Source organism: Streptomyces sp. SCPE 10, assembly GCF_051980735.1.
Classification (GTDB): domain Bacteria; phylum Actinomycetota; class Actinomycetes; order Streptomycetales; family Streptomycetaceae; genus Streptomyces; species Streptomyces misionensis.
Genome location: NZ_CP197069.1, coordinates 5339986 through 5397119, shown reverse-complemented (window position 1 = coordinate 5397119; position 57134 = coordinate 5339986). Strand labels below are relative to the sequence as shown.

At 72.3% G+C, this 57134-nt stretch carries 49 protein-coding genes (1 of these 49 running past the window's edge); 12 read left to right on the top strand and 37 right to left on the bottom strand.

Annotated elements, in window-relative coordinates:
• On the bottom strand, positions 1-55 hold the 5' portion of the coding sequence (locus ACSP97_RS25075; RefSeq protein ID WP_355151623.1) for an acyl-CoA carboxylase subunit beta. 1541 nt of this gene lie to the left of the window's left edge; 55 of the gene's 1596 nt are visible here — the first part of the coding sequence; it begins with the start codon at positions 53-55; its stop codon lies off the left edge, out of view.
• A 400-nt stretch (positions 56-455) separates the two neighbouring features.
• Here ACSP97_RS25075 and ACSP97_RS25070 point away from each other — a divergent pair, with 400 nt between their 5' ends.
• Positions 456-1058 (top strand): YceI family protein, encoded by a 603-nt coding sequence (locus tag ACSP97_RS25070; RefSeq protein WP_355151625.1) that lies wholly within the window; start codon positions 456-458, stop codon positions 1056-1058.
• On the opposite strand, the gene ACSP97_RS25065 is transcribed toward ACSP97_RS25070, so the two are convergent.
• Positions 1045-1767 (bottom strand): hypothetical protein, encoded by a 723-nt coding sequence (locus tag ACSP97_RS25065; protein WP_440554349.1) that lies wholly within the window; start codon positions 1765-1767, stop codon positions 1045-1047. The two genes, ACSP97_RS25070 and ACSP97_RS25065, sit on opposite strands and share 14 nt — an antisense overlap.
• A gap of 96 nt (positions 1768-1863) precedes the next feature.
• On the opposite strand from ACSP97_RS25065, the gene ACSP97_RS25060 reads away from it, so the two are divergent.
• The gene (locus ACSP97_RS25060; RefSeq protein ID WP_355528831.1) at positions 1864-2304 is read left to right on the top strand and encodes a MarR family winged helix-turn-helix transcriptional regulator; all 441 of its coding nucleotides are present in this window, start codon (positions 1864-1866) and stop codon (positions 2302-2304) included.
• Between the two features lie 30 nt (positions 2305-2334).
• Here ACSP97_RS25060 and ACSP97_RS25055 read toward each other — a convergent pair whose 3' ends face one another.
• Both ACSP97_RS25055 and ACSP97_RS25050 read right to left on the bottom strand, forming a co-directional pair.
• Positions 2335-3687, bottom strand: a complete 1353-nt coding sequence (locus tag ACSP97_RS25055; protein WP_358677875.1) for a hypothetical protein — start codon at positions 3685-3687, stop codon at positions 2335-2337.
• 54 nt (positions 3688-3741) lie between these two features.
• Positions 3742-6759 carry a glycoside hydrolase family 3 protein gene (locus ACSP97_RS25050; protein ID WP_440554346.1) on the bottom strand — a complete coding sequence of 1006 codons (3018 nt, stop codon included), beginning with the start codon at positions 6757-6759 and terminating at the stop codon, positions 3742-3744.
• A 136-nt stretch (positions 6760-6895) separates the two neighbouring features.
• Between ACSP97_RS25050 and ACSP97_RS25045 the strand changes: the two genes are divergently transcribed.
• Positions 6896-8761 (top strand): ricin-type beta-trefoil lectin domain protein, encoded by a 1866-nt coding sequence (locus tag ACSP97_RS25045; protein WP_355151633.1) that lies wholly within the window; start codon positions 6896-6898, stop codon positions 8759-8761.
• 167 nt (positions 8762-8928) lie between these two features.
• A complete protein-coding gene (locus tag ACSP97_RS25040; protein WP_355151635.1) occupies positions 8929-9525 on the top strand; it encodes a GOLPH3/VPS74 family protein in 597 nt (198 codons plus the stop codon).
• Positions 9526-9552: 27 nt separating this feature from the next.
• Here ACSP97_RS25040 and cimA read toward each other — a convergent pair whose 3' ends face one another.
• The 13 genes from cimA to ACSP97_RS24975 all read right to left on the bottom strand — a co-directional run bounded on the left by cimA (position 9553) and on the right by ACSP97_RS24975 (position 23560).
• Positions 9553-11163: a citramalate synthase gene (gene cimA, locus ACSP97_RS25035; RefSeq protein WP_355151637.1), complete on the bottom strand. Its 1611-nt coding sequence runs from the start codon at positions 11161-11163 to the stop codon at positions 9553-9555.
• A 285-nt stretch (positions 11164-11448) separates the two neighbouring features.
• The gene (locus ACSP97_RS25030) at positions 11449-12777 is read right to left on the bottom strand and encodes an MFS transporter (protein WP_355151639.1); all 1329 of its coding nucleotides are present in this window, start codon (positions 12775-12777) and stop codon (positions 11449-11451) included.
• Between the two features lie 38 nt (positions 12778-12815).
• A complete protein-coding gene (locus ACSP97_RS25025; protein WP_355151641.1) occupies positions 12816-13424 on the bottom strand; it encodes a TetR/AcrR family transcriptional regulator in 609 nt (202 codons plus the stop codon).
• Positions 13421-13588 (bottom strand): hypothetical protein, encoded by a 168-nt coding sequence (locus tag ACSP97_RS25020; RefSeq protein WP_358273560.1) that lies wholly within the window; start codon positions 13586-13588, stop codon positions 13421-13423. The genes ACSP97_RS25025 and ACSP97_RS25020 overlap by 4 nt, the downstream gene beginning before the upstream one ends.
• 110 nt (positions 13589-13698) lie before the next feature.
• A complete protein-coding gene (locus tag ACSP97_RS25015) occupies positions 13699-14748 on the bottom strand; it encodes an agmatine deiminase family protein (protein WP_358296501.1) in 1050 nt (349 codons plus the stop codon).
• A gap of 22 nt (positions 14749-14770) precedes the next feature.
• Entirely contained in the window at positions 14771-16495 is a 1725-nt protein-coding gene (locus ACSP97_RS25010) for an urease subunit alpha (RefSeq protein WP_391869630.1), read from the bottom strand.
• A complete protein-coding gene (gene ureA, locus ACSP97_RS25005; protein ID WP_355528810.1) occupies positions 16492-17196 on the bottom strand; it encodes an urease subunit gamma in 705 nt (234 codons plus the stop codon). Before ureA ends, ACSP97_RS25010 begins: the two co-directional genes overlap by 4 nt.
• Positions 17197-17377: 181 nt before the next feature.
• The gene (locus tag ACSP97_RS25000; protein ID WP_355151651.1) at positions 17378-18466 is read right to left on the bottom strand and encodes a branched-chain amino acid aminotransferase; all 1089 of its coding nucleotides are present in this window, start codon (positions 18464-18466) and stop codon (positions 17378-17380) included.
• Between the two features lie 246 nt (positions 18467-18712).
• Positions 18713-19756 carry a 3-isopropylmalate dehydrogenase gene (locus ACSP97_RS24995; RefSeq protein ID WP_355151653.1) on the bottom strand — a complete coding sequence of 348 codons (1044 nt, stop codon included), beginning with the start codon at positions 19754-19756 and terminating at the stop codon, positions 18713-18715.
• A gap of 102 nt (positions 19757-19858) precedes the next feature.
• Positions 19859-19990: a hypothetical protein gene (locus ACSP97_RS24990; protein ID WP_086025501.1), complete on the bottom strand. Its 132-nt coding sequence runs from the start codon at positions 19988-19990 to the stop codon at positions 19859-19861.
• A 258-nt stretch (positions 19991-20248) separates the two neighbouring features.
• Positions 20249-20794: a GNAT family N-acetyltransferase gene (locus ACSP97_RS24985; RefSeq protein WP_440554340.1), complete on the bottom strand. Its 546-nt coding sequence runs from the start codon at positions 20792-20794 to the stop codon at positions 20249-20251.
• A gap of 169 nt (positions 20795-20963) precedes the next feature.
• On the bottom strand, positions 20964-22595 hold the full coding sequence (gene pruA / locus ACSP97_RS24980) for an L-glutamate gamma-semialdehyde dehydrogenase (protein ID WP_355151657.1): 1632 nt from the start codon (positions 22593-22595) through the stop codon (positions 20964-20966).
• A 38-nt stretch (positions 22596-22633) separates the two neighbouring features.
• A complete protein-coding gene (locus ACSP97_RS24975) occupies positions 22634-23560 on the bottom strand; it encodes a proline dehydrogenase family protein (protein WP_358273555.1) in 927 nt (308 codons plus the stop codon).
• A 165-nt stretch (positions 23561-23725) separates the two neighbouring features.
• On the opposite strand from ACSP97_RS24975, the gene ACSP97_RS24970 reads away from it, so the two are divergent.
• Together ACSP97_RS24970 and ACSP97_RS24965 are read left to right on the top strand one after the other, a co-directional pair.
• Positions 23726-25069 carry a PucR family transcriptional regulator gene (locus tag ACSP97_RS24970; RefSeq protein WP_440554338.1) on the top strand — a complete coding sequence of 448 codons (1344 nt, stop codon included), beginning with the start codon at positions 23726-23728 and terminating at the stop codon, positions 25067-25069.
• A gap of 51 nt (positions 25070-25120) precedes the next feature.
• Entirely contained in the window at positions 25121-25945 is an 825-nt protein-coding gene (locus tag ACSP97_RS24965) for an alpha/beta fold hydrolase (protein ID WP_440554336.1), read from the top strand.
• A 46-nt stretch (positions 25946-25991) separates the two neighbouring features.
• On the opposite strand, the gene ACSP97_RS24960 is transcribed toward ACSP97_RS24965, so the two are convergent.
• Positions 25992-26711 (bottom strand): helix-turn-helix domain-containing protein, encoded by a 720-nt coding sequence (locus ACSP97_RS24960; RefSeq protein ID WP_382014076.1) that lies wholly within the window; start codon positions 26709-26711, stop codon positions 25992-25994.
• A 227-nt stretch (positions 26712-26938) separates the two neighbouring features.
• Between ACSP97_RS24960 and ACSP97_RS24955 the strand changes: the two genes are divergently transcribed.
• Together ACSP97_RS24955 and ACSP97_RS24950 are read left to right on the top strand one after the other, a co-directional pair.
• Positions 26939-27610 carry a DUF4097 family beta strand repeat-containing protein gene (locus tag ACSP97_RS24955; protein ID WP_440554334.1) on the top strand — a complete coding sequence of 224 codons (672 nt, stop codon included), beginning with the start codon at positions 26939-26941 and terminating at the stop codon, positions 27608-27610.
• Positions 27611-27692: 82 nt separating this feature from the next.
• Positions 27693-27833: a hypothetical protein gene (locus tag ACSP97_RS24950; protein ID WP_364731680.1), complete on the top strand. Its 141-nt coding sequence runs from the start codon at positions 27693-27695 to the stop codon at positions 27831-27833.
• A gap of 24 nt (positions 27834-27857) precedes the next feature.
• Here the strand turns inward: ACSP97_RS24950 and ACSP97_RS24945 are convergent, their stop codons facing one another.
• Positions 27858-28457 carry a TetR/AcrR family transcriptional regulator gene (locus tag ACSP97_RS24945; RefSeq protein WP_440554332.1) on the bottom strand — a complete coding sequence of 200 codons (600 nt, stop codon included), beginning with the start codon at positions 28455-28457 and terminating at the stop codon, positions 27858-27860.
• Between the two features lie 98 nt (positions 28458-28555).
• On the opposite strand from ACSP97_RS24945, the gene ACSP97_RS24940 reads away from it, so the two are divergent.
• A complete protein-coding gene (locus ACSP97_RS24940) occupies positions 28556-30019 on the top strand; it encodes an MFS transporter (RefSeq protein ID WP_440554330.1) in 1464 nt (487 codons plus the stop codon).
• Positions 30020-30080: 61 nt separating this feature from the next.
• Here ACSP97_RS24940 and serA read toward each other — a convergent pair whose 3' ends face one another.
• The 6 genes from serA to ACSP97_RS24910 form a co-directional block, all read right to left on the bottom strand.
• On the bottom strand, positions 30081-31670 hold the full coding sequence (serA, locus tag ACSP97_RS24935) for a phosphoglycerate dehydrogenase (RefSeq protein ID WP_070023053.1): 1590 nt from the start codon (positions 31668-31670) through the stop codon (positions 30081-30083).
• A 250-nt stretch (positions 31671-31920) separates the two neighbouring features.
• The gene (ilvC, locus tag ACSP97_RS24930) at positions 31921-32919 is read right to left on the bottom strand and encodes a ketol-acid reductoisomerase (protein ID WP_180329287.1); all 999 of its coding nucleotides are present in this window, start codon (positions 32917-32919) and stop codon (positions 31921-31923) included.
• Positions 32920-33048: 129 nt separating this feature from the next.
• Positions 33049-33573, bottom strand: coding sequence for an acetolactate synthase small subunit (gene ilvN / locus ACSP97_RS24925; protein ID WP_070023055.1), 525 nt, complete (start codon positions 33571-33573; stop codon positions 33049-33051).
• 22 nt (positions 33574-33595) lie between these two features.
• Positions 33596-35446: an acetolactate synthase large subunit gene (locus ACSP97_RS24920; protein WP_146469413.1), complete on the bottom strand. Its 1851-nt coding sequence runs from the start codon at positions 35444-35446 to the stop codon at positions 33596-33598.
• A 242-nt stretch (positions 35447-35688) separates the two neighbouring features.
• Positions 35689-38955 (bottom strand): putative bifunctional diguanylate cyclase/phosphodiesterase, encoded by a 3267-nt coding sequence (locus ACSP97_RS24915; RefSeq protein ID WP_382013313.1) that lies wholly within the window; start codon positions 38953-38955, stop codon positions 35689-35691.
• Positions 38956-39151: 196 nt separating this feature from the next.
• The gene (locus ACSP97_RS24910; RefSeq protein WP_355325392.1) at positions 39152-40183 is read right to left on the bottom strand and encodes a 2-hydroxyacid dehydrogenase; all 1032 of its coding nucleotides are present in this window, start codon (positions 40181-40183) and stop codon (positions 39152-39154) included.
• A 76-nt stretch (positions 40184-40259) separates the two neighbouring features.
• Here ACSP97_RS24910 and ACSP97_RS24905 point away from each other — a divergent pair, with 76 nt between their 5' ends.
• Both ACSP97_RS24905 and ACSP97_RS24900 read left to right on the top strand, forming a co-directional pair.
• Positions 40260-41258, top strand: a complete 999-nt coding sequence (locus ACSP97_RS24905; protein WP_382013315.1) for an aldo/keto reductase — start codon at positions 40260-40262, stop codon at positions 41256-41258.
• Positions 41259-41310: 52 nt separating this feature from the next.
• Positions 41311-42474 (top strand): PQQ-dependent sugar dehydrogenase, encoded by a 1164-nt coding sequence (locus ACSP97_RS24900; RefSeq protein WP_358273547.1) that lies wholly within the window; start codon positions 41311-41313, stop codon positions 42472-42474.
• Here ACSP97_RS24900 and ACSP97_RS24895 read toward each other — a convergent pair.
• The 11 genes from ACSP97_RS24895 to ACSP97_RS24845 all read right to left on the bottom strand — a co-directional run bounded on the left by ACSP97_RS24895 (position 42471) and on the right by ACSP97_RS24845 (position 54051).
• Positions 42471-42809 (bottom strand): DUF6191 domain-containing protein, encoded by a 339-nt coding sequence (locus ACSP97_RS24895; protein ID WP_440554326.1) that lies wholly within the window; start codon positions 42807-42809, stop codon positions 42471-42473. The two genes, ACSP97_RS24900 and ACSP97_RS24895, sit on opposite strands and share 4 nt — an antisense overlap.
• A 30-nt stretch (positions 42810-42839) precedes the next feature.
• The gene (locus tag ACSP97_RS24890) at positions 42840-45878 is read right to left on the bottom strand and encodes a helix-turn-helix transcriptional regulator (RefSeq protein WP_440554324.1); all 3039 of its coding nucleotides are present in this window, start codon (positions 45876-45878) and stop codon (positions 42840-42842) included.
• Between the two features lie 125 nt (positions 45879-46003).
• Positions 46004-46165 carry a hypothetical protein gene (locus ACSP97_RS24885; protein ID WP_358273546.1) on the bottom strand — a complete coding sequence of 54 codons (162 nt, stop codon included), beginning with the start codon at positions 46163-46165 and terminating at the stop codon, positions 46004-46006.
• 183 nt (positions 46166-46348) lie between these two features.
• Complete coding sequence (locus ACSP97_RS24880) at positions 46349-46945, bottom strand: hypothetical protein (protein ID WP_355151687.1); 597 nt, start codon at positions 46943-46945, stop codon at positions 46349-46351.
• Positions 46946-46990: 45 nt separating this feature from the next.
• Positions 46991-47563: a GNAT family N-acetyltransferase gene (locus ACSP97_RS24875; RefSeq protein ID WP_355151688.1), complete on the bottom strand. Its 573-nt coding sequence runs from the start codon at positions 47561-47563 to the stop codon at positions 46991-46993.
• Positions 47541-49772: an MMPL family transporter gene (locus tag ACSP97_RS24870; RefSeq protein WP_355325407.1), complete on the bottom strand. Its 2232-nt coding sequence runs from the start codon at positions 49770-49772 to the stop codon at positions 47541-47543. The genes ACSP97_RS24875 and ACSP97_RS24870 overlap by 23 nt, the downstream gene beginning before the upstream one ends.
• Before the next feature lie 214 nt (positions 49773-49986).
• Positions 49987-51501 carry an Asp-tRNA(Asn)/Glu-tRNA(Gln) amidotransferase subunit GatB gene (gene gatB, locus ACSP97_RS24865; protein WP_382077480.1) on the bottom strand — a complete coding sequence of 505 codons (1515 nt, stop codon included), beginning with the start codon at positions 51499-51501 and terminating at the stop codon, positions 49987-49989.
• Between the two features lie 16 nt (positions 51502-51517).
• Entirely contained in the window at positions 51518-51757 is a 240-nt protein-coding gene (locus tag ACSP97_RS24860) for a hypothetical protein (protein ID WP_053662973.1), read from the bottom strand.
• Entirely contained in the window at positions 51754-53250 is a 1497-nt protein-coding gene (gene gatA, locus ACSP97_RS24855) for an Asp-tRNA(Asn)/Glu-tRNA(Gln) amidotransferase subunit GatA (protein ID WP_355151691.1), read from the bottom strand. The genes ACSP97_RS24860 and gatA overlap by 4 nt, the downstream gene beginning before the upstream one ends.
• Before the next feature lie 5 nt (positions 53251-53255).
• Positions 53256-53552, bottom strand: a complete 297-nt coding sequence (gene gatC, locus ACSP97_RS24850; protein ID WP_070023066.1) for an Asp-tRNA(Asn)/Glu-tRNA(Gln) amidotransferase subunit GatC — start codon at positions 53550-53552, stop codon at positions 53256-53258.
• 127 nt (positions 53553-53679) lie between these two features.
• A complete protein-coding gene (locus ACSP97_RS24845; RefSeq protein ID WP_440554319.1) occupies positions 53680-54051 on the bottom strand; it encodes a DUF4267 domain-containing protein in 372 nt (123 codons plus the stop codon).
• Positions 54052-54136: 85 nt separating this feature from the next.
• On the opposite strand from ACSP97_RS24845, the gene ACSP97_RS24840 reads away from it, so the two are divergent.
• Positions 54137-54724, top strand: a complete 588-nt coding sequence (locus ACSP97_RS24840) for a TetR/AcrR family transcriptional regulator (protein ID WP_355151693.1) — start codon at positions 54137-54139, stop codon at positions 54722-54724.
• A gap of 63 nt (positions 54725-54787) precedes the next feature.
• Here the strand turns inward: ACSP97_RS24840 and ACSP97_RS24835 are convergent, their stop codons facing one another.
• Positions 54788-57019 carry a putative bifunctional diguanylate cyclase/phosphodiesterase gene (locus ACSP97_RS24835; RefSeq protein WP_440554317.1) on the bottom strand — a complete coding sequence of 744 codons (2232 nt, stop codon included), beginning with the start codon at positions 57017-57019 and terminating at the stop codon, positions 54788-54790.
• Positions 57020-57134: the final 115 nt, after the last annotated feature.

Here is a 57134-nt window from a genome sequence, read left to right as displayed (position 1 = left end):
GCGCGTCCGTCGGCTCGCCGGTCGGCTCACCCGTCGTCTCTTCCAAAACGGTCATGTAGCGACCTTACGAAGGACACCAAGGAAAGCGAGCCGTCGACTCCGTACAGTCTCGGGCCCGTTTTCCTGGTGCGAGTGAACAGAACCACGGCAGCGTGCAGCCGTTCCGACTGCTCAGAGGCGCCTTGCGTTGTAGGGATGCCACAAAGGCGAGACCGCGGACCCGTCCCACATTAGTGGGTCGGGCATGCCATCCCTGGAGTGACGCCACCCCTCGGACGGCCCCCTGCGGCTCCCCGCTCCCCCACCGTATGCGCTCGGGGCCGGGTGCGCGCACAGTGACTTCAAGCGACCGTCTCGACACGCTGCGGATGATGTTGAATTCTAAACGGAATAGGTCTACCGTCGGATCCGTTGGGTTTATTGAACGTTAAACAACTGGCTTCCGGGAGGACGTCATGGGCATCTTCGGCCGCAAGGACAACCGCACCACCGCACCCGCGCAGGCCGCCGGCGGCGACCTGGCCGCGCTGACCGGCGACTACACGATCGACCCCGCGCACACCACGATCGAGTTCGTGGCCCGCCACGCCATGGTCACCAACGTGCGCGGCAGCTTCCAGGACTTCACCGGAAGCCTCCACCTGGACGGCCAGGACCCCGGCAAGTCCACCGCCACCCTCGACATCAAGATGGCGAGCATCGACACCGGCAACGCCGACCGCGACGGGCACCTGAAGTCGGCCGACTTCTTCAAGATCGACGAATACCCGGACATGACCTTCCGCTCCACCAAGGCGGAGTCCCTCGGCGGCGACGACTACCGCATCACCGGTGAACTCTCGCTGCTGGGCGTGACCAAGCCGATCAGCATCGACCTGGAGTTCAACGGCGTGGCCAAGGACCCGTTCGGCAACGAGCGCGTCGGGTTCGAGGGCAAGGCCGAGCTGCTGCGCTCCGAGTGGGGCCTGACCTGGAACGCGGCGCTGGAGACGGGCGGCGTCCTGGTCTCCGACAAGATCAAGCTGAACTTCGACGTCTCCGCGATCAAGAACGCGTGAACCGGCGGCGGCCGGACGGGCCGCGTGACCCGGGCACCCCGAGCGTGCCCGCCACCCCGTGGCCAGGGGACGGCGGGCACGCTCGACCGCTGTTCGGGCCCGGTGCCCCGGGGCCGCGGACCGGCAGCAGCCACCAGGCCGCCGCGACCGCCGGCTGCACGGCCATCCGCGTGCTGGGCCGCGGACGTGACCGGGTGGGGCGGCGGGGTGCCGGAACACCGGGTCCGGCGGGGCGGGGGGCGAACCGGTCGGCCAGTGGACGCACCAGCTGGACGCTCGTCCACGCCAGGACGCCGATCAGCGCCGACCAGGCCCAGCCGATCTGCTCGTGCCGGGCGGCGGTCGGCAGGGTGGGGCCCGGGACCACGAGGAGGGCGACGAGCGGCAGCGTGATCAGGGTGCCCGCCGTGGTGGCCGCCCGGCCGTACCGGCGGATCCAGACGGCGAGGGCGAGGACCGCGGTGAACAGGGCGGCGCCCGGCCCGTAGTGGGCGGCGAGCAGCCGGCCCAGGCCCGCGCAGCCGGCCGCGGCCGCGGGCAGCAGGGCGAGCGCGAGGAGCCGGTCGCGCCGGCCGGCCGTCCGCGGGCTCCGCGCGAGGGTCAGGGTCAGGACGACCGCGAGGACCACCGCGTCCGTGTGCAGCCCGGCCGCGCCCTCCAGCCACAGGGCGACCGCCCAGGACAGCAGCACGGCCGCCATCGTCCCCACGGCTTCATAAGCGTTGCGTATCAGTCTCCCGCCCATTGTCCGAGAATTGAGCCTGAGAGACGGCAAATTCGTAAGGCCGTGCGTACGATGCCGCCCATGGATCATCTCGTGGAAGCCGCCGCGCTCCGCCGTGCCGTCGTCCGGATCAACCGGCGGCTGCGACAGGAGCGCGGCGAGGGGGGCCTGAGCCCCAACCAGCTCGCGGTGCTCGGGTACCTGCAAGCGCACGGGTCGGCCACCCCGGGCCGGATCGCGGCGCGGGAGCGGCAGCGGCCGCAGTCCCTCACCCGGGTCTTCGCGGACCTGGAGGCGGAGGGGCTGATCGTACGGGAGCCGGACCCGGACGACCGGCGGCAGTCCGTGCTGACCCTCACCGAGGCGGGGCGGCGGGCGCTGGAACGGGACATGGCCGAGCGGGACATCTGGCTCGCCGCGGCGCTGAGCACGCTCGGCGAGACGGAGCGGGGGGTGCTGGCGCTGGCGGGCGCCCTGCTGGAGCGGCTCGGCGCCATGGACATACCCGGCACCGAGATCTGAGACGGTCGGACCCGGGGGCGGGCGCGCGCCTCAGTCGCCGAAGCCGCCCCCGAAGTCGCCGCCCCCGCCGAAGTCCCCGCCGTCGCCGAAGCCGCCGCCGAAGTCGCCGGGGTCGAAGTCCGTGCCGGAGACGTCGCCGCCCTGGTGGTCGCCGTCGAACCCGCTGAAGTCCCCGTATCCGGCGCCGTAGTCGGCGGCGTAGGACGGGGTGGCCATCATGGAGCCGAGCAGGGTGCCGACCAGCAGGCCCGGGAGGATGCCGCCGCCGAAGTAGCCACCCGCCCAGGGGCCGTAGGCGGGTCCCGCGTCCCAGTAGGGGCGGCGGCCCTGCTCGGTGTCCACCTGGCGGATCACCGGGTCGAGGCCGTCGGCGAGCCGGGCGGAGTCGGCCGCGCAGACCGGCACCTCGCGCGGGGCGCCGCCGGGCGGGGTCCACACGGCGTCCGCCACCGAGGGGCCGTGGCGGGGGTCGAAGAAGCAGGGCGGGCGGCGCTCGGGCAGCGGGCGGCCCGAGCGGCGGGCGGCCAGCCGGGCGAGCGAGAACCGGCCGTCCTCCAGCGCCTCGGTGACCGGGCGGACCTCCTCGGGCCTGGCGGCCTCGGCCATCCGCTGCTTCGCGGTCTCGTAGGCGTCCAGGGCGTGTGCGTAGTCCGCGCGCATGGCGTCGTCGGCACCGGGTTCGGCGGGATGGAAGTCCAGGCGGTCCAGTTCCTCGCCGAAGGCGGTGATGTCCTCGTCCACGACCACCCGCAGCCGCTCCAGGGCGGCCCGCTGCTCCTCCTCGCGGCGCCGCCGGTTGCGGCGGACCAGGGCGTACGCGCCCGCGCCGCCCACCACCAGCACCGCGCCGACCACGATCAGCCCGGCGCCGGACCCACCGGATTCGTCCGCGGCGTGCCAGCCGCGCGGGGCGTGGCCGCCCAGGTTGGCGAGGGCGCGGTCGGTGAAGTCGGTGAGCTGGGCCCTGGCGTCCTCGCCCTGGACGCTGTTGACCAGGTTCTGCCGGGCGGTCGGCGTCATCACCGAGGCGTCGGCGCGGGCGTCGAAGCGGTCGCCGAGGCGGATGCCGTACAGGCCGGTGATGCCGGTGGCGGCGCGGAGGTCGGCGAAGAGGTGCGCGGTGGGGTAGCCGGCCGGCAGGACGGCGATGAACAGCGGCTTGTTCGCCTTCTTGATCCGGTCGGCCAGTGCGGCGGCGTCCGCCCGGGACAGCTGGGCGGACGCCGCCGGGTCGACGTAGACCGGGCCGGTGCGCAGGGCGCGCGCGATCGTGGAGACGCTGGTCTGCGCGCTCGCGCCGGGGGCGAACGCGGTCGTCAGGACCAGGACGAGCACGGCCAGCAGGAGTGCGGCAAGGCTTCGGGTCCGCGGGACGGCGTTCATGTCTCGACGCTACCCGAAGCCTTGCGCGCGGGCCGGTTCAGGGCGGTGCGGCGGTCATGCCGCCCGGTACGCCTCCGTCAGCTTCCGCACCGCCGTCCCGTAGTGGCCGGTGAGCAGCAGGTGGTCCGCGTCGGCGAAGGGCTTCGCCAGGGCCGCCGTCATCCGCTCCCCCGCCTTCTGCTGGACCAGCAGCCGGGCCTGGGTCACCAGTTGCCGCCCCTGCCGGTCGTCACCGCGCCGCTCGGCCGCCGCCGCCCGCACGGCCAGCGACTTCAGGGCGGCCGCGCCCCCGTGCGGGACGGGGGTGCCGGTGGTCAGGCCCCACCCGTAGGGGAACTGGGGGTCGTACGACGCGTCGCCCACGTTGATCGGCAGCTGGGACTCGGACCTCGGCCAGGTGACCGGCAGCTGTCCGGTGAAGGGGCGGTCGCCGTAGAGGACGTCGGCGACGCCCTCGCCCTCGGTGCCCGGCAGCCAGGAGGCCACCAGGGAGTCGATCTCGCCGAGCCGGTCGCCGATCAGCTGGGGCCGGCCGGAGACGATCAGCACCACGCACTTCATGGCGCCGCACACCTTGTCCACGGCCGCCCGGTCGGCCGCCGACAGGGACAGGGAGTGGCCGTTGCCGACGTCGCCGACGCCCTCGGCGTACGGGGTCTCGCCGACGACGACCACGCCGACGTCGTAACCGCCCGTCGGGGCCGAGGCGTCCTTGGAGTAGGTGACGTTCCCGCCCGCCTCGCGCATGCCCTGGAGGATGGTGGTGCCGGGCACGGTGTTCCCGGAGGCGCCCTGCCAGGTGAGGGTCCAGCCGCCGGTCTGGTTGCCGATGTCGTCCGCGTCGGACCCGGCGACGTACACCTTCTCGGTCTTCTTCAGCGGCAGCAGCCCGCCGTTGTTCTTCAGCAGCACCTGCGACTCGGCGGCGGCCTGGCGGGCGACGGCGCGGTGGGCCGGGGAGCCGATGGCGGCGGCGCCGCTGGTGTCGGCGTACGGGTGCTCGAACAGGCCCAGCTCGAACTTCTCGGTGAGGATGCGGGAGACGGCGTCGTCGATCCGCGCCGCGCCGACCCGGCCCGCCTTCGCCTCGTCGACGAGCGTGGTGCTGAACTTCTGGTAGGTGGAGGGCACCATCATCATGTCGACGCCCGCGTTCACGGCGGTGCGCACCTGGGCGGCGTAGTCGCCGGGGAGCTGGTCGATGGCGTTCCAGTCGCTGATGACGAAGCCGTCGAAGCCCATCCGGTCCTTCAGCTCCCCGTTGATCATGTCGCCGCGGGCGGTCATCTTGACCGCGCCCTTGCCGTCGCCGGTGATGTCGAGGGAGGAGAACGAGGGCATGACCGTGCCGATGCCGCGCCGGACGGCGGTCTTGAACGGCGCCAGGTGGATGTCCTCCAGCTGCTGCCGGGTGACGGTGGTGACGCCCTGGTCGATGGTGTACGTGCCGGTGGTGGAGGACCCGTAGGCGGTGCCGCCGTCGCCGACGTAGTGCTTGGCGGTGGCCAGGACCTTGTCGTCGCGGCTCAGGTCGCTGCCGTCGGCCCGGCCCTGGAGGCCCTGGATCACCGTCTCCATGGACTGGACCAGGGCGGGGTCCTCGCCGAAGGACTCGTAGGAGCGGCCCCAGCGTTCGTCGCGGCTCACGCAGACGCAGGGCGCGAAGTCCCAGGGGACGCCGGTCGCGCGTACCTCGGCGGCCGTGACCGCGCCCGTCCGCTCGGCGAGCCGGGGGTCCCTGGTGGCGCCGAGGCCGATGTTGTGCGGCATGACCGTGGCGCCGTAGAGGTTGTTGTGGCCGTGCACCGCGTCCACGCCGTAGATCAGCGGGATCTGGAACCGCGTCGCCTGCGCGCGCAGCTGGAAGCCGTCGATCATCCGGGCCCAGGCCTCGGGGGTGTTGGGCGTGGGTGTGGAGCCGCCGCCGGACAGGAGGGAGCCGAGGTCGTAGGCGGCGATGTCGCCGGGGACCAGGCCGTCGCGCTCGGCCTGGGTCATCTGCCCGGCCTTCTCCTCCAGGGACATCCGCGACAGCAGGTCGGCGACCCGCTTCCGCACCGGCAGCTTCGGGTTCAGATACGGCAGTCCGTGCGCGTCGACGACGATCTGCGGGGTCTCGGCGGGGGCCGTGGCGCCGGTCACGGTGAGTTTGAGCGGGATCGTCTCGGCGGGTTCGCCCGCCTTGTCCTTGCGGGTGGGCACCTGGACCGTCGCCGTGGCGCCCGAGGCGGTGCCCGCCGGGAAGGTGACGGTGCCGGAGACCGGGGTGTAGTCCCGGCCGGCGGTGGCGGTGCCGCCCTCGGTGCGGTAGGAGACGGTCACCGGTTCGTCCACGGGGCGGTCGCCGGTGGTGGCCAGGGTGATCCTGACCTTGGCTGTGCCGCCCTCCCGCACCGGGTAGACGGGCGCGTCGGTGCCGACGGCGGCGCGCAGGCTCTGGTCCGCCTTGCCGTACAACTCCACGTCGTCCATGGCGAATTCGCCCTTGGCTCCCGCGGGGAGCGTCACGGCGTAGCCCCACATCCGGGTGAGGCCGAGGACGTGGTCGATACCGCCGACGGGCTGGTAGTCGGTGCGGTAGGTGAAGTCGCTGAACGGGAGCCGGATCTGCTTCCAGCCGGTGAAGTCGTCGGTGAAGGAGGTCGTCCACAGCTCGGAGGCCTCGCCGTTCGTGCCGCCGTCCTTGATCTCGAAGGCGATCTTCCTGCCGTTGTCGTGTCCCTCCCACCACAAGCGGATGCCCTGGTGGGCGGACCAGTCGTGGGCGGGCTGGTCGGCGGCGAAATCGTGGGTGAAGCCACCGTAGCCGCTGATGTCGTAGGTGCCGGCGAGCACCTTGTCGCCCTCGGGGGCGTCGGCGCGGTCGGCGAGGCGCAGCGAGGGCGGGTCGTCGGTGTCGCCGCCCCAGGTGAAGATGCCGTCGGCGGGCTGGGCCGCGAAGGGCACCTCGCCCTCGAAGCGGTCGACGGGCACGGGGGTCGGATCGTCGGCGGCCTGGGCCGCGGCGGACAGGGGCAGCAGGGCGGCGAGCAGGGCCCCGGGCAGGAGCAGGGCCGTTCTTGGTCTTGGCATAGACCTTCCCTCGGCTCTCATGGTTCACTCATGGCTTAGCTCACGGCGTGAGTTAACTGACGCCTCCCCAACTCGTCAAGATGGCCCACCCGTTGGCAACCCAGCCCCGTCGACCCGAGAGGAAGGGCGACGCACCATGAGGAGATCCCCCCGCGCAATCCGGCTGCTGCTGGCCGGACTGCTCTCCGCCGCCGGTTTCACCGCGGCCGTTCCCCCCGCACACGCGGCCGGTGAGCAGGTCACGGCCTGGCTCACCACGACCGACGACTCCGCCGGACGCCATGTGGTCCGCGGCCTCCAGGCACAGACGCCGTTCTCGTTCCAGTCCGGGACGGGTGGCGGCGGCACGAACATCACCGTGGACGAGAACACCCGCTACCAGACCTTCACCGGCGGCGGCGCCTCCTTCACGGACACCGCGGCCTGGCTGCTGAACAGCAGCGGCGCGCTGTCCCAGACGACCCGCGACGCGACCATGCGCAAGCTGTTCTCGCCGACGGACGGCATCGGGCTGTCGTTCCTGCGCAACCCGATGGGCGCCTCGGACCTCGCACGCTACGGCTACACGTACGACGACGTGCCCGCCGGGCAGTCGGACCCGGGCCTCGCCAAGTTCTCCATCGCGCACGACCTCGCCGACGTCGTACCGCTCACCAGGCAGGCGCTCCAGCTCAACCCGTCCCTGACGGTGATGGCCTCGCCCTGGACCGCCCCGGCCTGGATGAAGGACAGCGGCTCGCTCAACGGCGGCTGGCTGAAGGCGGAGGACTACGCCGCCTACGCCGCCTACTTCGTCAAGTACCTCCAGGCGTACCAGGACCAGGGGGTGAAGGTCGGTTACGTGACCCCGCAGAACGAGCCGACCTGCTGCTCCGGGTACCCCTCGATGAGCTGGAACGCCAGCGGGCTGTCGTACTTCCTCAAGACCGATCTGCTGCCCCAGCTCCAGTCGGCCGGCCTGAGCACCAAGGTCCTGGTGCACGACTGGAACTGGGACGGCTACGACTCCTGGGCCGCCCCGCTGGTGGACGACACGGCGATCCGCAGCCACCCCAACTTCGGCGGCATCGCCTGGCACGGCTACGGCGGTGACGTCGGCGAGCAGACCACCGTGCACGACAAGTACCCCTCGGTGGACGCCTTCGACACCGAGCACTCCGGCGGCACCTGGATCGCCGACCAGCAGCGCGAGGACATGTCCAACATCATCGACTACACCCGCAACTGGGGTAAGTCGGTGACCAAGTGGTCCCTGGCGGTGGACCAGAACATGGGCCCGCACAACGGCGGGTGCGGCACCTGCACCGGGCTGGTCACCGTGCACAACGGGGACGGGCAGAGCGGGACCGTCGACTACACCGTCGAGTACTACGACATGGGCCAGCTGACCAAGTTCGTCCGCCCCGGCGCGCAGCGGATCGCCTCCACGGCGTCCACCACGGTGCCGAACGTGGCCTGGCGCAACCCCGACGGCAGCAAGGCGCTGATCGCCTACAACGGGTCCTCCTCCGCGCAGACGGTGACCATCGGCTGGGGCTCCCAGCACGCCACCTACTCGCTGCCCGGCAAGACCTCCGCCACCTTCACCTGGTCCGGCACCCAGAGCGGCGGCGGCGCCCGCACCGGCTCCTTCGTCGGCCTGGCCGGCAAGTGCCTGGACGTGGCGGGCGCCTCCAGTGCCAACGGCACGGCCGTCCAGCTCTACGACTGCAACGGCTCCGCCGCCCAGCAGTGGACCGTCATGGCCGACGGTTCGGTCCAGGCGCTCGGCAAGTGCCTGGACGTGACCTCGGGCTCGACGGCCGACGGGGCCAAGGTGCAGCTCTACGACTGCAACGGCACCGGCGCCCAGCAGTGGTCGTACAACGCCACCACCCACGACGTGGTGAACCTCGCCGCGAACAAGTGCCTGGACGTCACCGACAACTCCTCGGCGAACGGTGCCCGCGCCCAGATCTGGTCGTGCACGGGCGCGTCCAACCAGAAGTGGCAGTTGCAGTGACGCGTGGCCGGGGGGCGGCCGGGGGACCCTGAGGGAACCGGCGTCCCCCGGCCGGACCATCGCCCGCCGGGGGAGAGGAGGCGGCCCTCGGCGTGTGGCGCGCCGCCGGTGCCGAGCGGCGTGCGAGGGTGCTCGGTACGCTGCCGCACCGGCGACCTGGAGTCCTCATGACCACACCGCAGGATCTGTTCCTCGTCAGTGTCGACGTCCCCGGCGAGCGCCCCGTCGAGCAGGGGGATCTGTCGCTGGCCCTCGCGGGGGCCGAGCTGATCGATCTGCTCGGGACGCGGGCCGTCGCCCTGGACGGCGAGCGCATCGTGCCCGGCCCGCCGCTGCCCACCGGCGACCGCATGCTGGACGAGGCGGGGGCGGCGCTGGTGCGCGAGGAGCCGTACGAGACGGTCGAGGACTGGCTGTGGCGCCGGGGGCGCGGGCTGGCGGCGGCCTACCACGACTTCCTGGACACCGAGGGGCAGCTCACCGGGAAGCGGCGGCGCTGGCTGCCCCGCCCGGCCGAGACGCCCCCGGCCGACACCCCGGCGCGGCGGCACGCGGCCGAACGCTGGTGGTCCCACGAGCCCGTGCTGGCCGGCCTCGCCGACCCGCTGGGCATCGGCGAGGACCGGCCGCAGACGGAGTACACCGACGACGCCGTCCTGACCGTGCTGGCCGCCGTCGGCGACGCGGTGACGGAGCTGACGGCCGTGCGGGAGCGGCGGCGCATCGAGAACGCCGCCTTCGACAACATCTGGCGGGCGCCCTGACCGCCGTCCCCGCGGCGTGTCCGCCGGCTACGCGGCCGGTGCCACGCCCGCCCGCAGCAGCCCGTACGTGTACGCGTCCTCCAGCGCCTGCCAGGACGCGGCGATGACGTTGTCCGCCACGCCGACCGTGGACCACTCGCCGGTGCCGTCCGAGGTGGAGATGAGCACCCGGGTGGTGGAGGAGGTGCCGTGCCGGCCCTCCAGGATGCGGACGCGGTAGTCGACCAGCTGGAGGCCGGCCAGTTCGGGGTAGATCTTCTCCAGGGCGACGCGCAGGGCGCGGTCGAGGGCGTTGACCGGGCCGTTGCCCTCGGCGGTGGCCACGATCCGCTCGCTCTTGGCCCACAGCTTGACCGTGGCCTCGTTGGCGTGACTGCCGTCGGGGCGGTCCTCGACGATGGCCCGCCAGGACTCGACGTCGAAGTACTTCAGCGCCTTGCCCTCGACCTCGCCGCGCAGCAGCAGTTCGAAGGAGGCGTCGGCGGCCTCGTACGTGTAGCCCTTGAGCTCGTGCTCCTTGACGCGGGCGACCACGCGCCCGATCAGTTCACGGTCGCCGCCGAGGTCGACGCCGAGTTCCTTGCCCTTCAGCTCGACGGAGGCGCGGCCGGCCATGTCGGAGACCAGCATCCGCATGGTGTTGCCGACCAGTGCGGGGTCGATGTGCTGGTACAGGTCCGGGTCGACCTTGATCGCGGAGGCGTGCAGACCGGCCTTGTGCGCGAAGGCGGAGACGCCCACATACGGCTGGTGGGTGGAGGGCGTGAGGTTGACGACCTCGGCGATGGCGTGCGAGATCCGGGTCATCTCCCGCAGCCGGCCCTCCGGCAGCACCTTCTTGCCGTACTTCAGCTCCAGGGCGGCGACCACCGGGAAGAGGTTGGCGTTGCCGACGCGCTCGCCGTAGCCGTTGGCGGTGCACTGCACGTGGGTGGCGCCGCCGTCGACCGCGGCCAGGGTGTTGGCGACCGCGCAGCCGGTGTCGTCCTGGGCGTGGATGCCGAGCCGGGCGCCGGTGTCGGCGAGCACGGTGGCGACGACCGCGTGCACCTGGGCGGGCAGCATGCCGCCGTTGGTGTCGCACAGCACCACCACATCGGCGCCGGCCTCCGAGGCCGCGCGGACGACGGCCTTGGCGTACTCGGGGTTGGCCCGGTAGCCGTCGAAGAAGTGCTCGCAGTCCACGAACACCCGGCGGCCCTGCTCACGCAGGTGGGAGACGGTGTCGCGGACCATCTCCAGGTTCTCGTCCAGGGTGGTGCGCAGCGCCATCTCGACATGCCGGTCGTGCGACTTGGCCACCAGGGTGATCACCGGGGCGCCCGACTCCAGCAGCGCTCTGACCTGGGGGTCGTCGGCGGCCTTGGCACCGGCGCGGCGGGTGGCGCCGAAGGCGACCAGCTGGGCGTGGCGGAAGTCGATCTCGTCCTTGGCACGGGCGAAGAACTCGGTGTCGCGGGGATTGGCACCGGGCCAGCCGCCTTCGATGAAGCCGACGCCGAAGTCGTCCAGGTGCCGGGCGATGGCGAGCTTGTCCGCGACGGTGAGGTTGATGCCCTCACGCTGCGCTCCGTCGCGCAGCGTCGTGTCGAAGACGTGGAACGAGTCGTCGAGCTCGCTGGTTGCCGTCTCGGTCATGGTCTCAGGACTCCTGTTGTGAATCTTCGGTCTTACCGGAATGACCGGCTCCACCGTCCCCCCAATACTCCCCCGCGCTCGGTTCACGGCTGAAGGTGGGCCGTAAAACGAAAAAACCCCTCGCGGATGCGAGAGGTCTGCGCGCGGGTCGAGGACGACGATGGCCACCCGCACCTGGTCGTACGAGATGGTCACTGCGGACCGGCGCGCCTGCTGCCCATAATCATGGTGGACGTAAGCACGGGGGCAGTCTGGCACAGCACCGCCCCCGGATCACCGTCCGTCTCAGGATGCGGTCGTCACACTGGACTCTCCCGCGCTCATGGACCCCCGCGTTCCGGCCAGGTCCAGGTCCTTCGTCTCCCGCATGGCGACGTACACGACCAGCGACACGGCGGCGCAGCCCGCCACGTACCAGAAGAATCCGGACTCGATCCCGGCGTTCTTGAACCACAGGGCGACGTATTCGGCGGTGCCGCCGAAGAGGGCGTTGGCGAGGGCGTAGGGCAGGGCGACGCCCAGGGCGCGGACACCGGTCGGGAACAGTTCGGCCTTCACACAGGCGTTGATCGAGGTGTAGCCGGTGACGACGACCAGGGCGAGCAGGGACAGGCCGAGGGCGGGCCAGTAGCCGCCGGCGTGCTTGAGCAGCGTCATGACCGGCACGGTGAGGACGGTGGAGCCGATCGCGAAGGTGATCAGCAGCGGCCGCCGGCCGATCCGGTCGGACAGGGCCCCGGCGAGCGGCTGGAGCGCGGCGAAGACGATCAGCGCGGTGAAGGAGACGAGGGTGGCGGTGTCCTTGGACAGGCCCGCCGAGTTGGAGAGGTACTTGGTCAGATAGGTGGTGTACGTGTAGTACGCGACCGTGCCGCCCATGGTGAGCGCGATGACGAGGAACGCCTCGCGCCGGTGCCGCCACAGGGCGCGCAGGGTGCCGCGCTCCTCGGCGGCCTCGGTCCGTCCGGCGTGGGCGGCGTCCTCCTCGTAGATCTCGCTCTCCAGCATGCTGCGGCGCAGGTAGAAGATGACGGCCGCGCCGAGGGCGCCGACGACGAAGGGGATGCGCCAGCCGTAGCTGTGCAGGGCGGAGTCGGACATGGTGCGCTGGAGGATGATCTGGAGGCCGAGGCCGACGATCTGGCCGACGGTCATGGACACGTACTGGAAGCTGGAGGCGAAGCCGCGCTTCCCGGGGTCGGTGGCCTCGGTGAGGTAGGTGGCGCTGGCCGCGTACTCGCCGCCCACCGAGAGGCCCTGGAGCAGCCGGGCGACGAGCAGCACGAGGGCGCCGCCGTACCCGGCGACGGCGTACGTGGGCGCGACGGCGATCAGCACCGCGGAGGCCGACATCAGGGTGACGGTGAGCGTCAGCGCCGCCTTGCGGCCCCTGCGGTCCCCGACCCGCCCCAGCAGCCAGCCGCCGACCGGCCGCATGAAGAAGCCGACGGCGAAGATCCCGGCGGTGTTCATCAGCTGGGCGGTGGGGTTGCCGCTCGGGAAGAACGCCCCGGCGAAGTAGGTGGCGAAGCTGGCGTACACGAACCAGTCGAACCACTCGACCATGTTCCCCGCCGAACCGACCCAGATCTTCTTCCAGTGTTCTCGTCCCATGGGCCGTTACCTGCCCGGGGGCCGCGCGGACGATTCCTCTAGAGGAGAAGCCCGTCCGTCACGAACTCCCTCACATGGGCGAGCACTTGCTCCCGGTCGGTGCCGCGCAGCCCGATGGCGACGTGGATGGAGAACCCGTCGAGCAGCGCGCGCGTCCTGGTGGCGAAGCGGTCCGCGTCGACCGGCCGGAACTCCCCGCGTGAGATTCCCTCGGCGATCAGCGCGACCAGGTCCCGGTGCCAGGCCCCCTCGATGGCGAACTGGCGGGCGCGGGCGTCGTCGTCGGCGTTCTGGGACCGGTTCCAGACCTCCAGCCACAGGGTCCAGTGCGGGTCGCGGTGGCCGTCGGGCACGTACAGGTCGACGTAGTCCTCCAGCCGCTCCCGCGCGGGCGCCGGCCGGGCGAGCAGCCGGGCCCGCTCAGCGCCGAGCCGTCCCTCGCTCCACTCCAGGGTCTGCAGGAGGAGTTCGTCCTTGGACCGGAAGTAGTAGAGCAGGTGGCCGCTGCTCATCTGGACCTCGCGCCCGAGCCCCGCCATGGTGAGCTTCTCCAGGCCGTGCTCGGCGATCATGCGCATGGCCGCGGCCAGCAGGTCCTCGCGGGGCGGGGCCGGGGTGCGGCGGCGCGGGGCGGGACTCTCGCTCATGCGGGCACCCTCCGTACGGCGTCGGGCAGGAAGCGGCTCCGGCCGGCCGGCACCGGGGTGCCCGGCCCGTCCGGGTCCGCGACGGCCGGCCGCTCGGGCGACTCGGGCAGCGGGCGCACGGCCTCGCCGAGGCGACGGCAGCACGCACAGACCAGGAAGTTCACCCGTATGTTCTACCCGACCCGGGGCGCGGACGGTCTCGCGGCGACCTTGGCGGGCGGCTCGCCCCGTGTCCGGTCGTACGGCGAGCCCGGTCCCTCGGGCGGGTGCGAGGTCAGGGCCGGGCGGCCTTCGGCTGCTGCTGGGTGATGCAGTGGATGCCGCCACCGGCGGCGAAGATCCGGCGGGCGTCGACCAGGGTGACCGTGCGCTCGGGGAAGAGCCGCTGGAAGAGGGCGGCGGCGGTCTCGTCGCGGGGGTCGTCGAAGGCGCACAGGACGACGCCGTCGTTGCAGAGGTAGTGGTTGATGTAGGAGTAGTCGGCCCAGTGGCCGTCGGCCTCCAGGACGGTCGGCGCGGGGACCTCCACGACCTCCAGCGGGCGGCCGTGCGCGTCGGTCGAGGACCTGAGCAGGCCGATGACCTCCTGGGTGACCTCGTGGTCCGGGTGCGCCGGGTCCGGCTGGTGGTGGGCGACGACGACGCCGGGGCGGGCGAAGGCGGCGACGATGTCGACGTGGCCCAGGGTGCCGTAGCCGTGCGGAGGGTAGTCGGCGGTCAGGCCGCGCGGCAGCCAGATGGCCTTGCGGGTGCCGAGGTGGGCGTGGATCTCGGCCTCGACCTGCTCCCTGGTCCAGTGCGGATTGCGCTCGGGACCGAGCTGCACGGTCTCGGTGAGCAGCACGGTGCCCTCGCCGTCGACATGGATCGCGCCGCCCTCGTTGACCAGCCGCGAGGCGTACGTCCGCGCGCCCGCCAGGCCGGCGACGTACGAGCCGATCCGGGCGTCGTGCTCCCAGCGGGCCCACTCCTGGGCGCCCCAGCCGTTGAACGTCCAGTCCACGGCGGCCAGTTCGCCCCGGTCGGAGGTGAGGAACGTGGGGCCGATGTCGCGCATCCAGGCGTCGTCCAGCTCGCGCTCCACGGTGTCCACGTCCGGGCCGAGCAACTCCCGCGCCTCGGCCGACCGGCCGGGGCCGCAGACCACGGTGACCGGTTCGAAGCGGCGGATCGCGCGGGCGACCGAGGCCCAGGCGTGCCGGGCGGCGGCCAGTTCCTCGCCGTCGTCGAAGGTGGGGTTGGGGCCCGGCCACGCCATCCAGGTGCGCTCGTGCGGGGTCCACTCGGCGGGCATGCGGAAGCCGTCGGCGGCGGGGGTGCTCATCTGTGCGGGTCCGTTCCGGGGTTCAGAGGAAGTACAGGCGGTTGAGGGAGACGGAGTCGGCGGGCGCCGAGCGCAGCGGTTCGCCGTCGAGGGTGACCAGACCGGTGCGCTGGTCGACGTCGACCGCTCCGGTACGGGCGTTGAGCCGCAGGTCGGCGGGGCCGATGCCGCGTGTGCCGCGGACCGCGACCCGGCGGCGCCGGGTGGGCATCGTGTCGTTGCCCTGGTCCACGGCCGCGCGGGCGACGAACGCCACGGACAGATCGGCCGCGGTGGCGCCGTACGCCCCGAACTGCGGTCCGAGGACGAGGGGTTCGCAGGTGTCGGTGGCCGCGTTGGGGTCGCCGACGACGCCGTACGCGGGGAAGCCGGACTTGAGGACGAGCTGCGGCTTGGCGCCGAAGTACTCGGGCCGCCACAGCACGATGTCGGCGAGCTTGCCCACCTCGATGGAGCCGACCTCGTGCGACAGGCCGTGCGCGATGGCCGGGTTGACGGTCAGCTTGGCCATGTAGCGCAGCACGCGGGCGTTGTCGTCGCCCTCGCCGTCGCCCTCCAGCGGGCCCAGTTCGGCCTTCATCTTGCCGGCCATGGCGAAGGTGCGCCGTACCGTCTCGCCCGCGCGGCCCATGCCCTGGGCGTCGGAGGAGGTGATGCCGATCGCGCCCAGGTCGTGCAGCACGTCCTCGGCGCCCATGGTGCTCGCCCGGATGCGGTCGCGGGCCATGGCCGCGTCGCCGGGCAGGTCGGGCTTGAGGTCGTGGACGGAGACGATCATGCCGTAGTGCTCGGCGACCGCGTCCCGGCCGAAGGGCAGGGTGGGGTTGGTGGAGGAGCCGATGACGTTCGGCACCCCGGCCATCTTGAGCACGTTGGGGACGTGCCCGCCGCCGCAGCCCTCTATGTGGAAGGCGTGGATGGTGCGGCCCTCCAGCACCCTCAGGGTGTCCTCGACCGACAGGCATTCGTTCAGCCCGTCGCTGTGCAGGGCCACCTGCACGTCGTGTTCCTCGGCGACCCGCAGCGCGGTGTCCAGCGCGCGGGTGTGGGCGCCCATGTCCTCGTGCACCTTGAACCCGCTGGCGCCGCCCTCGGCCAGCGCCTCGACGAGCGGGGCCTCGTGGGAGGACGAACCCCGGCCCAGGAAGCCGATGTTGACCGGCCAGGCGTCGAACGCGTTGAAGGCGTGGCGCAGCGCCCAGGGGGAGTTGACGCCGACGCCCCACACCGGGCCGAACTCCTGCCCGATGATCGTGGTCACGCCGGAGGCGAGCGAGGCCTCCATGATGCGCGGCGACAGCAGGTGGACATGGGTGTCCACGGCGCCCGCGGTGGCGATCAGCCCCTCGCCGGACACGATGGACGTACCGGTGCCGACGACGACGTCCACACCGTCGAGCGTGTCCGGGTTGCCCGCCCGTCCGATCGCGCTGATCCGGCCTTCCCGGATGCCGATGGACACCTTGCGGATGCCCTGCACCGCGTCGATCACGACGACGTTGCTGATCACGACGTCGCAGGTGTCGCGCACGGCGGCGGCCTTCAGATGCAGCCCGTCGCGGGCCGTCTTGCCGAAGCCGGCCAGGAACTCGTCGCCGTGGTGCTGGGCGTCGGACTCCACCCGGACGGTCAGGCCGGAGTCGCCGAGCCGGATGCGATCCCCGGCGCGCGGGCCGTGGGTGGCGGCGTACGCCCGCGGGTCGACGTGGATCGCCCGGCTGACCTCGCGTCCCTTGGAGCGGCTCATCGGTCCTGTCCTTCCTCTTCCTCGCTGCGGGCCCCCAGATAGCCGCAGGCGGCGGCCCGGCGCAGCGCCTCCTGCCGGGCGCCCGGCGCGTCCAGCGGCCCGTCCACCAGCCCGGCGAAGCCGATCGCGATCCGTGCCCCGCCGATCGGCACCAGGCCGACCTCCTCGCTCTCGCCCGGCCCGAAGCGCACGGACGACCCGGCGGGCACGGCGAGCCGCATGCCGTAGGCGGCGGCGCGGTCGAAGTCGAGGCGCGGGTTGGCCTCGAAGAAGTGGAAGTGGGAGGTGACCGAGACCGGCACCGTGGCGGTGTTGGTGACGGTGAGCCGGACGGCCGGCTCCGGGTCGGCGTGCGCGGGCCCGGGCAGCAGCGCGCCGGGGGCGTCCTCGCCCAGGCCGCCGCCGATGGGGTCGCCGACCACCGCGAGCCGGGAGCCGTCGTCGAAGACGGCCTCGACCATCACCTCGGTGACCACGTCGGCGACGCCCGGCAGCACGTCCTCGGGGCCGAGCACGGCGCGGGCCGCCTCGATGGCCTCGGCGAGCCGTCTGCCGTCGCGGGCGGCCTCGCAGACGGTGTCCGCGATCAGCGCGGTCGCCTCCGGCACGTTCAGCCGCAGTCCGCGGGCGCGGCGGGCCCGGGCCAGTTCGGCGGCCCCGAAGAGCAGCAGCCGGTCACGTTCCGTGGGGGTCAGTCGCACGGCGCGGCGCCTCCTTCTCGGCAGCAGTTTAGAGCAGCACTCTAAACGTATCCATCGTGAAGGGGAAGGGCTCGACGTTGGCATCGAAGGTGAGAGATCGAACACCGCTCAAGAAACGACGGAGGGCCGCCGCGGACCCGTGGAGGGGTCCGTGGCGGCCCTTCGTGTCGCCGTGCGGGGGTCAGCCGACGCGGTGCATCCAGCCGTGCTTGTCCTCGTCCATGCCGCGCTGGATGCCGAGCAGGGCCTCGCGCAGCCGCAGGGTGACCTCGCCGGGCGTGCCGTCGCCATGGGTCCACTCGCCGGACTTGGTCTTGACGTGGCCGATCGGGGTGACCACGGCGGCGGTGCCGCAGGCGAAGACCTCGGTGAGGGCGCCGGAGGCGGCGTCCGCGCGCCACTGCTCCAGGGTGATCACGCCCTCCTCGGCGGTGTAGCCGAGGTCGCGGGCGACCTGGAGGAGGGAGTCCCGGGTGATGCCCTCCAGGATGGAGCCGGTCAGCGCGGGAGTGACGATCCGGTCGCCGTAGACGAAGGCGACGTTCATGCTGCCGCTCTCCTCGATCTTGGTGCGGGTGACCGCGTCGAGGTAGACGACCTGGTCGCAGCCGTGCGCGGCGGCCTCGGCCTGCGGGAGCAGGGAGGCGGCGTAGTTGCCGCCGGTCTTGGCGTCACCGGTGCCGCCGGGGACGGCGCGGACGTGGTCCTCGGAGACCCAGATGGTGACCGGCTGGACGCCGCCGGCGAAGTAGGCGCCGGACGGGGAGGCGATCAGCAGGAACAGGTACTCGTTGGCCGGGTGCACACCGAGCGCGGCCTCGGTGGCGATCATGAACGGGCGCAGATAGAGGGCCTCCTCGCCGCCGTGCGGCGGAACCCAGTCGGCGTCCTGCGTGAGCAGCGCGTCCAGGGCGGCGATGAACAGCTCCTCCGGCAGCTCGGCCATGGCCATGCGGCGGGCGGAGGTGCGGAAGCGGCGGGCGTTCGCCTCGGGACGGAACAGCGCGATCGAGCCGTCGGGCTGGCGGTAGGCCTTCAGCCCCTCGAAGATCTCCTGGCCGTAGTGGAGCACGTGGGTGGAGGGGTCGAGGGAGATCGGGCCGTACGGGACGAGCTGCGCGTCGTGCCAGCCGCGGCCCTCGGTCCACCGGATCGTCACCATGTGGTCGGTGAAGTGGCGGCCGAACCCGGGGTTGGCCAGGATCGCCTCGCGCTCTGCGGCGGCGAGGGGACTGGCGGAGGGCTTGAGCTCGATCGTGGGCATCGTCATGAGTGGTTGTCCTTCACCGGTTGTTGTGACGGGCCGCGCTCACGTCGCGCGCACCGGCTGGCGGCCGGTGCTGGGACGTCCGAGCATTCCCTCATACCGCGGCTCCGCGTTCGATTATCGCGCGGCGCTCCGGTCGACGGAATCGGGTGGTGGCGGCCCGGGGGTCGAGGGTTCCTACCCGGCGGAGACATACGGAAGCCGCCGGGTGGTCGTCCGACCCGGCGGCTTCTTGCGTGGAGCGCCGGGTCAGCCGGCTACTCGGGCGGCGAGCGCGTCGCCGATCTCGGACGTGCTGCGAGCGGGCCGGCCGGCGCGCTCGGCGAGGTCGGCGGCGACCGCCGCGTCGATGCGCTCGGCCTCGGCGTCGTAGCCGAGGTGGCGCAGCAGAAGGGCGACGGACAGGACCGTGGCGGTGGGGTCGGCCTTGCCCTGTCCGGCGATGTCCGGGGCCGAGCCGTGCACCGGCTCGAACATGGACGGGAACGCGCCGCTCGGGTTGATGTTGCCCGAGGCGGCCACGCCGATGCCGCCGGAGATGGCCGCGGCGAGGTCGGTGATGATGTCGCCGAAGAGGTTGTCGGTGACGATCACGTCGAAGCGCTCGGGCTGGGTGACCAGGAAGATGGTGGCCGCGTCGACGTGCAGGTAGTCGGTGGTGACCTCGGGGAACTCCTCGGCCACCTTGTTGAAGGTGTTCGACCACAGGTGGCCGGCGAAGGTCAGCACGTTGTTCTTGTGGACCAGCGTGAGCTTCTTGCGCGGGCGGGCCTGGGCGCGGGCGAAGGCGTCCCGGACGACGCGCTCGACGCCGTAGGCCGTGTTGACGGACACCTCGGTGGCGATCTCGTGCTCCGTGCCCTGGCGGATGGTGCCGCCGTTGCCGGTGTACGGGCCCTCGGTGCCTTCCCGGACGACGATGAAGTCGATCTCCGGCTGGCCGGCGAGCGGGGTGGCCACGCCCGGGAGCAGCTTGCTCGGCCGCAGGTTGACATGGTGGTCGAAGGCGAAGCGGAGCTTGAGCAGGAAGCCGCGCTCCAGGACGCCGGAGGGCACGGACGGGTCGCCGAGGGCGCCGAGCAGGATCGCGTCGTGCCGCTTCAGCTGCTCCAGGTCCGCCTCGGTGAGGGTCTCACCGGTGGCGTGGTAGCGCTTGGCGCCGAAGTCATACTCCTCGGTCTCCAGCTTCACGTCACCCGGGAGGACGGCGGAGAGGACCTTGAGACCCTCGGCCACGACTTCCTGGCCGATGCCGTCACCGGGGATCACTGCGAGATTGATGCTGCGAGACATGCGGGCACCCTACCCCTCGTCCCAGGTGATGACACAGGCCGTCCACCATCCGGACGGCCCGTGTCGGCGCCACGGCGTGGCGCGAGTGGTGCGGGCGGGGGTTCAGTGGCCGGTCTGGCCGCCGTTGTCCCGGCGGTCGAGGGCGCGCTGGAGGGCCGCGGCGGCGTTCTTGCGGTCGGACTCACTCGTGCGGGACACGTGGCGGACGCGGCGGCGGACGGTCGTCTCGGCCATGGGAATCGACTCCTCGGATATGAAGGGAGTACGGCAATGACGGGGGTGTTCGAGACGCCGGAGCAGGCGGGGAGCGCGAAGGCCGCAGGGGTTGCCTGCACAGGGCCCGGCTCACGACCGCCAATCGCTGGATCGAGCGAGACGTTCGGCTTCTTCCAAGCTAAGGGAGCGGCCCGCGTCTGTCTGCATCATTACTCGGACTTCCTACTATCTGAGACGGCGAACCGGCTCACCCCCCTCTGAGCTGGAGTTTCGCCGTCAGGTCACATCACCGTCGCGCCAGTCGAAGACCAGTGCGCCCGCGGGATCGAGGGCTTTGGCGAGCGTCGGGGGCCAGACGTAGACGAAGCCCTCGTCGTCCCCCAGCCGGACGATCCCCTGCTCCGGCGAGAGGGCGTGCACCTGCCCCGCCCACTGCCGCCAGCCGCGGGCGGTGTACAGCAGGGCGCCGTCCTCGCTGGCGGCCAGCGCGCCGAGGTCGTAGGCCCGCTCGATCACCCGCTCCAGCTCCGCCATCACCCGCCCGCCGAGCCCGGTGCGCCGGACGTCGGCGCGTACGGCGACGGCCTCGACGTACCCGGTGCGCAGCCAGCGCCCCGCGTGCCGCACCCGCCGCATCACGACCGAGCCGTGGGCGGCGAGCCCGGCCGCGTCATGGATCAGTACGTGCATCCCGCCGAGCCCGTGGTCCCAGTCCTCGTCGGCGAAGTCCCCCTCGAAGGCGTCGTCCAACAGGGCCCGGGCGGCCGTGAGTTCGTCGGGGCTGAGGTCCGCGGTGTGCGCGAGACGGATCCGGTCGGTCATGCCGGCATTGTTCCGACCGGGCGGTGCACGGTCGAGACCTTTACCGGCTGTGCGGCGGGGGCGGGTGGAGGGTGAATCCGTTCGTCATCACGCCGCGGGACATTGGAAACGGGCCGGGAAGTCTGCTCGGTGGCAGACTTCCCGGCCCGTCGCTCGGGTGGGGCGAGGATCAGCCCATGTGCGGGTACGTGTAGTCGGTCGGGGCGACCAGGGCCTCCTTGATGGCGCGGGTCAGCGTCCAGCGCAGGAGGTTCTGGGGGGCACCGGCCTTGTCGTTGGTGCCGGAGGCGCGGCCGCCGCCGAAGGGCTGCTGGCCGACGACGGCGCCGGTCGACTTGTCGTTGATGTAGAAGTTGCCCGCGGCGAAGCGGAGCTTCTCCATCGTGTAGGCCGCCGCCGCACGGTCGTTGGCGATGACCGAGCCGGTGAGGGCGTAGTCGGAGACGGACTCCATCTGGGTCAGCATCTCGTCGTACTTGTCGTCCTCGTAGACGTACACGGCGAGGATCGGGCCGAAGTACTCGGTCGTGAAGACCTCGTTCTCCGGGTCGGTGCACTCGATGACGGTCGGGCGGACGAAGTAGCCGACCGAGTCGTCGTAGCTGCCGCCCGCGACGATGGTGCAGGTCGGGTCGGCCTTGGCACGGTCGATCGCGGCCTTGTTCTTGGCGAAGGAGCGCTCGTCGATGACGGCGCCGATGAAGTTCGACAGGTCCGTCACGTCACCCATGGCGAGCGAGTCGACCTCGGCCGCGAACGCCTCCTTGAAGCCCGAGTTCCAGATGGAGGCCGGGATGTAGGCGCGGGAGGTGGCGCTGCACTTCTGGCCCTGGTACTCGAAGGCACCACGGGTCAGCGCGGTCTTCAGCACGGCGCGGTCGGCGCTCGGGTGGGCGACCACGAAGTCCTTGCCGCCGGTCTCGCCGACCAGACGCGGGTACGAGCGGTACTTCTCGATGTTGTTGCCGACCGTCTTCCACAGGTACTGGAAGGTCTTGGTCGAACCGGTGAAGTGGATGCCCGCGAGGTCGCGGTGCTCCAGGGCCACCTTGGAGACCTCGATGCCGTCGCCGGTGACGAGGTTGATGACGCCCTTGGGCAGACCGGCCTCCTCCAGCAGCTGCATCAGCAGCACGGCGGCGTGGGTCTGGGTCGGGGACGGCTTCCAGACCACCACGTTGCCCATCAGGGCCGGGGCGGTGGGCAGGTTGGCCGCGATCGCCGAGAAGTTGAACGGCGTGATCGCGTAGACGAAGCCCTCCAGCGGGCGGTGGTCCAGACGGTTCCACACGCCCGGGGAGTTCGCCGGGGGCTGCTCGGCGAGGATCTGGCGGGCGTAGTGCACGTTGAAGCGCCAGAAGTCGACCAGCTCACAGGGGCTGTCGATCTCCGCCTGCTGGGCCGTCTTGGACTGGCCGAGCATGGTGGAGGCGGCGATCGTCTCGCGCCACGGGCCGGACAGCAGCTCGGCGGCGCGCAGGATGATCGCGGCGCGGTCGTCGAAGGACATCGCGCGCCAGGCCGGGGCGGCGGCCAGGGCGGCGTCGATCGCGTCCCGGGCGTCCTGCTGGGTGGCGTGCCGGCCGGTGCCGAGGACGGCCTTGTGGTTGTGCGGCTGCACCACCTGGAACGGCTCGCCGCCGCCCATCCGCTTCTCGCCGCCGATGGTCATCGGCAGGTCGACCGGGTTCTCGGCCAGCTCCTTGAGCTTGGCCTCCAGGCGGGCGCGCTCGGGCGAGCCGGGGGCGTAGCCGTGCACCGGCTCGTTGACGGGGGTGGGGACCTGGGTCACAGCGTCCATGAGATCCGAACTCCTTGTACGTGAGCGGGTGGTGGGGCTCAGCCCTTGCTGACCATGCTGCGCAGGAAGAAGCGCAGGTTCGCCGGCTTCTCCGCCAGACGGCGCATGAAGTAGCCGTACCAGTCCGTGCCGTACGCCGTGTAGACGCGCATGCGGTGGCCCTCGGCGGCCAGTCGCAGGTGCTCGTCGCCGCGGATGCCGTACAGCATCTGGAACTCGTACTCGTCGAGCTTACGACCGGCCTTGTGGGCGAGCTCCTGCGCGATGGAGATCAGGCGCGGGTCGTGGGACCCGACCATCGGGTAGCCCTCGCCCTCCATCAGCGTCTTCAGGATGCGCACGTAGGCCTTGTCGATCTCGTGCTTCTGCTGGTAGGCGACCTCGGCGGGCTCCTTGTAGGCGCCCTTGACCAGGCGGACCCGGCTGCCGGCCTCGGCCAGGCGCTTGGCGTCGGCCTCGGTGCGGAACAGATAGGCCTGGATCACGCAGCCGGTCTGCGGGAAGTCCTTCCGCAGCTCCTCGTGGATGGCGAACATCGAGTCGAGGGTGGTGTGGTCCTCGGCGTCCAGCGTCACGGTCGTGCCGATGGCGGCGGCGGCCTCGACGACGGGCCGGACGTTGGCGAGCGCCAGCTCGTGGCCGCCCTCCAGCGCCTGTCCGAACATCGACAGCTTCACCGACATCTCGACCTTCTCGCCGAGCTCCAGCTCCTTGAGGTGGTCGATCAGCGCCAGGTAGGCGTCGCGGGCGACCGCGGCCTGCTCGGGAGTGGTGATGTCCTCGCCGACGACGTCCATCGTCAGCTCCAGGCCCTTGCCCGTCAGGTCCTTGATGATCGGGACGATGTCGGCCACCGTCTCCCCCGGGATGAAGCGGTCGACGACCTGCTTGGTCACCGGGGCCGCCGAGATCAGACGTCGCATCCGGTCGCTGCGCGACGCGGCGAGAATCACGGGACCCAGCACGGGGCACCTCCACAGACAAGCACCGAAAGAGGCCATCACCCGACGGTTCGGGTACGGCACGGAGAACCACCGTGAAACCTACGGACCCTCGTGATCGTCAACCATCGACAGCTGTCACGCATCCGTGCCCGGGATCTCAGACATCTGTATGAAGGTGGCCGGAAAATGGGGGAGAATGCCCGAGTGGCGGCGGATTACAAGGGTGACTACCAGGAGCTGGTGGACGAGATCTCGGAGCTGCTGGGGGTCCCGGCGACCCTGGAGAACCGCGACTTCGAGCTGATCGCCTTCGGCGCGTACGACAGCGACGACGAGCTGGACGCGTCCGCGCTGGACCCGGTGCGCACCCGCTCGATCCTGACCCGGCGTTCCACGGCGACCGTGCGCTCCTGGTTCGAGGGCTTCGGCATCACCCGCGCGACCGGCCCGGTGCGCATCCCGCCGAGCCCCGAGGCCGGGGTCTACCGCGGCCGGATCTGTCTGCCGGTGCGCCATCGGGGGGTCGTCCTCGGCTACGTCTGGCTGCTCGACGGCGACCCTGGCCCGACGGACGCCCAGCTGGCCGCGGCGATGCGGGTGGCCGGCCGGATCGGCGCGCTGCTCGCGGACGAGGCGGAGGCCGGGGCCGGCCTGGGCCGGGAGCTGCGGGCGGTGCTCACGGCGGAGAGCGGCTGGCAGCGGGACATGGCGGTGGCCGAACTGCGCACGGCGCTGGGGCCGCGCGCGGACGGCCCGCACACGCTGGTGTGCGTGGCCCCCTGGCCCTCCCCCGACCCGGACGACGCGCCGTCCGCCCGCTCCATCCCGCACGCGGCGGCGCTGTGCACGATTCCCTGGGGCGCGGCGGGGCAGAGCCTCGCGGTGCTGGTACGGCTCCGCTCCACGACGGTGGGCGCGCCGGCGCTGGCCGCGGCGGCGCGGGTGCTGGCGGAGGCGGAGGGCGCGCGGGGCGCCACGGCGGCGAGGACGCGGGAGGGTGCGGACGCGGGCGTCCGGGAGAAGGGTACGGCGGGGCGGGGGGCCGGTGCGGCGGTGGCCGCGGCGGTGGCGGCGGGGATCGCCGGGGCGGGCGGCTTCGCGGCGGCGGCGGGGCCGGCCGGTCCCGCCGCCGGTGTCGGGGACCCGCGCACCGGTCTGGCCGAGCTGGGCACGGTGTGGCAGGAGGCCCGCGCGGCGGCGCGGGCGGCGCTGGCCGAGCCGCGCCTCGGGCCGGTCGCCGAGTGGCGGGGCATCGGGCCGTACCGCCTGCTGACCGCGCTCCCGCCGGAGTCCGTCCACGACCCGGTGGCGGGCGCGCTCCTCTCCCCCGCCCACCGGGAGCTGGCCCGCACCGCCGAGGTCTACCTGGACTGCGCGGGCCAGGCGGGCCGCACGGCATCGGAACTGGGCGTCCACCGCCAGACCCTCTACTACCGCCTCAACCGCGTGGAACAACTGACGGGCCTGGACCTGGACGACGGCGAGGACCGGCTGCTGCTGCACATGGCGCTGAAGAGGGCGCGGCTGTAGGGGCGGGGTATTCGGTTGCCCCGACCGGCGCCCCCTGCAAGGGTTTCGGCCATGCCTTCCTTCCTCGCGCACGACGGGACCCAACTGGCCTACCACGTCGCCGGGGAGGGCAGCCCGCTGATCTGCCTGCCCGGCGGCCCGACGGACTCCGTGTACCTGGGCGACCTGGGCGGGCTGTCCGCGCACCGGCGGCTGATCAGGCTGGACCCGCGGGGCACGGGCGGCTCGGCGACACCGCGGGACACGTCGTCGTACCGCTGCGACCGGATGGTGTCCGACGTGGAGGCCCTGCGCGAGCACCTGGGCCTGGACCGCGTGGACGTGCTGGCGCACTGCGCGGGCGCGAACCTGGCCGCGCTGTACGCGAGCCGCCATCCGCACCGCGTCGGCTCGCTGATCCTGGTCACACCGAGCGTCCGGGCCGTGGGCCTGGCCATCGACGGGGAGCTGCGACTGGCGACCGCGCGGCTGCGCGCGGGCGAGCCGTGGTTCCCCGAGGCGTACGCGGCGCTGGAGGAGATCGCGGCGGGCCGCGCCACGGACGACGCCTGGCAGGCCGTCGCGCCGTTCTCGTACGGCCGTTGGGACGCGGCGGCGCGGGCCCATCAGGCGGCCGGGGACGAGCGGCTGGACCCGGAGGTCGTCGCCGCGTACGGCGCGCCGGGCGCGTTCGACCCGGCCGCGACGCGGGCCGCCCTCGCGGCTTTCACCTCCCCGGTCCTGCTGCTGGCCGGCGAGGTCGATCCGGGCGCCCCGCCGGCGGTGGTCGCGGAGTTCGCCGCGCTCCTGCCTCGCGCGGAGCTGGTGGTCCAGAAGGGCGCGGGCCACTACCCGTGGCTGGACGACCCCGACCGTTTCGTGGCCTCGACCAGGTGAGCGACGAGGGCCCGCCCGGGCGGCGCGGGCCCTGAGCCGGACCCGGCTACGCGTCCTCGGGCCGCGTGTAGAGGACCTCCCGTGCCTGTTCCGCCGCCCGGGTGATGCTCTCGGAGACGAAGTCCACGAAGCGGGCGACGTTTTCGAGGCGGGTGGCGGCCTGGGTGCCGGGGCCGAGGACGCCCACGCCCTGCCGTGCGACCTCGACGACCAGGGCGTTGGAGCGGGCGGTGGACATCATCGCCTGGTACCAGATGTCGTCGTCCACGAGATAGCGCTCCCGGCGGCGTTCGTCGCGCTCGCGGCGCACCAGGCCCTGGCCGTCCAGGAAGGCGATCGCCTTGGACACGGACGCCGGGCTGACCTGGAGGCGCTGGACGAGTTCGGCTGCGGTGAGGCTGCCCGAGTCGGTGGTGTAGAGGCAGACCAGCACCCGCGCCATCATCTTGGGCAGCCCCGACTGGATGAAGACGTCGGCGAGCTTCTCCTCGTACGCGCGCACGGCCTGCGCGTCGCGCCCGTCGGGCCGCGCGGCCGGCTCCGTGTCCCGGGGCGCGCTCTGTCCGCGCCGGTGGGCGCGGCGCTCCGTGGCGCGGTGGGCCGCCTCGGCGCGGTAGGCGGTGGGGCCGCCGTTGCGCATGACCTCGCGGGTGATGGTCGAGGTCGGACGGTCGAGGCGCCTGGCGATCTCCGCGTAGGCGAGGCCGTCGGCCAGTCCCAGCGCGATCCGCTGGCGTTCCTGCTGGGTGAGTCTGCCTCCCGGCATCGCGCTCTTCTCCCTCATCCGTGGTGCCCGGCCCGCAGCTTAGCGTTCAGCCCCAACTCATTGCAACGATCGAGGGGTCAACGTTGCATTACCCCATAGCGCCATTGCAATGAAATAGGCGCCCTGGCCTGCATGTTGAGGGATTCAGAGCGGCTAAGTCGTTGCCTGGACCGTGAACGCAACGTAGCGTTTCCATCATCGGAAACAACGAAGCCAAGGAGTTCACGATGCAGAAGTTCGACACCCCCGCCCCCGTCTCCGTCGTCCTCGACATCCCCGCCGGACGCGTCCAGCTCATCGCCGCCGACCGGGCCGACACCACCGTCGAGGTCCGTCCGGCCGACGCCTCCAAGGGCCGGGACGCCAAGGCGGCGGAGCGCACCGAGGTGGCCTACGGCGACGGGGTGCTGCGGATCGAGGTCCCCGCGGCGGGCAACCGGGTCCTCGGCCCGTCCGGCTCCATCGAGGTGACCGTCCAGCTGCCCGCCGGCTCGCGCGTCGAGGCGAAGACGGCGAGCGGTGAGTTCCGGGGCGTCGGGCGGCTCGGGGACGTCGTGTTCGAGGGCGCGCAGGGCGCGGTCAAGCTGGACGAGACCGCGAGCGCCCGCCTCGCCCTCCAGGCCGGCGACATCTCGGTCGGCCGGCTGGGCGCGGACGCGGAGATCAGCACCCGGAAGGGAGACCTCCAGGTCGCCGAGGCCATGGGCGGCACCGTCACCCTGCGCACCGAGCACGGCGCCATCTCGGCCGGCGCCGCCCGCGGGGTCTCCGCGACCCTGGACGCCGGCACCTCCTACGGCCGTGTCGACAACGCGCTGAAGAACGCCGACGGTTCCGGTGCCGCACTGCGCATCCACGCCACCACCGCCTACGGCGACATCACCGCCCGCAGCCTGTGACACCGGGGGCCGCAGGGTGCGGCGACGGACGGCATCATGCCCGTCGTCGCACCGGGCGACCCGGAGCGAGGCGGAGCGACGGATGACGGAACACACGGGCGAGGCGGCGCTCACCCACAACGCCTCGCTGGCCCTGCGCCTCGGCGCAGGCCGGCTGCGCCGCCAAAGCGACGAATGGGTCCCTGCGCACCAGCGGTTCGTACGGCCCGAACAGGCTCACTAGCCACCGGAGTTGAGTCGGCCGCGTTCACCCCTCGGCCGAATCGGGGTCCTGGGGCGCGGAGTTCGCCGCGGCCATCACCTGCCGCAGCCCCTCCGTCAGCGCCTCCGCGTCCGGGGCGGTCTTCGGGTCGAAGGTCCACTGGGAGATGAGGCCCGTCATCAGGGTCACGTAGAAACGGCCGAGGGTGTCGGCGGTCCCGTCCGACACCTCCTCCTCCGGCACCCCCATCAGCAGTGAGACCAGGCCCCGGCCGGCCTCGCGCTGTGCGCGGGACAACTGGTCGCGCACCTCGGGCAGTTGATCGCCCATCGCGAGGATCTCCACGCTGAGCCGCCAGATCGAGCCCGGCTCGCGCAGGCTGTCGACGACGTTCGACCACACCTCGCGGAACCGCTCCAGCGAACCGGGGGCGGCACTGATCCCCGCGCCGCCCGCCAGGGGCACGTCCTCCACCAGCGCGACGTACGCCTGCGCCAGCAGCGCGTCCTTCGAGCCGTAGTGGTAGCCGATGGAAGCCAGGTTGGTGCCCGAGGCCTTCACGATGTCGCGCGCCGTCGTCCGCACGAACCCCTTCTCCAGCAGGCAGCGCTTCGCGCCTTCGAGCAGATCCTCGCGATGTCCCATGCGGGGCAGCCTACCCCGCGTTCCATACAACCGTCCTAGACACATGACTTATACAAACGTTCTAGACATGCGTTTAAGACGCTCGTACATTGCCTGTCATGAAGCGTGAATGGACCGCCCTCTACGTGCTGATGCTGCCGCTGCTCCTGGTCTCGATGGACGTCTCGGTGCTGTACTTCGCCGCCCCGGCGATCAGCGCCGATCTGCATCCCACCGGCACCCAGCAGCTGTGGATCTTCGACATCTACGGCTTCGTGCTCGCCGGCCTGCTGATGACCATGGGGTCGCTCGGGGACCGGATCGGCCGCCGCAGGCTCCTGCTCATGGGCGCCGCCGCGTTCGGCGGCGCCTCGCTCCTCGCCGCCTACGCCGGCAGCGCCACCACCCTGATCGCCGCCCGCGCGCTCCTCGGCATCGGCGGGGCGACCCTGATGCCGTCGACCATGGCCCTGCTGCGCACGATGTTCACCGACCCGGCCGAACGCGCGAAGGCGATCGGGCTCTGGTCCGGCGTGATGACCGGCGGGATCGCCCTCGGCTCGGTGATGAGCGGCGTCCTGGTCGAGCACTTCTGGTGGGGCTCGGTGTTCCTGGTCAACCTGCCCGCGATGGGGCTGCTGCTGGTGCTCGGCCCGGTGCTGCTGCCCGAGTCGAAGAACCCCTCCCCCGGCCCCTTCGACTGGCTGAGCGTGCCGCTGTCCCTGGCCGCCGTACTCCCCGTCATCTACGGCCTCAAGGAGATCCCCTCCGAGGGCCTGCACCCGCTGTACGTCGTCTCGGTCGCCGTCGGCCTGCTCTTCGCCGCCCTGTTCACGCACCGCCAGCGCACCCACGCCACCCCGCTGGTCCCGCCCGCCCTGCTGAAGGGCCGGGGCTTCGCCCCTGCGCTGGTGCTGAACCTCGTCGCCTCGCTCGCCATGATGGGTTCGGCCGTCTTCACCACGCAGTACCTCCAGTCGGTGCTGGGCAAGAGCCCGCTCGCGGCCGCCCTGTGGAGCCTGCTGCCCTCGGTGTTCATCGGCGCCGCCGGTCCCCTCGCCGCACGGCTCGTGCAGCGGGGCGTGGACCGGGGGCATGTGGTCGCGGGCGGCTTCGCCGCGATGGCGGGCGGCTTCGCGCTGCTCGCCCTGCTCGGCACGGACTCGCTGTGGCTGGTGCTGGCCGGGGCCGGCGTGCTGGCCTGCGGGATGGTCGCGATCATGTCCCAGCTGACCGACCTGGCCATGAGCGGCGCCCCGACGGAACGGGCCGGTACCGCCTCCTCGCTCCTGGAGACCAGCTCGGAGTTCGGCGGGGCGCTCGGGATGGCGGTCCTCGGGTCGATCGGTACGGCGGTCTACCGGCACCGGATGCCGGGCACGGCTCCGGCCGGGGCCCGCGAGACCCTGGGCGGCGCGCTCGCCGCCGTCACCCGGCTGCCCGGCGAGGCGGGGCAGTCCCTGCTCGCCGCCGCCCGGCAGGCGTTCACCACCGGGATGCGGGACGCCGCGCTGGCGGGGGCGGTGCTGCTGGTGCTGGCCGCGGTGGGGGCGGCCGTGACCCTGCGGAAGACCGACGGGTAGTGGATACGCGAACGCCGGACGGGCCGAGGAAGACCTCGGCCCGTCCGGCGTCCGGGTGTGCTCAGACCAGGTTCACCGAGCGGGCGGACGTGGCCCCGATCTCCTCGGCGACCTCGGCCAGCACGGCGGCCGTCACCGTGTCGTCCACGGTGAGGACGGCCAGCGCCTCGCCGCCCACCGTGGCGCGGGCGACCTGCATGCCGGCGATGTTCAGGCCCGCCTCGCCGAGGATGCGGCCGACGGTGCCGACGACACCGGGACGGTCCTCGTAGCGCAGGACGACCATGTGGTCGGCGAGGGCGAGGTCGACGTCGTACTCGCCGACGGCCACGACCTTCTGGACGTGCTTGGGGCCGGCCAGCGTGCCGGAGACCGACACCTCCTCGCCGGTGCCGAGGGTGCCGCGCACGGTCACCACGTTGCGGTGCTCGGTGGCCTCGGAGCTGGTGGTGAGGCGGACCTCGACACCGCGCTCCTGAGCGAACAGCGGGGCGTTGACGTACGACACCGTCTCGTCCACGACGTCCTCGAACACGCCCTTGAGGGCGGAGAGTTCGAGCACCTTCACGTCGTGCTGGGTGATCTCGCCGTAGACCTCGACGTCCAGCCGGACCGCCACCTCGCCGGCCAGCGCGGTGAAGATGCGGCCGAGGCGCTCGGCGAGCGGGAGGCCGGGCTTGACGTCCTCGGCGATGACACCGCCCTGCACGTTGACCGCGTCGGGCACCAGCTCGCCGGCGAGCGCGAGGCGCACCGACTTGGCGACCGCGATGCCCGCCTTCTCCTGGGCCTCGTCGGTGGAGGCGCCCAGGTGCGGGGTGCACACGACCTGGTCCAGCTCGAACAGCGGGGAGTCGGTGCACGGCTCCTTGGCGTAGACGTCGAGGCCGGCGCCGGCGACGCGGCCCTCCTTCAGCGCCGCGTACAGCGCCGCCTCGTCCACGATGCCGCCGCGCGCGGCGTTGACGATGCGCACGCTCGGCTTGACCTTGCGCAGCGCCTCGTCACCGATGAGGCCCAGGGTCTCGGGGGTCTTGGGCAGGTGGACGGTGATGAAGTCGGAGACCTCCAGCAGCTCGTCCAGGGAGACCACCTTGACGCCCATCTGGGCGGCGCGCGCGGGCTGCACGTAGGGGTCGTAGGCGACGACCTTCATACCGAAGGCGGACATGCGCTGCGCGACCAGGGCGCCGATGCGGCCGAGGCCGACGACACCGAGGGTCTTCTCGGCCAGCTCCACGCCCGTGTACTTGCTGCGCTTCCACTCGCCGTTCTTCAGCGCGGCGTTGGCCTGCGGGATGTTGCGGGCGGTGGACAGGAGCAGACCGCAGGCCAGCTCGGCGGCGGTCACGATGTTCGAGGTCGGGGCGTTGACGACCATCACGCCGGCCTTGGTGGCGGCGGAGACGTCGACGTTGTCCAGGCCGACGCCGGCCCGGGCGACGACCTTCAGCTTCTTGGCCGCGGCGATGGCCTCGGCGTCGACCTTGGTGGCGGAACGGATCAGGATCGCGTCGACGTCGGCGATGGCGGGCAGCAGCTCCGCCCGGTCGGCTCCGTTGCAGTGCCGGATCTCGAAGTCCGGGCCGAGGGCGTCGACGGTCGCGGGCGAAAGCTCTTCGGCGATGAGTACGACGGGTTTCGAGCTCACGTGGGTCCTCACAAGTCCAATGCGGACGGCCGTCCCGACGGCCGCTGGCGGAGGGGTGCTAGCCGCGTGGAAGACGCACGACGCTGTGGGCCTGACGCGTTTGTTGTGCAGCAGTCTAGTGGCGCCGCGGTCGTCGTTTTGCGCCGCTGCGGAAGGATCACCCGGACGGGGAACTCCATAGTGGAGTCATGTCGGGAGGTCGTGGCGAAAGGGGGCCGGAGCAGCATGCCCCGGCCCCCTGACGTGAGGCTTACGCCTCCTCGTTCACCCAGCTCATCAGCTGGCGCAGCTGCTTGCCCGTGGTCTCCAGCAGGTGCTCGGAGTCCTGCTTCTTGTACTCGTTGTACTTCTTGAGGCCGCCGTGGTACTCGTCCATCCAGTTCTTGGCGAAGGTGCCGTCCTGGATCTCGGCGAGGATCTTCTTCATCTCCGCCTTGGTGGCGTCGGTGATGATGCGCGGGCCGGTGACGTAGTCGCCCCACTCGGCGGTCTCGGAGATGGACCAGCGCATCTTCTCCAGGCCGCCCTCGTACATGAGGTCCACGATCAGCTTCAGCTCGTGCAGGCACTCGAAGTAGGCGATCTCCGGCTGGTAGCCGGCCTCGGTCAGGGTCTCGAAGCCCGCCTTGACCAGGGCCGCGGTGCCACCGCACAGCACGGCCTGCTCGCCGAAGAGGTCGGTCTCGGTCTCCTCGGTGAAGGTGGTCTTGATGACGCCGGCGCGGGTGCCGCCGATGCCCTTGGCGTACGACAGGGCCAGCGCGAAGGCGTTGCCGGAGGCGTCCTGCTCGACGGCGGCGATGCAGGGCACGCCGCGGCCCTCCTCGTACTGGCGGCGGACCAGGTGGCCCGGGCCCTTGGGGGCGACCATGCAGACGTCCACGCCGGCCGGGGGCTTGATCAGGCCGAAGCGGATGTTGAAGCCGTGACCGAAGAACAGGGCGTCGCCGTCCTTCAGGTTGGCGGCGATGGACTCCTCGTAGACCTGGGCCTGGATCGGGTCCGGGACCAGGATCATGATCACGTCGGCCTCGGCGGCGGCCTCGGCCGGGGTGACCACGCGCAGGCCCTGCTCCTCGGCCTTGACCTTGGACGTGGAGCCCTCGTGCAGACCGACCCGGACGTCGACACCGGAGTCGCGCAGCGACAGGGCGTGCGCGTGACCCTGGCTGCCGTAGCCGATGACCGCGACCTTGCGGTTCTGGATGATGGACAGGTCGGCGTCAGCGTCGTAGAACAGCTCGGCCACTTTGGGTTCTCTCCCTATGTGTGCAGGTGGTGCGTCCCACCGTATGCCGGTGAGCGGTGAGGTGGTTCGGGGGTCTCGGCATACGGGCGGCGGCCATCGGGGGCCGCCCGTATGCGGTCGTACCCGGTCCTACGCGGACCGGTCGAGGGCGCGCAGCGAGCGGTCCGTGATGGAACGGGCGCCGCGGCCGATCGCGATGGTGCCGGACTGGACCAGCTCCTTGATGCCGAACGGCTCCAGCATCTTGAGCATGGCGGACAGCTTCTCGCTGGACCCGGTGGCCTCGATGGTCACGGCCTCCGGGGAGACGTCCACGGTCTTGGCGCGGAACAGCTGGACGATCTCCACGATCTGGGAGCGGGTCTCGTTGTCCGCGCGGATCTTCACCAGGACGAGTTCGCGCTGGACGGCCTGTGCCGGGTCCAGCTCGACGATCTTCAGCACCTCGACGAGCTTGTTGAGCTGCTTGGTGACCTGCTCCAGCGGCAGTTCCTCGACACCGACCACGATGGTGATGCGGGAGATGTCGGGGTGTTCGGTGACGCCCACCGCGAGCGAGTCGATGTTGAAGCCGCGGCGGGAGAACAGGGCGGCGATGCGGGCCAGGATGCCCGGCTTGTTCTCCACCAGGACGGAGAGCGTGTGCTTGGACATGGTCTTTTTACGTCTCTCTCGCTCAGTCGTCTTCGCTGTCGCCGAAGTCGGGGCGGACGTCCCGGGCGGCCATGATCTCGTCGTTGGAGGTGCCGGCGGCGACCATCGGCCACACCATGGCGTCCTGGTGGACGATGAAGTCCACGACGACCGGGCGGTCGTTGATGGAGTTGGCCTCTTCGATGACCTTGTCCAGGTCCTCCGGGCGCTCGCAGCGCAGGCCCACGCAGCCCATCGCCTCGGCCAGCTTCACGAAGTCCGGCACCCGCGTGCCCCGGGCCTCGGGGTTCACGTCGTCCGGGCCGCTGTGCAGCACGGTGTTGGAGTAGCGCTGGTTGTAGAAGAGGGTCTGCCACTGGCGGACCATCCCGAGGGCACCGTTGTTGATGATGGCGACCTTGACCGGGATGTTGTTCAGGGCGCAGGTGGTCAGTTCCTGGTTGGTCATCTGGAAGCAGCCGTCGCCGTCGATCGCCCAGACGGTCCGCTCGGGCCGGCCGGCCTTGGCGCCCATGGCGGCCGGCACCGCGTAGCCCATGGTTCCGGCGCCGCCGGAGTTCAGCCAGGTGGCGGGGTGCTCGTACTGGATGAAGTGCGCGGACCACATCTGGTGCTGGCCGACGCCCGCCGCGAAGATGGTGCCCTCGGGGGCGAGGCGTCCGATGCGCTCGATCACGGCCTGGGGGGACAGCGAGCCGTCCTCGGGCAGGTCGTACCCGAGCGGATAGGTCTCGCGCCAGCGGTTGAGGTCCTGCCACCAGGCGCTGTAGTCGCCCTTGTGGCCCTCGCTGTGCTCCTTCTGCACGGCCTGGACCAGGTCGGCGATGACCTCGCGGGCGTCACCCACGATCGGCACGTCGGCCTCGCGGTTCTTGCCGATCTCGGCCGGGTCGATGTCGGCGTGGACGATCTTGGCGTACGGGGCGAAGCTGTCCAGCTTGCCGGTGACGCGGTCGTCGAAGCGGGCTCCGAGGGCGACGATCAGGTCGGCCTTCTGCAGCGCGGTGACGGCGGTGACCGCACCGTGCATGCCCGGCATTCCCACGTGCAGCGGGTGGCTGTCGGGGAACGCGCCGAGCGCCATCAGGGTGGTGGTGACGGGCGCTCCGGTGAGTTCGGCGAGGACCTTCAGCTCGGCGGTGGCCCCCGCCTTGATGACGCCGCCGCCGACGTAGAGGACGGGCCGCCGGGCGGCGGTGATCAGCTTGGCGGCCTCGCGGATCTGCTTGGCGTGCGGCTTGGTGACCGGACGGTAGCCGGGCAGGTCCATGACCGGCGGCCAGGAGAAGGTCGTCTTCTTCTGGAGGGCGTCCTTGGCGATGTCGACCAGGACCGGGCCGGGGCGGCCGGTGGACGCGATGTGGAAGGCCTCCGCGATCACCCGGGGGATGTCCTCGGCCTTGGTCACCAGGAAGTTGTGCTTGGTGATCGGCATGGTGATGCCGACGATGTCCGCCTCCTGGAAGGCGTCCGTGCCGATCGAGGAGGAGGCGACCTGGCCGGTGATCGCGACCAGCGGAACGGAGTCCATGTGGGCGTCGGCGATGGGGGTGACCAGGTTGGTGGCGCCCGGGCCGCTGGTCGCCATGCAGACCCCGACCTTGCCGGTGGCCTGGGCGTAGCCGGTGGCCGCGTGGCCCGCGCCCTGCTCGTGGCGGACCAGGACGTGGCGCACCCGGGTGGAGTCCATCATCGGGTCGTACGCCGGGAGGATCGCGCCGCCGGGAATGCCGAACACCGTGTCCGCGCCGACCTCCTCAAGGGAGCGAATGAGGGACTGCGCGCCCGTGACGTGCTCGACGGGGGCGGAGTGCTGTCCTCCGGATCGGGGCCGGGGCTGCGGATGATGGGCCCCGGTGGCCTGCTCGGTCATCGGCTTCTCTTCTCGATGCTGAGGTTTTTGCGAAGTTCGGGCGGAGTTCGGGTGTCGCACGAGGGTCACTCGTGCAACAAAAAACCCCTCGTGCCGTAAGGCAAGCGAGGGGAGCGCGCCGGTGAGGGTCGCTGGGGATTCCGGATCGCCTTCCGGTGGGTCCCAGCTCAGCCGACGCGCTGTCCAAGTACGAGAATTCGGGTGCGCATGGAACTGACCCTCCACCCGGCACGCACCACGTGTCAAGTAGGTGGGACGGGAGTCTCAGAATGTGAGCGAAGGGCGCTGCCGCCTCCGAAAACAGCGGGTACTCCTCCGGTGTACACCCCCGCGGCGCCCTTCGCGCCGAGACGCCCCTGCACGTCTCTCGCCCGGCCCGCGAACGCCGGTTCGGCCGACGCGTGCGGCACCGCGCAGGGCCCGGCGCCGAGCGCCCGGCGCAGCCGGTACTCGTCCAGCGGCCCGGAGAAGGCCATGCCGGTGCCGTGCGTGCAGCCCATCGCGCGCAGCGCCACCGCCTGCTCGGGCAGGTCCACGCCTTCGGCGACCGACTGGAGCCCGAGGTCGCAGGCGATCCGCAGCAGCCCGCTGGTGATCTTGTGCAGCCGGGCAGACTCCACCACGCCCTCGACCAGGCTCCGGTCGAGCTTGAGGATGTCCACGGGCAGCCGCCGCAGGGCGGTGATGGCCGCCTGGCCGCTGCCGAAGCCGTCCAGCGCGATGCGTACCCCGAGCCGGTTCAGTGCGGTCAGCCGCCGCTCCAGTTCGTCCAGACCGAGCCCGGGGTCGGTGTCGGACAGCTCGATGACCAGCGCCCCGGGCGGCAGCCCGTGCCGGGTCAGCAGCGTCTCCACCGAGCCCGGCGGCAGCGAACGGTCCAGCAGCCGCCGGGCGCTCATCCGCACCGCCACCGGTACGACGAACCCGTTCGACGCCCGTTCGGCGGCCCGTGCGACGGCCTCCTGGAGGATCCAGCGGTCCAGCTCGGCGGTCTTGTCGCCGTCCTCCGCCACCCGCAGGAACTCCGCCGGGGTGAACAGCACCCCCTGCGCGGAGCGCCAGCGGGCCTGCGCGGCGACCGCCGTGATCCGGCCGTCCTCCAGGCGCACCACCGGCTGGTGCAGCAGGGTGAACTCGCCGTCGTGCAACGCGGCGCGCAGCCGGTTGGCCAGCTCCGCCTTGCGTACGACGTCCTGCTGCATCTGCGGCCGGTACAGCTCGACCCGGCCCTTTCCGGCCGACTTGGCGCGGTACATCGCGAGGTCGGCGTTGCGCAGCAGCTCGCCCGCGCCGAGGCCGGGCTCGGCGAAGGCGACCCCGATGGAGGCGTTGACCCGGACGTCCCTGCCGTCGATCGCGTACGGCTGGGACAGGGTCGTCCTGAGCCGGTCGGCCAGCTCAAGGATGTTGCGCTCCCGGGCCTCCCGGTCGTGGGTGCCGTCCCCGACGATCAGGGCCGCGAACTCGTCGCCGCCCAGCCGGGAGGCGGTGTCGCCCTGGCGGACCGCGTCCTGGAGTCTGCGGGCGGCCTGGATCAGGAGTTCGTCGCCGGCCTGGTGCCCGATGGTGTCGTTGACGGCCTTGAAGCCGTCGAGGTCGATGAAGAGCACCGCCGTACCCCGCAGGGCGTCGCCCCGGTCGGTGGCCCGGCGCCCGGACAGGGCCTGCTGGACGCGCCGGGTGAACAGGGCGCGGTTGGGCAGGTCGGTGAGCGGGTCGTGCTCCGCGTTGTGCTGCAACTGGGCCTGGAGGCGCACCCGTTCGGTGACGTCCCGGCTGTTGAAGATCAGCCCGCCGTGGTGCCGGCTGACGGTGGACTCGACGTTCAGCCAGCCTTCCCCGCTCTCGGCGTCGCCCGAGCGGGCGGTGCCCCCACCGCCGGAGCGGAAGCGGCACTCGATGCGGGTGGTGGGCTCCTCCGCCGGGCTGGCGGCGAGGAAGCGGCGCACCTCGTGCACCACGCAGCCCAGGTCCTCGGGGTGGATCAGGGCGGCCAGCTCGCTGCCCACCAGATCCTCGGCGGGGCGGCCGTAGACCCCGGCGGCGGCCGGGGAGACGTAGCGCAGTATGCCGTTGGGCGCGGCGATCATGATGACGTCGCTCGACCCCTGCACCAGGGAGCGGAAGTGGTTCTCCTTCTGCGCCAGTTCCTGGGTGAGGGTGATGTTGTCCAGCAGCATGATGCCCTGGCGGATCACCAGCGCGAGCACGACGCAGCCCGCCGTGATCAGCACCACGTGGTCGGGCCTGCGGCCGTTGAGGACGTTGTACAGGATGCCCAGCGTGCACACGGCCGCGGCGAGGTACGGGGTGAGCGCGGCGAGCGAGCCGGTGAGCGGCCGGCCCGCCGGGTAGCGGCCGTGTTCGGCGCCCGGCACCGGCGCGAGGCCGGGGTGGTGGCCGGTCGCGCGCCCTCCGGACTGCTGCTCGGGGATCGCGCGGGCGTGCTCCTCCACCGCTTCGACGCGCGGCGCGCTCCCGGGCCGGGGCGCGGCCCAGGGGGCGTAGGCGAGCAGCAGCGAGCCGGCGAACCAGCCCGCGTCCAGCAGTTGCCCGGAGCGGTAACTGCTGTGCAGCAGCGGCGAGGTGAACAGCGCGTCGCACATCACGGTCAGGGCGAGCGCGCCGATCGCGGTGTTGACCGCCGTGCGGTTGCCCGGGGCCCGGCGGAAGTGCAGCGCGAGCACCATGCTGACGAGCACGATGTCCAGCAGCGGGTATGCCAGCGACAGCGCGGTGTGGGCCACGCTCGGCCCGTCGAACCGGGCCGCCTGGGCGAGCGCGAGGCTCCACGAGAGGGTGAGCAGCGAGCCGCCGATCAGCCAGGCGTCCAGTCCGAGGCAGATCCAGCCGGCCCTGTTCACCGGGCGTTTGGCGAGCACCAGCAGACCCACGATGGCGGGCGGCGCGAAGCACAGGAAGAATAGATCGGCGTACGACGGGTTGGGCACGGGCCGGCCGAGCACGACCTCGTACCACCCCCAGACCGCGTTGCCGAGGCAGGCCATGGTCGAGGACAGGCCGAACAGCAGCCAGGCCGAGCGGAAGCGCACCCGCCGGCCGCGGGCGTACAGGAAGCAGGAGACGGCCGCGATCCCGGCCGCGGCGCTGAGCCCGAAGTCGCCCATGACCAGGGCGATCTCGTCCGTGCCCCAGTCGAACGCGGCGCCGACGGCGTACGCCGCGCAGACCAGGGCGAGCACGAGTTGTTCGGTGGCGCGGACGCGTTCCGAGCGGACCGGTCCGCGCGGCTCCGGGTCCTGCCGCGGGTGCGGTGCGCGCACCTCTTCGTCGATGGTGGTGGTCACCGTGGTGGGCGCGTTCACCGGGGCCTCCCGGTGGACGCGCCGGCGTAGCGCCGGTCCCGGTGCGCCGGGTGGGCGTGCTTGCGCCGCCCGGCCGGCCGGCGCGGGTGGTGGATGTGGTGGCCGGTGTGATGACCGCGTCTGCGCGCGGCCGTGCGGTAGGGCCGCCGTCGGCGGTTCCGCCGCGTCGGATCGTTCGTCCATAGGCCGTGCATCGCCCGTCGCCCCCCTCGCAGTTCTGGAATGTCATCCCCGGCGCCGTGGTCTGCGGCGCTGCCCCTGTCGGGACGATACACCAGTATCGTCACTCAGGGACATAGCTTCTCTACGCTCCGTGACGACCAGCGGCGATGCGGGCACGGGCCGCGTCCGAGAGGTCGCGGAGGGTGCCGGAAACGCCTTAACGCCCGTTCGTTCCGGGGCTGTCCGGGGCCGCCGGATCTGTTCCGCCGGGGGCCTCGGAGACCGTTTCCGCCGGGTCCGTACCGGTCGTGAGGATCACGTTCCGCAGTGGCTCGTCGTGCGCGAACCGGGTCAGCTGGTCGACCAGCAGCCGCTTGGCGCGCGGCAGGAAAGCCGAGGAAGGACCACCCATGTGCGGGCTGATCAGCACACCGGGGGCCCGCCACAGGGGGTGGCCCGGCGGCAGCGGTTCGGGGTCGGTGACGTCCAGGGCCGCGGTGATCCGGCCCCGTTCCAGTTCGGCGAGGAGCGCCCCGGTGTCCACGACCGGACCGCGCGCCACGTTCACGAGCAGCGCCCCGTCCTTCATCCGCGCCAGGAACTCGGCGTCCACCAGTCCGCGGGTGGCATCGGTCAGGGGGGTGGACAGAATCACGACATCGGCGTCCGGAAGCAGCGAAAGCACGTCCTCGGTCGCGTGCACAAGACCACGCGCCGTAGTGCGCCGGGAGCGTGCGACGCGTGCCACCCGCGCGACCTCGAAGGGCGTGAGCCGGTCCTCGATGGCGGCGCCGATGGGACCGTAGCCGACGATGAGCACGTTCTTGTCGGCGAGCGCCGGCCGGAACCCGCTCGCCCAGCGCTCCTCCTGCTGCGCCCGCACGAAGTCCGGGATGCCGCGCAGCGCGGCCAGGGTCAGGGCGAGCGCCAGCTCGGCGGTGCTCGCCTCGTGCACGCCGCGGGCGTTGCACAGCCGGACGCCGGGCGCGATGGACGACAGGTTCGCGGTCATGTCGTCCACACCCGCGGTGAGCGTCTGGATGACCCGCAGATTGGTCAGCCGCTCCAGCGGGCGGACCCGGACCGGCAGGGGCGCCATGTACGGCACCACGTACATCACGCACCGCGCCGGGTCGCCGGGAAATGCCTGTTCGCCGTCCTGCCCGCCGTCCCAGAACAGATACCGGAACCGCTCGGGCAGGCCCTCGATCTCCTCCGGCGGGAGGGGGAGCCACACGTCTTCGCTCATGGTCAGGAGGCTATGTCAGGTACGCGCGAGCGCAGAGGTTAGGTTGGGGGCCGGGCTAAGGGAGGTTCCAGAGCAGGTGGAGCGCAGGACGATCGGCGCGGGGGCGCTCGCGGTGGGGGCCGTCGGACTCGGGTGCATGCCGATGAGCTGGGCGTACAGCGGGTCCAGGCGGCGGGGTGACGAGTCGCTCCGATGCGTCAACCGGGCGCTGGACCTGGGGGCGAGCCTGCTGGACACCGCGGACATGTACGGCCCGTTCACCAATGAGCTGCTGCTGGGCCGGGTGCTCAGACAGCGGCGCGCGGAGGCCTTCGTCTCCACGAAGGTGGGGCTGCTGGTGGGCGAGCAGCACATCGTGGCCAACGGCCGCCCGGGGTATGTGAAGCGGGCCTGCGACGCCTCGCTGCGCCGGTTGCAGACGGATGTGATCGACCTCTACCAGTTGCACCGCCCCGATCCCGAGGTGCCCATCGAGGAGACCTGGGGCGCGATGGCGGAGCTGGTGCGGGCGGGGAAGGTGCGGGCGCTGGGCCTGTGCGCCCTGGGTGCGCGCGGCGGACGCCGCTCGGGCGCGGGCCTGTACGACGGCACACTGCGCCAGTTGCAGCGGGTGCAGCAGGTGTTCCCGGTGGCCGCGGTCGAGGCCGAGCTGTCGGTGTGGTCGCCGGAGGCGCTGCGGGCGCTGCTGCCGTGGTGCGAGACGCGGGGCGTGGGCTTCCTCGCGGCGATGCCGCTGGGCAACGGCTTCCTGACCGGCACGCTCACCCCGGGCGAGGGTTTCGAACCGGACGACGTGCGCGCCCGGCATCCCCGGTTCACCGCCGAGATGATGGCGGCCAACCAGCCGATCGTCGCCGGTCTGCGCCGCGTCGCCCGGCGGCACGGCCCGGAGGTCACCCCGGCGCAGGTGGCGCTGGCCTGGGTGCTGGCGCAGGGCCGCCATGTGGTCGCGCTGCCGGGCACCAAGCGGGAGCGGTGGGCCGCGGAGAACGCGGCGGCGGCCGGGCTGCGGCTGTCGGCGGCGGACCTGGCCGAGATCGCGCGGCTGCCCGCGGCGCAGGGATCCTGGGACTGAGGGACCCTGGGCAGGGGAAGACCTGCCGCTGGAACGCCGCTCCGAAGGGATCATGATCGTGCGACGTCGAGCTGTGCCGGCCGTGCTGGCCGCCGCCCTGCTGCTGGCGGCGGGCTGTTCGTCCGGCTCGTCCGGAGGAGTGGGTTTCCCCGGCCAGGGGCCGCGCACGGTGCCCCCGAGCACCGCGCCGGCCTCCCCGGCGACCGAGTCGGCGGCACCGGCCAAGGGCTCGGTGCGGGTGCTGCGCACGGTGGCCGGGAACCTGAAGTCGCCATGGGGCCTGGCGGTGCTGCCCGACGGCGGTCTGCTGGTCTCCGCCCGCGACGACGCGACGATCACCCGCGTCGACCCGGACACCGGCCGCACGACCGAACTGGGCACCGTCTCGGGGGTCTCCCCGGCGGGCGAGGGCGGTCTGCTGGGCATCGCGCTCTCCCCGCACTACGCGTCGGACCGCATGGTCTACGCCTACTTCACCTCCGCCTCGGACAACCGCATCGTCCGCATGCTGTACGACCCGCGCAAACCGGCCGGTGAGCAACTGGGCGCTCCCGACACGGTGTTCAAGGGCATCCCCAAGGGCCCCATCCACAACGGCGGCCGGATCGCGTTCGGCCCGGACGGGATGCTGTACGCGGGCACCGGCGAGAGCGGCAAGCGCGGGCTCGCCCAGGACAAGAACTCACTGGGCGGGAAGATCCTCCGGCTGACGCCGGACGGCGAGCCTGCCCCCGGCAACCCCTTCCCCGACTCCCCGGTCTACTCGTACGGCCACCGCAACGTCCAGGGCCTCGCCTGGGACGACCGGCAGCGGCTGTTCGCCTCCGAGTTCGGGCAGGACACCTGGGACGAGCTGAACGCGATCAAGCCCGGCGGCAACTACGGCTGGCCCGACGCCGAGGGCAGGTCCTCCGACCCCCGCTTCCAGAACCCGATCGCCCAGTGGCACACCGACGACGCCTCCCCCAGCGGCATCGCCTACGTCCACGGTGTGATCTGGATGGCCGCGCTGAAGGGCGAACGGCTGTGGCGCATCCCGCTGCGCGGTACCCGGGCCGCGGCCGCGCCGCAGGCGTTCCTCACCGGCACCTACGGCCGGCTGCGCACGGTGGCCCCGGCGGGCGACGGCAAGCTGTGGCTGATCACCGACAACACCGACGGCCGCGGCCACCCGAAGAAGGGCGACGACCGCATCCTGGAACTCCGGGTGAGCTAGGGCCTCTCCGAAGGCTCGTCCTCCCCGTCGCTCTCCTCACCCTCGCCCTCCCCCTCGTTCTCCTCCCTGTCGCTCTCCTCTTCGGCCGTCTCCTCTTCGGCCGTCTCCTCCTCGGCCGTCTCCTCCTCGGCCGTCTCCTCCTCGGCCGTCTCCTCCTCGGCGGCCTCTGGCTCGGCGGCCGGCAGGCGTATGACCGCCTTGCCGGAGGTGAGGTCTATCGGGCCGCGGCCCGGGTCGCTGTCGCCGACCTGCTCACGGGTCAGTTCGAGGCGGTTCTGCTCCTCCCGGGTGTGCTTGCGGCCGGGTGTGAACAGTTCGCTGAAGGCATCGAACACGGTTTCTCTCCCCTGCCTGGCGTCCGGTCGTCATTGTCCCGCCGCCACCGGGTCCTGGGCACGGGCCGGGAACAGGCCGAGCCGGTGGGCCAGCGCCGCCGCCTCCCCGCGGCTGGACACCCCCAGCTTGGCGAGGATGTTGGAGACGTGGACGCTGACGGTCTTCGGCGAGATGAACAGTTCCTCGGCTATCTGCCGGTTGGTGCGGCCGGCCGCGACCAGGCGCAGCACCTCCCGCTCCCGGGTGGTGAGGCCCAGGGCCGCGACCGGGTCGGCCGGGACGGGTTCGGGGGCGGTGCCGGGAGCCAGGTCCAGGCGGGCCCGGCGGGCGAGGCGGGCGACGGCGGCGGCGAGGGGGCGGGCACCGAGGTGGTCGGCCACCGCCGAGGCCAGCCGGAGCAGTTCCAGCGCGCGGTCGCGCTCGTCACCGTCCTCCCCCAGCAGCGCCCCGGCCAGCCGGAGGCGGACCCGGGCGAGGTCGTAGGGACGGTCCAGGCACTCGAAGGCGGCGACCACCGGCGCCCAGGTCTCCACCGTGTCCCGGTCCTCCGCCCGGCACAGTTCGGCGCGGGTCCAGTGTTCGTAGGCCGCCCACACGGGAGCGCCGGTGGTGAGGGTGCGCACGGTCGCCGTGAGCCGTCCGAGCAGTTCGGCGCGGCCCTGCTGGGCGGCCGGCAGGGCACGGGTGTCGGCCTCGGCGGTGGCGGCGGCCAGCAGCAGCGGCCAGCCGTAGCGGTGCGTGCCCGGCGGGAGGCCGGCGTCCAGGGCCCGGAGCAGCTCGGCGCGGGCGTCGGCGACGCGGCCCTGTGCCGCGGCGGTCGCGAGGGCGACGCGGGCCAGGGGGAGGGACTGCTGGGGCATGGGGTCGTCGGCGCCGTAGCGGGCGCGGGCGGCGGAGAGTTGGCGTGCCGCCTCGGTGAGGTCGCCGCGGGCCAGGGCGAGCTGGGCCAGCTTGAGGACGCCCGCGCCGCGGGGCTTGGCGCCGTGCCCGGCCCGGGTGGCCTGCGCCGCGGCCTCGGCGGCCGCCGGCCACTGCCCGAGCGAGTAGAGCGCGTCGGACAGGTTGCCCCACATCCAGGCCTCGGAGTCGGGCAGTCCGTGCCGGCAGGCGAAGGCGATGCCCTCGCGCAGCAGGGGTACGGCCTCGCGGTCGCGGCCGACGCTCATCAGCTCGGACGGCAGGTTCACATAGGCGCGGTCGGCGACATGGGGCACGCCCTCGGCGAGGGTGTCCGTGAGGACCTGGCGCATCTGGGTGAGCCCGGCCTCGTGTTCCCCGGCGTCCACCAGCAGTCCGCCCAGGGTGAGGCGGGCGTGCAGTTCTATGTCGCGGGCGCCGACCATCCGCGCGTACTGCACCGCCTGTTCGGCGGCGGCGAAGGCCTCGGGGCCCGGCCGGTGCAGCATCGACCAGTTGGCGGCCAGCGCCAGCACCTCGGCGTGCACCTCGGACGGGGGCAGGCCGCGCACCAGGTCCTGGGCGGTCGCCAGTTCCCGCCGGCCGTCGCCGCGGGCCAGGGCCTGGACGAGTCGGGAGCGCTGCATCCAGAACCAGGCCGCGCACAGCGGGTCCGGCTCGTCCTCCAGCAGGCGCAGGGCCCGCTTGGTGATCGCCAGGGCCCGCTCGCGTTCCCCACCGAAGCGGCCCGCGACGGTCGCCTCGGCCATCAGGTCGAGCAGGCGCGGCGGGGCGCCGGTGTCGCCGCAGGGTGCGCAGGCCTCGGCGCCGGTGACGGGGCGCAGGCCGGCCCGCACCTCCTCGGGGGCGCTGTCCCACAGCTCCATCGCCCGTTCCAGCAGCCGGAGTTGTTCGGTGTAGGCGTGCCGGTGGCGGGCGACGACGGAGGCGTCGAGGACGGCGGGCAGGGCCTTGGCGGGGTCGTGGGCGTGGTACCAGTAGCCGGCCAGGCGCGGCACGCGGGCGTCGGCCGGGACGAGGGCGGGGTCGGCCTCCAGCGCCTCGGCGTAGCGGCGGTTGAGGCGGGAGCGCTCGCCGGGCAGCAGGTCGTCGGCGACGGCCTCGCGGACCAGGGAGTGCCGGAAGCGGTAGCCGTCGCCGTCCGGGGCGGGGGTGAGGATGTTGGCGCCGACGGCGGCCCGCAGCGCCTCGATGAGGTCGTCCTCCGGGAGTCCAACGACGGCCGCGATCAGCCGGTACTCCACGGTGGAGCCGCCCTCGGCCACGATCCGGACGATCCGCCGGGCGGGTTCGGGCAGGGCCTCGACCCGCACCAGCAGCAGGTCGCGCAGGGAGTCGGTGAGGCCGGTGCGGCAGCCCTCGCAGGCGGCCACGGCGAGTTCCTCGATGAAGAAGGCGTTGCCGTCGGAGCGGGCGAAGACGGCGTCGACCTGGGCGGGGTCGGGTTCCGCGGCCAGGATGCCGGCGAGCTGGCGGGCGGCCTCCTCCCGGGTGAAGCGGGGCAGTTCGAGCCGGCGGACGGTGCGCAGCCGGTCCAGCTCGGCGAGCAGGGGGCGCAGGGGGTGGCGGCGGTGGATGTCGTCGGAGCGGTAGGTGGCGAGGACGAGGAGCCGGCCGGTGCGCAGGGTGCGCACCAGGTAGGCGAGCAGATGGCGGGTGGAGGCGTCGGCCCAGTGCAGGTCCTCCAGGACGAGCGCGACGGTGTCGGTGGCGGCGACGCGCTCCAGCAGCCGGGCGGTGAGTTCGAACAGCCGGGCCATGCCCTGTTCGTCATGGCAGCCCGCGCCGCTGTCGCCCAGCTCGGGCAGCAGCCGGGCGAGTTCTTCCTCCTGGCCGGCCGCCGCGGCGGCGAACCGCGCCGGCCGTGCCTCGCGCAGGGCGCGCAGCGCGGCGGAGAACGGGGCGAACGGGAGCCCATCGGCGCCGATCTCCACGCAGCCGCCGACGGCCACGATCGCACCCCGGCGCCCGGCCGCCGCGCCGAACTCCTCGACGAGGCGGGTCTTGCCCACGCCCGCCTCACCGGCGAGCAGCAGGGCCTGCGGCTCGCCCGCGGCGGCACGGGCGAGCGCTTCGTTCAGCACCGCCAGCTCTTGAGTGCGGCCGACGAACACGGGACTGACGGACCTGGTTTCCACGGGCCCGAGCATCGCACGTGGCCGCGGTGCCGGGGCGCCGGTTTTCCACAGGCTCGGTGTGATCGTCGTACTGATGTCGGGGAGTGGAGCGGGGGACACGGCGGGTCGCGTCGCGCCGGGGGCGCGCGGTGCCGTCGTCATGTGCGGTCACCCGGCCGGTGGAAGCCGTGGTGCCCGCGCCTTCCGGTGTGGCGGGCCGCGCGGCGGGCCCGGGTCGCCGCGCGGGCCAGGCGGTGCCGGTCGGCCTCCCGCATCAGCCGGTCGGTGTGCATACGGGCGTGGTTCTCGATCTCGATCACGGCGGGTCCTTCGCGAACGGCGGGTCGGTGACGCCTCCACACTCCGCCCCCGGCCGGGTGCGGCGCATCGGGAGAGTTCCGCATCTTCGGGCGTCCGCCGGCCCCTGCCGCACGCATAAGGGGTCTCAGGGAACCGGTGACCTGTGCACGAGTTCCCTAAGACCCCTGAGGCTCCCGCGCCGGTCAGCTCGCCGACGGCAGGGCGAGCAGCGCGTCCGAGTACTTCAGGACCGCGAGGATCAGGCCGACGACGCCGAGGGAGACGCCCGCCCAGGCCACCGACTTGATCCAGGGCGCCTGCGGGCGGCCGGGGGTGCCGAACGCGGGCCGGGCGAGCACCACCACGCCGGTGATCAGCGCGGCCAGCGCGAACAGGCCGGCCCACAGCGCGGTGGCGTGCCAGGCGTCGCCGTAGACCGCCTTGATCTGCTGGGCGACGCCCGCCGTGGACGACGTCCGCAGCTGGCCGATGAGCTGCTGGCGGGCGCCGGCGACGGTGCCGACCCAGCCGCCGCTGAGCGAGACCAGGCCCAGTACGGCGGAGACGACGGCCCCGGCGCCCTGGCCGACCCCCGACGGGGTCTTGGTGCCCGGAATCTCGTCCCGGGGGCCGTCGGCCGTCTCGTCCGCGCCGCCGGCCGTTTCCTCGGCGGTCGCGCCCTCGGCCGTGGCCGCCGAGGCGTCCCGTGTGCTGTCCACCGCCTGCTCGGCGGTGCCGACCCCCTCCGTCGTCTCGTCCTCGTGCCGCACCGCGGCGTCTTCCGATGTCTTCGTTGCCATGCACAGCACCGTACGGACGCCGTCTGAGAGGTCCATTAATGATCGTCAATGGGCGTGTTGCCCGGTGTCCTCGCGTGTCTTGGCCCATTCGGGGGCGAGTACCGCCCAGATCTCGGTGCTGGTGCGCACGCCGTGGTGCGGATGGTTCTCGCGAAGTACACCCTCGCGGGTCATGCCGAGCCGCCGGGCCACGTTGATGCTGGGCTGGTTGCCGGGTGCCACGTGCCACTCGACCCGGTGCATGCCGCGCTCCTCGAACGCCCAGTCGAGCAGCAGCCGCATGCCCCGGGTGACGAGCCCGCGCCCGGCCGCCGCGGGCTCCAGCCAGCAGCCCGCCTCGCACACCCCGCTCGGCGTGTCCCAGACCCGGAAGAGCAGCCCGCCGACGAGCGTGCCGTGCTGCCAGATGCCGTGCAGGGAGCCGCCGTCGGCGGCGCGCTTGTCGGCGTACGCCCGCAGCCAGGCGCGAGCGCCGTCCAGATCGGCGACCACCTCGGGCAGGCCGACGTGCCGGCCGATGAACTCGCGCCCGCGGTCGATGTTGGCCAGCACTTCCTCGGCGTGCCAGACCTCCAGCGGGCGCAGTTCGGCGCCGTCACCCAGGGATATCGCGTACATCGCGCTGCTCTTCCTCCCGTAGTTCGTCCATGTGGACCCGGCCGAGCCTCTCATGCGCGGCCCGGCACTCGGGCGGCTCGATGCTGATGTGCGGCAGCCGGCGGTCCAGCCAGCGGGGCAGCCACCAGTTGGCGGCGCCCAGCAGGTGCATCAGGGCGGGCACCAGCAGGGTGCGCAGCACGAAGGCGTCGACGGCCACGGCGGCGGCCAGGGCGATGCCGAACATGGCGATCACCCGGTCACCGCTGAGGACGAAGGCGAGGAACACCGAGATCATGATCACGGCCGCGGAGTTGATCACCCGGCTGGTCTCGGCAAGGCCCACGCGGACCGCGCGCCGGTTGTCGCCGGTCTCCAGCCACTCCTCGTACATCCGGCTGACCAGGAAGACCTGGTAGTCCATGGAGAGCCCGAAGAGCACCGAGACCATGATCACGGGCAGGAAGGGCTCGATGGGGCCCTCGCGGCCGAGTCCGAGCAGTTCGCTGCCCCAGCCCCATTGGAAGACGGCCACGACGACACCGAACGCGGCGGCGACGGCGGCGATGTTCATCACCGCGGCCTTCAGCGGGATGCCGAGGGAGCGGAAGGCGAGGAGCAGCAGCAGGCAGCCGAGCCCGATGACCGTGCCCACGAACAGCGGCAGCTTGCCGATGATCACATCGGCGAAGTCGTCGTATCCGGCGGAGACCCCGCCGACCTGGATGTCGAGGGAGGTGCCCCGTTCGGCCTCGGGCAGCACCTGCCCGCGCAGCCGGTCCACGAGGGCACTGGTCCGCGCCGACTGGGGCGCGGAGTCGGGCACGACGGTGAGGTAGGCGGTCTCGCCGCCGGTGGCGTAGGCGGCCGGGGTGGCGGCGGCGACACCGGGGGTGGAGCGCAGGGTGGCGTCGAGGTTGTCCAGGGCTATCCGGTCGGCGGCGCCGTCCACCCGGGTGACGAGGGTCAGCGGCCCGTTGACGCCGGGGCCGAAGCCTTCGGCGAGCAGGTCGTAGGCCTTGCGGGTGGTGGAGGCGCGGGGATCGTTGCCCTGGTCGGAGGTGCCGAGGTGGAGCGAGAGGGTGGGCAGGGCGAGCAGCGCGAGCACGGCGACGGCGAGCGAGCCGAGCAGTTTGGGGCGCCGCTCCACCAGCGCGGACCAGCGGGCGGCGAAGCCGGTGGGCACCTCGGGGCGCGGTCCCTGAGTGGCGAGCCGGCGCCGTTCGCGGCGGCTGAGGGCGCGCGGGCCGATGAACGACAGCAGGGCGGGGAGCAGGGTGACCGAGGCCGCGACGGTGAGGACGACGGTCAGACAGGCGGCGATGGCGACGCCGTTGAGGAAGCTCAGCCGCAGGATCAGCATGCCGAGCAGGGCGATGCACACCGTGGCGCCCGCGAAGACGACGGCGCGTCCGGTGGTGGCGACGGCGTTCGTGGCGGCCTCGGTGACGCCGAGCCCGCGTTTGAGTCCGCGTCGGTGCCTGGTCACGATGAACAGCGCGTAGTCGATGCCGACGCCGAGGCCGATGAGCATGCCGAGCATGGGGGCGAAGTCGGCGACCGTCATCGCGTGGCCGAGCAGCCCGATGCCCGCGTGGGCGGTGCCGACGCCGATCAGGGCGGTGGCGATGGGCAGCAGGGAGGCGGCGAGGGAGCCGAAGGCGAGGAGAAGGACGACGGCGGCGACGAGCACGCCGACCACCTCCGCGGTATGGTCGCGCGGCGCCTCGGTGAGCCCGATCGCGCTGCCGCCCAGCTCGACCTGGAGGCCGTCGTTTGCTGCGGCCTTGGCGGTCCGTACGACGGAGTCGGCCTCGGACTCGCCGATGTTCTCGGCCTGCTGCGCGAAGGTGACGGTGGCGTAGGCGGTGCGGCCGTCCCGGCTGATCTGATCGGCGCCCTGGTCGCTGTAGGGGCCGTCCACCGAGGACACGCCGGGCAGAGCGGCGATCTCGTCGAGGGCGCGGGTCATGCCCTGTTCGACGTCGGCGGCGCGCACGGTGCCGCGGGTGGTGTGCCAGACGACGGTGTCGCTGTCGCCGCCGAGTCCCGGGAAGCCCTCGTGGAGCAGCTGGGCGGCGCGGCCGGACTCGGTGCCGGGGACCGAGTAGTCGTTCGAGTACGACGTTCCGGTCACGGCGGCGGCCGCGGTGGCGCCGCCGAAGGCGCACAACCACAGCAGAACGGCGATCAGTCGGTGCCTGACGCACCAGCGCGCGAGGGCTGCCACGGACGTGCTCCCCAGGAGGATTTGTGGATCTTTGACCGGGAACAGTCGTCCATGAACCGAACAGCCCGCAAAGAACGGATGAGCAATCGCCGGACACTCTTGCAGGCAGAAGAGATCATTTGCTGCGTTCGTGGGCTTATTCACAGCAGTCGGGTGAAATGCCGAGGGGGGACGCGCCGGACACGGCACGTCCCCCCTCGGGTCGGACGGTGGCTCAGCCCTCGCTGACGCCGAGCTTCTCCAGGATCAGCTCCTTGACGCGGGCCGCGTCGGCCTGGCCGCGGGTGGCCTTCATGACCGCGCCGACCAGGGCGCCGGCCGCGGCCACCTTGCCACCGCGGATCTTGTCCGCGATGCCGGGGTTGCCGGCGATGGCCTCGTCCACGGCGGTGCCGAGCGCCGAGTCGTCGGAGACGACCTTCAGACCGCGCTTGTCGACGACCTCGTCCGGGGTGCCCTCGCCCGCGAGGACGCCCTCGATGACCTGGCGGGCCAGCTTGTCGTTCAGATCGCCCTTCGCGACCAGCTCGGTGACCCGGGCCACCTGCTGCGGGGTGATCGCCAGCTCGTCCAGCGCGGTGCCGGACTCGTTGGCGCTGCGCGCCAGTTCGCCCATCCACCACTTGCGGGCGGCCGCCGCGTCGGCGCCTGCCTCGATGGTGGCGACGATCGGGTCCAGCGCGCCGGCGTTGAGGATCGCCTGCATGTCGGTGGCGGAGATGCCCCACTCGGCCAGCAGCCGGGTGCGGCGGGCCAGCGGCAGCTCGGGCAGCTCGGCACGGATCTGCTCGACCCACTCGCGCGAGGGCGCGACGGGCACCAGGTCGGGCTCCGGGAAGTACCGGTAGTCCTCGGCCTCCTCCTTCACGCGGCCCGAGGTCGTGGACCCGGTGTCCTCGTGGAAGTGGCGGGTCTCCTGGACGATGGTGCCGCCGGAGGACAGCACGGCCGCGTGCCGCATGATCTCGAAGCGGGCCGCGCGCTCCACCGAGCGCAGCGAGTTGACGTTCTTCGTCTCCGAACGCGTGCCGAACTTGTCGGCACCCTTGGGCATCAGCGACAGGTTCACGTCACAGCGCATCTGGCCCATCTCCATGCGGGCCTCGGACACACCGAGGGCACGGATGACCTCGCGCAGCTCACGGACGTACGCCTTGGCCACCTCGGGGGCGCGCTCGCCGGCGCCCACGATCGGCTTGGTGACGATCTCGATGAGCGGGATGCCGGCGCGGTTGTAGTCCAGCAGGGAGTGGGACGCGCCGTGGATACGGCCGGTGGCGCCGCCGACGTGCGTCGACTTGCCGGTGTCCTCCTCCATGTGGGCGCGCTCGATCTCCACGCGGAAGGTCTCGCCGTCCTCCAGCTGCACGTCGAGGTAGCCGTCGAAGGCGATCGGCTCGTCGTACTGGGAGGTCTGGAAGTTCTTCGGCATGTCCGGATAGAAGTAGTTCTTCCGGGCGAACCGGCACCATTCGGCGATCGAGCAGTTCAGCGCGAGGCCGATCTTGACGGCCGACTCGACGCCGGTCGCGTTGACGACCGGGAGCGCGCCGGGCAGGCCGAGACAGACGGGACAGGTCTGCGAGTTGGGCTCGGCGCCCAGCTCGGTGGAGCACCCGCAGAACATCTTGGTCTTGGTGCCGAGTTCGACATGGACCTCGAGGCCCATGACGGGGTCGTACGACGCCAGTGCGTCCTCGTACGACACCAGGTCGGTCGTGGTGGTCACGGTGAAAACTTCCCTCTCAGCCCAGCAGGACGTCGTCGTCGCCCAGCCGCTTCAGCTCGCGGTAGAGGATCGCGAGGCCGGTCACGATCGCGACGGCGGAGACCGTGGCGTCGATCAGCCGCAGCGTGTCGTGCTCGGCGCGGGCCTTCTTGATCTGCTTGGTGACACCGATCGCGCCGAACGCGGTGGTGGCCATGGACAGGTACGTACCGGACTTGGACTTCTTGAAGTCCTTGGCCTTGGACAGCTTGCTCACAGCGACGGAGCCTCCTCAAGCAGCGGGTGTCCCCACTTTTCCACGAAGGCGGCCTCGACGGCGGCGCCGACCTTGTAGAGCCGGTCGTCCTGCATCGCCGGGGCGATGATCTGCAGGCCCACCGGGAGGTTGTCCTCCGGGGCGAGACCGCAGGGCAGGGACATGGCCGCGTTGCCCGCCAGGTTGGTCGGGATGGTGCACAGGTCCGCGAGGTACATCGCCATCGGGTCGTCGACGCGCTCGCCGATCGCGAAGGCGGTGGTCGGGGTCGTCGGGGAGACGATCACGTCGACCTGCTCGAACGCCTTCTCGAAGTCGCGCGTGATGAGGGTGCGGACCTTCTGCGCGGAGCCGTAGTAGGCGTCGTAGTAGCCGCTCGACAGGGCGTAGGTGCCGAGCATGATGCGGCGCTTGACCTCGGGACCGAAGCCGGCCTCGCGGGTCAGGGAGGTGACCTCCTCGGCCGAGTGCGAGCCGTCGTCGCCGGTCCGCAGGCCGTAGCGCAGGCCGTCGAAGCGGGCGAGGTTGGAGGAGCACTCGGAGGGGGCGATCAGGTAGTACGCCGACAGGCCGAGGTCGAAGGACGGGCAGTCCAGCTCGACGATCTCGGCGCCCAGTTCCTTCAGCAGCTCGACGGACTCGTCGAAGCGCTGGAGGACGCCGGCCTGGTAGCCCTCGCCGCGGAACTGCTTGACGACGCCGACGCGCATGCCCGCCACGCTGCCGTTGCGGGCGGCCTCGACCACCGGCGGGACCGGGGCGTCGATGGAGGTGGAGTCCATCGGGTCGTGGCCGGCGATGACCTCGTGCAGCAGGGCCGCGTCCAGGACCGTGCGGGCGCAGGGGCCGCCCTGGTCGAGGGAGGAGGAGAACGCCACCATGCCGAAGCGGGAGACCGCGCCGTACGTCGGCTTGACGCCGACCGTGCCGGTGACGGCGGCCGGCTGGCGGATGGAGCCGCCGGTGTCGGTGCCGATGGCGAGCGGGGTCTGGAAGGCGGCGAGCGCGGCGGAGGAACCGCCGCCGGAGCCGCCAGGGATCTTGGTGAGGTCCCAGGGGTTGCCGGTCGGACCGTAGGCGCTGTTCTCGGTGGAGGACCCCATGGCGAACTCGTCCATGTTGGTCTTGCCGAGGATGACGACGTCGGCGGCCTTGAGGCGCTTGGTCACGGTCGCGTCGTACGGCGGGATCCAGCCCTCCAGGATCTTCGAGCCGACGGTCGTGGGCACGCCCTCGGTGGTGAAGATGTCCTTGAGCGCGAGCGGGACGCCGGCCAGCGGGCCGAGCTTCTCGCCGCGGGCGCGCTTCTCGTCCACGGCGCGGGCCTGGGCGAGCGCGCCCTCGCGGTCGACGTGCAGGAAGGCGTGCACCTTCTCGTCGACGGCGTCGATGCGCGCGAGGTGGGCCTCGGTGACCTCGACCGCGGTCAGCTCGCCGGAGGCGATCTTCTCGGCGATCTGTGCGGCCGTGAGCTTGATGATGTTGTCCGTCATGGCGGTCACTCCTCCCCCAGGATCTGCGGCACCTTGAAACGCTGCTGCTCCTGGGCGGGGGCGCCGGAGAGCGCCTGCTCGGGGGTGAGCGAGGGACGGACCTCGTCCGCGCGCATGACGTTCGTCAGCGGGAGCGGGTGCGAGGTCGGCGGTACGTCTTGGTCGGCGACCTCGCTGACGCGGGCGACCGCGCCGATGATGTCGTCCAGCTGTCCCGCGAAGTGTTCGAGCTCTTCGGGCTTCAGCTCCAGACGCGCCAGCCGGGCGAGGTGGGCGACCTCCTCGCGCGTGATGCCAGGCATGCAGCGATCCTCTGGGGTGAGTGTGTGTGGTTTGGGGCCAATCCTATGGGGCGGGGCGGGGTGGCCGTGAAACGGTTTCCCGGGGCACGCCCGCCGAACGGTGCCGGCCGGCGCGCCCGGGGGCCGGTCAGACCGCGAAGAGCAGCGCGGCGCCGACCAGGACGACGACGGCGGTGGCGAGGTGCACGCCGAACGCGACTGCCTTCGGGCCGCCGTGGCGCAGGACTATCCGGGCGTCCAGGAGCGGGACGAGGGCCACGCCGACCATGAGCCAGGCCTCGGCCCGTGCCCCGGCGAAGGCGAGCAGGAGCAGGCCCACCACGCCGAAGGTGCCGTCCCTGAGGCCCTTGATGGACAGGTAGGCGCCGGCGTCTCCGTTGGGATCGGCCGGGACGCCGTAGCCGGCGGCGGCGGGGCCGGGCCGGAACCAGAAGCGGTAGCCGAGGAACAGGCAGAACAGATCGAGCAGCACGGCCAGGGTGTAGGCGATGACGGTCATGACTCCCCTTTGCTAGCAACGCTAGGAATGAGAGTGACGCTAACAGAGCTACGACAGAATGGCTAGCGTTGCTAGAATCACGGGTATGACGATCCAGACGCGCCGGGAGCGCGAACGAGCGGAGCGCAGGCGGCTGATCGTGACGGCGGCCCGGGAACTGGCCGAGGCGGAGGGCTGGGACGCGGTGACCACACGCCGGCTGGCCGCCGAGATCGAGTACAGCCAGCCGGTCCTCTACAGCCATTTCAAGGGCAAGGGCGCGATCATGGCGGCGGTCGCGGTGGAGGGCTGCGCGGAGCTGGCGGTGGCCATGCGCCGGGCGCGGGAGGCGGCGCCGGGCACGCGGGCCGCACTGGCGGCGGTGGCGGAGACGTACATGTCCTTCGCCCGCCGCCGACCCGCCCTCTACGACGCGATGTTCACCCACCTGGTCGACCTGCCGTTCGCGACCCCGGAGGCCCCGGCGGCCCTCCAGGAGGCCTTCGGCGAACTGCTGGCGGTCGTGACACCGGTCACGGCGCCCGCCGAGGAACCCGGCCAGGTGGCGGAGACCTTCTGGGCCGCGCTGCACGGCCTGGCGACGCTCATGCGCAGCGGCCGCCTGCCGGAACCGGCCCACGCCGGGCGCCTGCGCCTCCTGGTGGACCGCTTCGCGAAGGCGGGGGACGAGTAGCGGAGGGACGCGGTGAACCGCGCGGCGGACCGCGCCGGGCCCGAGGCCGGCGCCGGGCCACCGTCAGGGGCGGGCCGGGGGGAGGGCCGAGGCGCCGCACGTGCTCGCTTCCCGGGCCCGGAGCCACGCCGTCGTCTCGTCCGCCGGCATCGCCGCCGCGACCAGCCAGCCCTGTACCGCGTCGCAGCCCAGGTCGCGCAGCCGTTCCCAGGTCTCGTCGTCCTCCACGCCCTCGGCGACGACGAGCAGGCCCAGGGAATGGGCGAGGTCGACGGTGCAGCGCACGATCTCCGCGTCCTCGGTGTCCACGGCCAGCCGGGCCACGAAGGAGCGGTCGATCTTCAGCTCGCTGACCGGCAGCCGGCGCAGGTGCACCAGCGAGGAGTACCCGGTGCCGAAGTCGTCCAGGGACATCTTCACGCCGTGCCCGGTCAGCGCCGCCAGGGTGTCCGCGGCCCGCTGCGGGTCCTCCAGCAGGACGTGCTCGGTGATCTCCAGTTGCAGCGCGCCCGCCGGGACCCCGTGCCGGGCCAGCCGCGCGGCGACCGAGCCGGCGAAGCCGGGGGTGTGGACGTCGCGCGGGGAGACGTTGACCGCGACCGGGACCCGCAGTCCCTGCGCCCGCCAGCGGGCGACCTGGGCGAGGGCGGTCTCCAGCACGTACTCGGTGAGGTGGGGCATCAGCCCGGACGACTCGGCGATCGCGATGAACTCGTCCGGCGGCACCTTCCCGCGCTCGGGATGCACCCACCGCACCAGCGCCTCCAGGCCCGCGACCTGGCCGTCGAAGCGGACCTTGGGCTGGTAGTGCAGCTGCACCTCGTGCGCGTCCAGCGCCCGGCGCAGATCGCCGAGCAGGCCGAGCCGGTCGGGAGTGTTGGAGTCCCGCTTGGACTCGTAGACCTCGACCCCCGTACGGTCCCGCTTCGCCTGGTACATGGCCACGTCGGCCCGCCGCAGCAGCCCCTCGGCCTCCATGGCGTGGTCCGGGAAGACGGCGACCCCCGCGCTGGCCTCCAGGACGAGGGTGAGGCCGTCGAGGTCGAGCGGGGAGCTGAGCGCGGTGACCAGGCCGCGGGCGACGCGCATCGCGGAGGTGGTGGAGTCCGCGACGGGCAGTAAGACGGCGAACTCGTCCCCGCCGAGCCGGGCCGCCTCGGCGCCGCGCGGCAGGGCGAGCCGCAGCCGCTCGGCGATCTGCAACAGCAGCCGGTCACCGGCGAGATGACCGAGGGTGTCATTGACCGACCGGAAGCGGTCAAGGTCGATCAGCATCAGTGCGGAACGGGCCCCGATGCGGTCCGCCTCGTCCAGCGCGGTCCAGATCCGCTCCTGGAGCCACTGCCGGTTGGGCAGCCCGGTCAGCGGGTCGCGCAGCTGCTCCTCGGCACGCGCGCGGGCCATCCACAGCGCCGAGTCGATGGCGATCAGCGGGATCGCGAAGAGCGGCAGCAGGACCGGCTGGGTGTCGGCGACCACGCACAGCAGCGGCGCGATGCCGAGCAGCGCCACCGCCACCAGGCCCTGTCTGAGCAGCGCGGGACGGGCGATGTCGGGCAGTGCGCCGTCGCGCGGGGCGTTCAGGTACCACAGCAGGCCCCGGCTGACCGCCAGGTAGGCGACGGCGACCAGGACGATCTCGGGCGCGGTGGCGATGCTCCAACTGTGCGTGCGCCAGGGCGCCTCGACGCTGGGGAACCGGTCGAACCCGGCGAGCAGCAGGGCGCCGACGGCGATGCCGAGCAGGTCCGCCGCGCCGTGCAGCACGCCCTGCCGCCAGCGCTGCCTGCGGGCTATGCCGACCAGGACGACGACGGTGAGGCTGATCATGCCGGCGCTGACCCAGCCGAAGAGCAGCAGCACGGCGAGGGTGAGGGCGGCGCCGGAGCCGGTGCCGCCCCACCAGCGGGCGCGGCCCAGCATCACGAGGTGGCCGACGATGATCCCGGTGAGCAGGGCCAGCGACCAGCCGGCGGTGCCGGACGGGAAGAGGGCGTGCCGGCCGCTGAAGGCGCCGTAGAAGCCGGCGCCCAGGACGACGGCCGCGGCGGCGACGACGGCGGCGGGCAGCGCGGGCCGGGGCAGCCGGCGCCCGGGCTCCCGGCCGGCGCCGAGGCCGGGGACGGGCTCGACGGCCAGCGGCGGACGCGGAAGCGGCCGGGCGGCGCCGGCCGCGGCCGGGTGGACGCGCGGGCGGGTGCGGCCGGCGCCCGGACGCAGGATCTCCCGCCAGGCGACGGCGCGGCGGCGCAGGCGCAGCCGGGAGTCCGGGGCGACGCTCTCGGTCGGTTCCATTCCCGTCCCTCTCACAGCCGGCGGTGCCCACGCCACGCGGCCCGATGTCCGACACCATCGACGGCTTCGTGCTGAAGAACCCTTGCCGCGCCCGCGGCGGGCAGGGGAATGCCCC

Bases quoted from the DNA above. Each gene is read 5' to 3' on its own strand.
- ACSP97_RS25015 (WP_358296501.1), bottom strand. From the start codon at position 14,748: ATGAGCACCCCCGCCGCCGACGGCTTCCGCATGCCCGCCGAGTGGACC.
- ACSP97_RS25055 (WP_358677875.1), bottom strand. From the start codon at position 3,687: ATGAACGCCGTCCCGCGGACCCGAAGCCTTGCCGCACTCCTGCTGGCC.
- ACSP97_RS24995 (WP_355151653.1), bottom strand. From the start codon at position 19,756: ATGTCTCGCAGCATCAATCTCGCAGTGATCCCCGGTGACGGCATCGGC.
- ACSP97_RS24875 (WP_355151688.1), bottom strand. From the start codon at position 47,563: ATGTACGCGATATCCCTGGGTGACGGCGCCGAACTGCGCCCGCTGGAG.
- ACSP97_RS24965 (WP_440554336.1), top strand. From the start codon at position 25,121: ATGCCTTCCTTCCTCGCGCACGACGGGACCCAACTGGCCTACCACGTC.
- ACSP97_RS24910 (WP_355325392.1), bottom strand. From the start codon at position 40,183: ATGAGCGAAGACGTGTGGCTCCCCCTCCCGCCGGAGGAGATCGAGGGC.
- ACSP97_RS25060 (WP_355528831.1), top strand. From the start codon at position 1,864: ATGGATCATCTCGTGGAAGCCGCCGCGCTCCGCCGTGCCGTCGTCCGG.
- ilvN (WP_070023055.1), bottom strand. From the start codon at position 33,573: ATGTCCAAGCACACGCTCTCCGTCCTGGTGGAGAACAAGCCGGGCATC.
- ACSP97_RS24990 (WP_086025501.1), bottom strand. From the start codon at position 19,990: ATGGCCGAGACGACCGTCCGCCGCCGCGTCCGCCACGTGTCCCGCACG.
- cimA (WP_355151637.1), bottom strand. From the start codon at position 11,163: ATGACCGAGACGGCAACCAGCGAGCTCGACGACTCGTTCCACGTCTTC.
- ACSP97_RS25040 (WP_355151635.1), top strand. From the start codon at position 8,929: ATGACCACACCGCAGGATCTGTTCCTCGTCAGTGTCGACGTCCCCGGC.
- ACSP97_RS24900 (WP_358273547.1), top strand. From the start codon at position 41,311: ATGATCGTGCGACGTCGAGCTGTGCCGGCCGTGCTGGCCGCCGCCCTG.
- ACSP97_RS24880 (WP_355151687.1), bottom strand. From the start codon at position 46,945: ATGGCAACGAAGACATCGGAAGACGCCGCGGTGCGGCACGAGGACGAG.
- ACSP97_RS24945 (WP_440554332.1), bottom strand. From the start codon at position 28,457: ATGGGACATCGCGAGGATCTGCTCGAAGGCGCGAAGCGCTGCCTGCTG.
- ACSP97_RS25070 (WP_355151625.1), top strand. From the start codon at position 456: ATGGGCATCTTCGGCCGCAAGGACAACCGCACCACCGCACCCGCGCAG.
- ACSP97_RS24915 (WP_382013313.1), bottom strand. From the start codon at position 38,955: ATGGACGAACGATCCGACGCGGCGGAACCGCCGACGGCGGCCCTACCG.
- ACSP97_RS24840 (WP_355151693.1), top strand. From the start codon at position 54,137: ATGACGATCCAGACGCGCCGGGAGCGCGAACGAGCGGAGCGCAGGCGG.
- ACSP97_RS24835 (WP_440554317.1), bottom strand. From the start codon at position 57,019: ATGGAACCGACCGAGAGCGTCGCCCCGGACTCCCGGCTGCGCCTGCGC.
- ACSP97_RS24985 (WP_440554340.1), bottom strand. From the start codon at position 20,794: ATGACCGACCGGATCCGTCTCGCGCACACCGCGGACCTCAGCCCCGAC.
- ACSP97_RS25000 (WP_355151651.1), bottom strand. From the start codon at position 18,466: ATGACGATGCCCACGATCGAGCTCAAGCCCTCCGCCAGTCCCCTCGCC.
- ACSP97_RS24890 (WP_440554324.1), bottom strand. From the start codon at position 45,878: ATGCTCGGGCCCGTGGAAACCAGGTCCGTCAGTCCCGTGTTCGTCGGC.
- ACSP97_RS25045 (WP_355151633.1), top strand. From the start codon at position 6,896: ATGAGGAGATCCCCCCGCGCAATCCGGCTGCTGCTGGCCGGACTGCTC.
- ACSP97_RS24950 (WP_364731680.1), top strand. From the start codon at position 27,693: ATGACGGAACACACGGGCGAGGCGGCGCTCACCCACAACGCCTCGCTG.
- pruA (WP_355151657.1), bottom strand. From the start codon at position 22,595: ATGGACGCTGTGACCCAGGTCCCCACCCCCGTCAACGAGCCGGTGCAC.
- ACSP97_RS24920 (WP_146469413.1), bottom strand. From the start codon at position 35,446: ATGACCGAGCAGGCCACCGGGGCCCATCATCCGCAGCCCCGGCCCCGA.
- ACSP97_RS25030 (WP_355151639.1), bottom strand. From the start codon at position 12,777: ATGGGACGAGAACACTGGAAGAAGATCTGGGTCGGTTCGGCGGGGAAC.
- ACSP97_RS24845 (WP_440554319.1), bottom strand. From the start codon at position 54,051: ATGACCGTCATCGCCTACACCCTGGCCGTGCTGCTCGATCTGTTCTGC.
- ACSP97_RS25050 (WP_440554346.1), bottom strand. From the start codon at position 6,759: ATGCCAAGACCAAGAACGGCCCTGCTCCTGCCCGGGGCCCTGCTCGCC.
- ACSP97_RS24955 (WP_440554334.1), top strand. From the start codon at position 26,939: ATGCAGAAGTTCGACACCCCCGCCCCCGTCTCCGTCGTCCTCGACATC.
- ACSP97_RS24970 (WP_440554338.1), top strand. From the start codon at position 23,726: ATGGGGGAGAATGCCCGAGTGGCGGCGGATTACAAGGGTGACTACCAG.
- ACSP97_RS24960 (WP_382014076.1), bottom strand. From the start codon at position 26,711: ATGCCGGGAGGCAGACTCACCCAGCAGGAACGCCAGCGGATCGCGCTG.
- gatA (WP_355151691.1), bottom strand. From the start codon at position 53,250: ATGACGGACAACATCATCAAGCTCACGGCCGCACAGATCGCCGAGAAG.
- ACSP97_RS25010 (WP_391869630.1), bottom strand. From the start codon at position 16,495: ATGAGCCGCTCCAAGGGACGCGAGGTCAGCCGGGCGATCCACGTCGAC.
- gatC (WP_070023066.1), bottom strand. From the start codon at position 53,552: ATGCCTGGCATCACGCGCGAGGAGGTCGCCCACCTCGCCCGGCTGGCG.
- ACSP97_RS24940 (WP_440554330.1), top strand. From the start codon at position 28,556: ATGAAGCGTGAATGGACCGCCCTCTACGTGCTGATGCTGCCGCTGCTC.
- ACSP97_RS25025 (WP_355151641.1), bottom strand. From the start codon at position 13,424: ATGAGCGAGAGTCCCGCCCCGCGCCGCCGCACCCCGGCCCCGCCCCGC.